Annotated in this window: 35 protein-coding genes (1 of these 35 running past the window's edge); 19 read left to right on the forward strand and 16 right to left on the reverse strand. The window is 60.3% G+C overall.

Annotated features, from left to right (window positions below; genetic code table 11):
* Together IVB50_RS35865 and IVB50_RS35870 are read left to right on the forward strand one after the other, a co-directional pair.
* A protein-coding gene (locus IVB50_RS35865; protein ID WP_247299627.1) for an alpha/beta hydrolase crosses the window boundary here: on the forward strand, positions 1 to 478 show its 3' portion. It extends 665 nt beyond the left edge of the window; 478 of the gene's 1,143 nt are visible here — the last part of the coding sequence; its start codon lies off the left edge, out of view; it ends in the stop codon at positions 476 to 478.
* 85 nt (positions 479 to 563) lie between these two features.
* Positions 564 to 1,382 carry a transglycosylase SLT domain-containing protein gene (locus IVB50_RS35870; RefSeq protein WP_247299669.1) on the forward strand — a complete coding sequence of 273 codons (819 nt, stop codon included), beginning with the start codon at positions 564 to 566 and terminating at the stop codon, positions 1,380 to 1,382.
* 232 nt (positions 1,383 to 1,614) lie between these two features.
* Here IVB50_RS35870 and IVB50_RS35875 read toward each other — a convergent pair whose 3' ends face one another.
* The gene (locus IVB50_RS35875; RefSeq protein WP_085349962.1) at positions 1,615 to 2,427 is read right to left on the reverse strand and encodes a response regulator transcription factor; all 813 of its coding nucleotides are present in this window, start codon (positions 2,425 to 2,427) and stop codon (positions 1,615 to 1,617) included.
* A gap of 246 nt (positions 2,428 to 2,673) precedes the next feature.
* Here IVB50_RS35875 and IVB50_RS35880 point away from each other — a divergent pair, with 246 nt between their 5' ends.
* The gene (locus tag IVB50_RS35880) at positions 2,674 to 3,522 is read left to right on the forward strand and encodes an MBL fold metallo-hydrolase (RefSeq protein ID WP_085349963.1); all 849 of its coding nucleotides are present in this window, start codon (positions 2,674 to 2,676) and stop codon (positions 3,520 to 3,522) included.
* A 30-nt stretch (positions 3,523 to 3,552) separates the two neighbouring features.
* On the opposite strand, the gene IVB50_RS35885 is transcribed toward IVB50_RS35880, so the two are convergent.
* The 3 genes from IVB50_RS35885 to IVB50_RS35895 form a co-directional block, all read right to left on the reverse strand.
* Entirely contained in the window at positions 3,553 to 4,443 is an 891-nt protein-coding gene (locus IVB50_RS35885; RefSeq protein WP_247299630.1) for an aldose 1-epimerase family protein, read from the reverse strand.
* A gap of 74 nt (positions 4,444 to 4,517) precedes the next feature.
* Entirely contained in the window at positions 4,518 to 5,930 is a 1,413-nt protein-coding gene (locus IVB50_RS35890) for a mannose-1-phosphate guanylyltransferase/mannose-6-phosphate isomerase (RefSeq protein ID WP_247299632.1), read from the reverse strand.
* A 24-nt stretch (positions 5,931 to 5,954) separates the two neighbouring features.
* Positions 5,955 to 6,962, reverse strand: coding sequence for an NAD-dependent epimerase (locus tag IVB50_RS35895; RefSeq protein ID WP_026233673.1), 1,008 nt, complete (start codon positions 6,960 to 6,962; stop codon positions 5,955 to 5,957).
* 381 nt (positions 6,963 to 7,343) lie between these two features.
* Between IVB50_RS35895 and IVB50_RS35900 the strand changes: the two genes are divergently transcribed.
* From IVB50_RS35900 to IVB50_RS35930, 7 genes are all read left to right on the forward strand, one after another.
* On the forward strand, positions 7,344 to 8,429 hold the full coding sequence (locus IVB50_RS35900; RefSeq protein ID WP_247299635.1) for a glycosyltransferase family 1 protein: 1,086 nt from the start codon (positions 7,344 to 7,346) through the stop codon (positions 8,427 to 8,429).
* Positions 8,430 to 8,591: 162 nt separating this feature from the next.
* Complete coding sequence (locus IVB50_RS35905) at positions 8,592 to 9,773, forward strand: glycosyltransferase (RefSeq protein ID WP_210350951.1); 1,182 nt, start codon at positions 8,592 to 8,594, stop codon at positions 9,771 to 9,773.
* Positions 9,774 to 9,798: 25 nt separating this feature from the next.
* Positions 9,799 to 11,154: a glycoside hydrolase family 5 protein gene (locus tag IVB50_RS35910; protein ID WP_247299636.1), complete on the forward strand. Its 1,356-nt coding sequence runs from the start codon at positions 9,799 to 9,801 to the stop codon at positions 11,152 to 11,154.
* Between the two features lie 27 nt (positions 11,155 to 11,181).
* On the forward strand, positions 11,182 to 12,456 hold the full coding sequence (locus IVB50_RS35915) for a glycosyltransferase family 4 protein (RefSeq protein WP_018458846.1): 1,275 nt from the start codon (positions 11,182 to 11,184) through the stop codon (positions 12,454 to 12,456).
* Positions 12,453 to 13,844, forward strand: coding sequence for a hypothetical protein (locus IVB50_RS35920; protein ID WP_247299638.1), 1,392 nt, complete (start codon positions 12,453 to 12,455; stop codon positions 13,842 to 13,844). The genes IVB50_RS35915 and IVB50_RS35920 overlap by 4 nt, the downstream gene beginning before the upstream one ends.
* A 479-nt stretch (positions 13,845 to 14,323) precedes the next feature.
* On the forward strand, positions 14,324 to 18,235 hold the full coding sequence (locus tag IVB50_RS35925; RefSeq protein WP_247299640.1) for an RHS repeat protein: 3,912 nt from the start codon (positions 14,324 to 14,326) through the stop codon (positions 18,233 to 18,235).
* Positions 18,236 to 18,450: 215 nt separating this feature from the next.
* On the forward strand, positions 18,451 to 19,608 hold the full coding sequence (locus IVB50_RS35930; protein WP_247299642.1) for an acyltransferase: 1,158 nt from the start codon (positions 18,451 to 18,453) through the stop codon (positions 19,606 to 19,608).
* Positions 19,609 to 19,624: 16 nt separating this feature from the next.
* Here the strand turns inward: IVB50_RS35930 and IVB50_RS35935 are convergent, their stop codons facing one another.
* Positions 19,625 to 20,986: a polysaccharide pyruvyl transferase family protein gene (locus tag IVB50_RS35935; protein WP_240543968.1), complete on the reverse strand. Its 1,362-nt coding sequence runs from the start codon at positions 20,984 to 20,986 to the stop codon at positions 19,625 to 19,627.
* 19 nt (positions 20,987 to 21,005) lie between these two features.
* Complete coding sequence (locus IVB50_RS35940; RefSeq protein WP_018458851.1) at positions 21,006 to 22,463, reverse strand: lipopolysaccharide biosynthesis protein; 1,458 nt, start codon at positions 22,461 to 22,463, stop codon at positions 21,006 to 21,008.
* A gap of 247 nt (positions 22,464 to 22,710) precedes the next feature.
* Here IVB50_RS35940 and IVB50_RS35945 point away from each other — a divergent pair, with 247 nt between their 5' ends.
* Complete coding sequence (locus IVB50_RS35945; protein WP_247299645.1) at positions 22,711 to 23,856, forward strand: glycosyltransferase family 4 protein; 1,146 nt, start codon at positions 22,711 to 22,713, stop codon at positions 23,854 to 23,856.
* A 22-nt stretch (positions 23,857 to 23,878) separates the two neighbouring features.
* Here IVB50_RS35945 and IVB50_RS35950 read toward each other — a convergent pair whose 3' ends face one another.
* The 4 genes from IVB50_RS35950 to IVB50_RS35965 are packed head-to-tail and all read right to left on the reverse strand — an operon-like array spanning position 23,879 to position 28,647.
* Positions 23,879 to 24,973, reverse strand: a complete 1,095-nt coding sequence (locus IVB50_RS35950) for an acyltransferase (protein WP_247299647.1) — start codon at positions 24,971 to 24,973, stop codon at positions 23,879 to 23,881.
* A complete protein-coding gene (locus tag IVB50_RS35955) occupies positions 24,970 to 26,076 on the reverse strand; it encodes an acyltransferase (RefSeq protein ID WP_247299648.1) in 1,107 nt (368 codons plus the stop codon). Before IVB50_RS35955 ends, IVB50_RS35950 begins: the two co-directional genes overlap by 4 nt.
* 8 nt (positions 26,077 to 26,084) lie before the next feature.
* Positions 26,085 to 27,428 (reverse strand): hypothetical protein, encoded by a 1,344-nt coding sequence (locus tag IVB50_RS35960; RefSeq protein ID WP_018458856.1) that lies wholly within the window; start codon positions 27,426 to 27,428, stop codon positions 26,085 to 26,087.
* Positions 27,429 to 27,435: 7 nt separating this feature from the next.
* A complete protein-coding gene (locus IVB50_RS35965) occupies positions 27,436 to 28,647 on the reverse strand; it encodes an acyltransferase (RefSeq protein WP_247299651.1) in 1,212 nt (403 codons plus the stop codon).
* A 281-nt stretch (positions 28,648 to 28,928) separates the two neighbouring features.
* On the opposite strand from IVB50_RS35965, the gene IVB50_RS35970 reads away from it, so the two are divergent.
* The 4 genes from IVB50_RS35970 (at position 28,929) to IVB50_RS35985 (ending at position 32,872) form a co-directional block, all read left to right on the forward strand.
* Positions 28,929 to 29,111, forward strand: a complete 183-nt coding sequence (locus IVB50_RS35970; RefSeq protein WP_247299654.1) for a hypothetical protein — start codon at positions 28,929 to 28,931, stop codon at positions 29,109 to 29,111.
* A 114-nt stretch (positions 29,112 to 29,225) separates the two neighbouring features.
* The gene (locus IVB50_RS35975; RefSeq protein WP_231188831.1) at positions 29,226 to 29,786 is read left to right on the forward strand and encodes a hypothetical protein; all 561 of its coding nucleotides are present in this window, start codon (positions 29,226 to 29,228) and stop codon (positions 29,784 to 29,786) included.
* A 28-nt stretch (positions 29,787 to 29,814) separates the two neighbouring features.
* Positions 29,815 to 32,046 (forward strand): AAA family ATPase, encoded by a 2,232-nt coding sequence (locus tag IVB50_RS35980; RefSeq protein WP_247299656.1) that lies wholly within the window; start codon positions 29,815 to 29,817, stop codon positions 32,044 to 32,046.
* A 532-nt stretch (positions 32,047 to 32,578) separates the two neighbouring features.
* Positions 32,579 to 32,872, forward strand: coding sequence for a hypothetical protein (locus IVB50_RS35985; RefSeq protein ID WP_018458861.1), 294 nt, complete (start codon positions 32,579 to 32,581; stop codon positions 32,870 to 32,872).
* A 37-nt stretch (positions 32,873 to 32,909) separates the two neighbouring features.
* Here the strand turns inward: IVB50_RS35985 and IVB50_RS35990 are convergent, their stop codons facing one another.
* Positions 32,910 to 34,340, reverse strand: a complete 1,431-nt coding sequence (locus IVB50_RS35990; RefSeq protein ID WP_018458862.1) for an undecaprenyl-phosphate glucose phosphotransferase — start codon at positions 34,338 to 34,340, stop codon at positions 32,910 to 32,912.
* 591 nt (positions 34,341 to 34,931) lie between these two features.
* Between IVB50_RS35990 and IVB50_RS35995 the strand changes: the two genes are divergently transcribed.
* Positions 34,932 to 35,669 (forward strand): metallophosphoesterase family protein, encoded by a 738-nt coding sequence (locus IVB50_RS35995; RefSeq protein WP_026233678.1) that lies wholly within the window; start codon positions 34,932 to 34,934, stop codon positions 35,667 to 35,669.
* A 102-nt stretch (positions 35,670 to 35,771) separates the two neighbouring features.
* On the opposite strand, the gene IVB50_RS36000 is transcribed toward IVB50_RS35995, so the two are convergent.
* Positions 35,772 to 36,035, reverse strand: coding sequence for a hypothetical protein (locus IVB50_RS36000; protein WP_018458864.1), 264 nt, complete (start codon positions 36,033 to 36,035; stop codon positions 35,772 to 35,774).
* 941 nt (positions 36,036 to 36,976) lie between these two features.
* Between IVB50_RS36000 and IVB50_RS36005 the strand changes: the two genes are divergently transcribed.
* A complete protein-coding gene (locus IVB50_RS36005) occupies positions 36,977 to 37,360 on the forward strand; it encodes a hypothetical protein (protein WP_143274130.1) in 384 nt (127 codons plus the stop codon).
* A gap of 178 nt (positions 37,361 to 37,538) precedes the next feature.
* Here the strand turns inward: IVB50_RS36005 and IVB50_RS36010 are convergent, their stop codons facing one another.
* On the reverse strand, positions 37,539 to 37,754 hold the full coding sequence (locus IVB50_RS36010) for a hypothetical protein (RefSeq protein WP_018458866.1): 216 nt from the start codon (positions 37,752 to 37,754) through the stop codon (positions 37,539 to 37,541).
* Positions 37,755 to 39,154: 1,400 nt separating this feature from the next.
* On the opposite strand from IVB50_RS36010, the gene IVB50_RS36015 reads away from it, so the two are divergent.
* On the forward strand, positions 39,155 to 39,988 hold the full coding sequence (locus IVB50_RS36015; protein ID WP_247299672.1) for a Crp/Fnr family transcriptional regulator: 834 nt from the start codon (positions 39,155 to 39,157) through the stop codon (positions 39,986 to 39,988).
* Between the two features lie 114 nt (positions 39,989 to 40,102).
* Here IVB50_RS36015 and IVB50_RS36020 read toward each other — a convergent pair whose 3' ends face one another.
* Positions 40,103 to 40,534, reverse strand: coding sequence for a hypothetical protein (locus IVB50_RS36020; RefSeq protein ID WP_018460247.1), 432 nt, complete (start codon positions 40,532 to 40,534; stop codon positions 40,103 to 40,105).
* Between the two features lie 233 nt (positions 40,535 to 40,767).
* Positions 40,768 to 41,037 carry a cyclase gene (locus IVB50_RS36025; RefSeq protein ID WP_026233982.1) on the reverse strand — a complete coding sequence of 90 codons (270 nt, stop codon included), beginning with the start codon at positions 41,035 to 41,037 and terminating at the stop codon, positions 40,768 to 40,770.
* A gap of 608 nt (positions 41,038 to 41,645) precedes the next feature.
* Here IVB50_RS36025 and IVB50_RS36030 point away from each other — a divergent pair.
* Positions 41,646 to 42,053, forward strand: coding sequence for a hypothetical protein (locus tag IVB50_RS36030; protein ID WP_085349974.1), 408 nt, complete (start codon positions 41,646 to 41,648; stop codon positions 42,051 to 42,053).
* 439 nt (positions 42,054 to 42,492) lie between these two features.
* Here the strand turns inward: IVB50_RS36030 and IVB50_RS36035 are convergent.
* On the reverse strand, positions 42,493 to 43,255 hold a 763-nt coding region (locus IVB50_RS36035), incomplete at its 5' end, for a transposase (protein WP_247299658.1).

Below are 43,255 nucleotides of genomic sequence, written 5' to 3' on the forward strand. Positions count from 1 at the left end.
CGATTCGTACTTCGGTCCCGACCTCGCGCGCCGCCTCCATGACGGATTTCGCGCCAATGGCGGCAACGCGAAATTCGTCGCAGCGCCGCCCTACGGCGACGACGGCCACTATCTCTATTCGGTGGTGAGCCGTCCGCAATGGACGCCATATCTCGACGCCTTCCTGCGCGAGCGAGGTCTCGGCCACGATATCCTGAGCCCGCCCGATCCGCTCGCGCCGCCGGGCCAGCTCAGCGAGGCCGCGCGTGCCGAGTTCGCGCGCTATCTCGCCAGCACGGTGCCGCACAAGGCTTTTGCGGTGTCGCCGAACGGCGGTTACGGCTGGCGCTCGGGGCGGGCAACCGTCGACGACGCCCAGCGCGATTCACTTGGCGCCTGCACAAAATGGTCGCCCGCCTGCACGCTCTATGCGGTCGACGACAAATTGGCCGGGGCTGCGCCAAGCACATCAACCGACCAGAGCTCGCGGTCGCGATAGCTTCATTGCGCCGCCGGCCGGTCGCGCCGTCCGAGCCAGGCCGCCAGAAAATCGGTTGTTAACTCGAAAGATATAATACATGTCCATGCTGCGGGATCGAACACACATCAATGCCCGCGCGGCGTGGACACACGTTGCGATCGCTGTGCTTTGGTTGGCATCCAGCTCCGTGCACGCTCAGGGCAGCGCTCTGAACGCCGCGGAACCGGCGTTGGCGGCTGGCGGTCACGATGCAGATCTCGGCGCTGGAGAGACGCCGGCCTCGCGGGCGGCGATTCGAAAAATTATCGAAAGAGAAACGGCTAGGACCGATCTGCCCGCCGACATCGCGGAGGCCGTCGTCTTCGTTGAAAGCGGATACAATCCGGGCACCATTGGCGCCGTCGGCGAGATCGGCCTCATGCAAATTCGACCCGAAACGGCAGCGATGCTCGGATTTCGGGGACATAACGCAGAGCTCGCAGAGCCCGATATCAACATCCACTATGGCGTTCTCTATCTGAGCCGCGCATGGCGCCTGGCAGGCGGGGACCTTTGCCGCGCCCTGATGAAATATCGAGCCGGTCATGACGAGGAGTCCATGACGCCGCGCTCCCAGGTCTACTGTAATCGCGCCCGCAATCGTCTTGTCGCCATGAACTCGACGAATGTGGGAAACCAGGCTGCCGCCGTCCCAGATGTGGCACCGGCGCCAACTCCGGCGCCCACCGTCTCGAAGTCGGCGCACAATCAGAAATCAGCGCACAATCAAAACAGACCGGCACAGCCGAAGGACGTTTACGCACGTTACCGTCAAGGCACGGCGGTCGCGAGCAGGGCATACTGGGCAGCACAGGAAGCCCGGGTCCGCATCATCAAGGCTCGCGTCGAAGCCAAGTGGAAACGGGTCGCATCACGCCAATAGAATTAGAGTCGCCTGCCTTGAGACGAGCAGCGATTGGACGAACGACATTTTTGAAACCGGACTTTGAAACCGAACCTGAATAGAGATCATGCACAATAGTTTGAGAGTTTTGTTTGCAATCTTCGCGACCGGCGCCGTGGCGCTGTCGGCCTTTCTCGCCATTCGGTTCCTGGTCGGCTTCAGTGGCTGAAGCCGACGGCTCAGCCGGCACCGTTTCGTGCTGCGCCCGGCTCTAGAGCCGTTCGCTCAGCGCGAGCTTGTAGCCGACCCCGGTGACCGTGGTGATGACGGGCGTGCCGCTGCCGACGAGCTTGCGGCGCAGCCTCGCCACCAAGGCATCGACGGTGCGGATGTCGACCTCGGCCTGGCGATTGCTGACGACCTCGATCAGATAGTCGCGGCTAAGCGGCCTGCCGTCGGCACCGACGAGCGCTGCGAGCAGGTCGAATTCGGCGCGCGTCAGCGCCACCGGCTTGCCGTCGCTGCCGAGCAGCTCGCGCCGCGTCAGGTCGATGATCCAGTCGCCGAAGGCGATCGAATTGTGGTTGCGCGCCGCCTTGCGGTCGATCGAGCGCCGCCGCAGCACGCTTCGCGCGCGCGCGAGCAGATCGCGCAGATCGATCGGCTTGGTGACGTAGTGGTCGCCCGCGACCTCGAGGCCGAGGATGCGATCGACGTCGGTGTCGCGGCGGGTCACGAAGATGATGCCCGCGTTGCTGGTCGCCTGGATCTCCTTGGCGAGATCGAAACCGTCGCCGTCGGGCAGCTGCACGTCGAGGAAGACGAGATCGGTCCGCGTCCGCAGCGCCTGGCGGCATTCCGCGCAGGAGCTTGCGCCGACCACGTCGAAATTGTTCTCGCTGAAATAGCCGACCAGCATCGTCCGCGTCACCGGATCGTCCTCGACGACGATCAGCCGCTCGCGGCCAGCGACACGCAATTCCTGGACTGCGGAATCAGCCACGATGTTGGATGTCCTGTGTGCTTGCGGGCCGACCTCGAAGCTCAGGTCGCCGAGCGCGCCGTCCTGTGAACGTACATTCACGACTGTTCGAGCCCCCTCGAATTGCCTGCTGCAATACTAGGCGCGTTATCGCGCCCAAACAACATTGGTCACGATCTGGCCGTATTAAGTATGAATTGGCCCACACTTCTCGTCCCGCGCATCATGTTCGGGAGCCCCGCACAAGCGGTTGTTGTGGGGGCTGACGGCCGTCCCACGGACGCTTGCCTCGCCAACCGCTTCAAATCTACTGTAACGCCCGAAAAGTCTGCCCCAGGAGGTGGCGCCATGGAAGTCATCCTGCTCGGCACCGGCGGCCCGCGCCCGGACCCGCGCCGCATGGCGACGACAACGCTGATCAGGCTCGGCGAGGAAAATATCCTGATCGATGCAGGCCGCGGCGTCATGGTGCAGCTCAACAAGGCCGGCGTGCCGCTCGGCTCCATCAACACGGTCTTTCTCACCCATCACCATTTCGACCACATTGGCGACCTCTACGACGTGATGCTCAATTCATGGATGCACGGGCGCAAGGACGATCTGCGCATCTATGGACCGCCGGATACCGAACGGCTCGTCAATACGCTGGTCACGCAGGTCTACGACAAGGACATCACCTGGCGCGATCAGGGCGAGCCGAGCTTCGGCGGCTGGAAACCTGTCGTCGCGACCGACATTATACCGGGCCCCGTTCTCGACACCGGGCGCTGGAAGATCAGTGCCGAACTCGTCTCGCATGGCGACGGCCTCGACATGTCGCCGGCCTTCCTCGCACGCTGGACGTGCCTCGGCTACCGCTTCGAGGCCGAAGGCAAGGTCATCGCAATTTCCGGCGATACGGTGCCGTGCCCCGGTCTCGAACGACTGGCTGAGGGGGCCGATCTGCTGGTCCAGTGCTGCTTTCTCGCCACGCCGGAGATCGACAACGAGCACCTGCGCCGGCTTGCGAAATTCACGATCGCCTGCGGCGATACAGTCGGCAAGGTCGCGGCCAAGGCCGGCGTTAAGAAGCTCGCGCTGACTCATCACCGGCCTCGCACCGATGATTCCATGCTGAATGCGCTGCTCGCGGATGTCAGGCGGGACTACGCGGGTCCTGTCGTGCTCGGCGAGGACCTCACGCGGATCGAGGTCTGAGAACTTGAGATGCGCGAAGGCCGTCCGGCCTCAGGACGATCCAACCTCAACCCGAAATGACAATTGCTCTTCCGTCCCGGGCGCGATGTGCATCAGGCCCGCCTTGTCAGTGAATTCGCCGTCGAAGCCGGCGGGACTGGCATAGCCGCGCCAGGGCTCGATGCAGAGGAACGGCGCGCCCGACGGTTTCGACCAGACGCCAAGCTCGCGAAAGCCGCGCCATGACATTTTCAACCACGGCCCGGTGGACGCGCCCTGCTCCGCGGCATAGCGGACCGAAGTGCTCGCAATCCGATCGAAGATGATTGCGTCGTCGACGAACAGGGATTCTGACAGGGGCAACACGGAGCCTTGGACCGGGCTCGGCTCCGTTGCCGGACGCAGCAAGCCGCCGTCGAGACGGCGGACGGGGGATGGCTCTGCGTTCGCGAAGCTCAGCGCGTAACTCTCCTTCGCCAGTCCTGGTTGCAGCGGCCAGTTGAAAGCGGGATGGCCGCCGAGCGAGGCCGGCAACATCTCCTTGCCGGTGTTCGCGACCACGAGTGAAAGATCGAGACCGGATTCGTCGAGCGCATAGGTTGCCGTCAGGCGGAACGCAAAGGGGTAGAGCGCGCGCGTCGTCTCGCTGTCTTCGAGCACCAGGATACAGCGACTTTCGCCACGTTCCATCCACGCAAAGCGGCTGTCACGCGCGAAGCCGTGCTGGGTCATCCGGTAGGTCCTGCCCCGGTGCCGCAATTCGTCATTGGCGAGACGCCCGACGATCGGAAACAACAGCGGCGCATGGCGCGGCCAGGCCGCCCCCGCCTGCCAAACGAACTCGATGCCGGCATCGCTCGCCAGCGAACACATCTCCGCGCCTTGCGCCTTGATGGTCGCGGCGAGCCCGCCGCAGCGGATTGTGTGCGCGTCGTCGGTCATAACAGCCTGCTCCGATCATCGCAATTCGCAGGACAATTTCTAAATGTTCGCGGAATGTTGGAGCGACATTCTGCTCAAGAGCGCTGATAGTCGTCTTCAATCCGGATGATGTCGTCTTCCCCGAGATAGCTTCCCGTCTGGACCTCGATCAGCTCCAGCATGATTTTACCGGGATTCTCCATCCGGTGCACCGCGCCCATCGGGATGTAGATCGACTCGTTCTCGTGCACGCTTTTGACGGTGTCGTTGACGGTGACGCGGGCGGTGCCGCGGACCACGATCCAGTGCTCGGCGCGATGATGGTGTTTCTGCAGCGACAGACGCCCGCCCGGCTTCACCACGATGCGCTTGACCTGGTGGCGCTCGCCATTGTCGACCGACTGGTAGCTGCCCCAGGGCCGATGCACCTTGAGGTGCTCCTCGGTGACCTTCGGTGCGACCGCCTTGAGTTTCGTGACCAGCCGCTTCAGCCCGTTGGCATCCTTCTGACGCGAGACCAGCACTGCGTCCGCGGTCGCGACCACGATGAGATCGTCAACGCCTTCGAGTGCGACCAGCGCGGCATCGGTGGTGACGTTGCAGTTGCGGCTATCTTCGAACACGGCGGCGCCGTGCGCGGCATTGCCTTGCGCGTCCTTGTCCGACAATTCCCACACCGCGTGCCAGGAGCCGACGTCGGACCAGCCGCACGACACCGGCACGACCGCGGCGCGCGCGGTCTTCTCCATCACCGCATAGTCGATCGAGATCGCCTTGGCCGCGCCGAACGCCTCGGGCTCCAGCGTCACGAAGCCGAGATCGCGACCGGCATTGGTCACGGCATTGGAGATGGTCTCCACGCTCGCCGCATCGACCTTGCGGTATTCGTCGAGCAGGACGCTGGCCGGGAACATGAAGTTGCCGCTGTTCCAGAGATAGCCGGAATTGACATAGTCGGCTGCCTTCACCGCATCCGGCTTCTCGACAAAGCGCGCGACCGCGTGCACCTCGCCGGAGATGACCTCGCCCGGGCTGATATAGCCGTATTCGGTCGCCGGCCGCTCCGGATTGACGCCGAAGGTGACGATGCGCCCGGCGCTCGCGGCGGTGAGGCCCTGGCGGCACGCCGCGACGAACGCGGCATTGTCCTGCACCACGTGGTCGGCGGCGAGCGCGAGCACGATCGCCTCACTCGAGCGGTTCTGCGCGAACACCGCGCCGGCGGCGATCGCAGGACCGGAATCGCGCCGCATCGGCTCGAGGATCACGTCGGCATCGATGCCGATTTCGGCGAGCTGCTCCAGCACCATGAAACGGTAGGAAGCATTGGTGATGACGATCGGGCGATCGAACAGCGAGGCCTCCGAGACGCGGAGCAGCGTGTCCTGGAAGGTCGAGCGCGTGCCGAACAGCGGCAGGAACTGCTTGGGGCGCACCTCGCGCGAAGCCGGCCACAGCCGCGTTCCGGCACCGCCGCACATGATCAGGGGGATAATTTTTTGGGACACGTGTGAGCTACTCAAGAGAGGGGTTTATACGCGGTGATAATTTCGGTACCATTCGACAAAGCGGCCCAAGCCATCCGCCAGCGGCGTCGAGGGCGTGAAGCCGACGTCGCGTTGCAGGGCCGAAATGTCGGCGCGCGTCTCGAGGACGTCGCCTGCCTGCATCGGCAAAAGCGTGCGGATCGCGGGCTTGCCGATGATCTTCTCCAGTGTCTCGACGAACTCGATCAAATCGACCGAGCAATTGTTGCCGATGTTATAGACGCGATACGGCGCATAGCTCGACGAGTTTTCCGGCTGCTCGGCGTTCCACGCGGGATTCGGCGTCGCGGGACGATCAAGGGTGCGGATCACGCCCTCGACGATGTCGTCGACATAGGTGAAATCGCGCCACATATTTCCATTATTGAAAAGCTTGATCGGCTCACCCGCAAAGATCGCGCGCGTGAAGAGCCAGGCGGCCATGTCGGGCCGGCCCCATGGACCATAGACAGTGAAGAAGCGAAGTCCGGTCACCGGCAGCTTGTGAACATGTGCGAACGTGTGCGCCATCAGCTCGTTGGCCTTCTTGCTCGCGGCATAGAGGCTGACCGGATGATTGACGGAATGCTCGGTCGAATACGGCAAGGTGCGATTGGCGCCATACACGGAGCTCGACGAGGCGTAGACGAGATGCGCCAGGCCGTGGCGCCGGCCCGCTTCGAGCACGGTGACGAAGCCATCACAATTGGCGCGGATGCTGGTGATGGGATCGTCGATCGATGCGCGCACGCCGGGCTGCGCCGCAAGGTGCACTACGCGGTCGGGCGAGACCTCGTCGAACACACGCGTCACCGCAGCGAAGTCTGCAAGATCGATCTCGTGGAATGTGAAAGCCTCATGCTTGAGCGTCTCGAGGCGAGCGCGCTTGAGCGCGGGATCATAGTAAGGGGTCACTGCGTCGATGCCGACAACTCGTTCCCCGCGCGCAAGCAAGCGCTCACAGACATGCATGCCGATGAAGCCGGCAGCGCCGGTAACCACCACGGGGGCCAAAATAAACTCCGTTGTCCGTCCTCATATACCGCATTGCCAGACTGAACCGGTAGAGGCAAGGGTTCAGCATTGGAGAACAGCCCCCTAGCATCGGCAAGCTTAATGCCGGGCGCTTCGGATGTCAGCCTTCCCCAAGTTAACCAGACGGGAGCGCCCTCTGCCTGCCGACGCAACATCAGGCGCGCGTCCATAAAAGGCTCCCGGCTGCCCGGCAAGACTTTCAACAAGTGTTCCCGGGGAGCGCCGAACGAACAGCGCGATCACTACCGATGCCGTCATAATTTCGTGCCTTCGGGCTGCTTCTTTCCGTGCTCACATTTGGTTCGAAAGCACAAATCGCGACCCACGCGTTGTGGCATCGACAACCCGAACGGCACAAAATTGAAGCTTTTCATCAACGGCCGCTTTCTCTCGCAAAAGCTGACCGGCGTTCAGCGTTATGCCGCCGAACTGGTCAAAGCGATCGATGCGTTGCTTGCGTCCGACCAATCGCCCGCTGCCCTCAGAGGAGCCGAGTGGCAATTGCTCGTGCCGAGCGAGACGAGCGAAGCGATCAATCTCGCCCACATCAAGGTACGCAAGATAGGACGGCTGAGCGGACATGCCTGGGATCAGATTGAACTTGCGCGCGCCGCCGCTGGAGGTCGCCTGATCAGTCTGGCCAATGCCGGACCTGTGTTTCATGGCGATCATATCGTCGTCATCCACGACGCACAGGTCTTCCGCCGGCCCGATTTCTTCAATTGGCGCTATTTGGCCGTCCACCGCACGATGGGCCGCCTGCTTGCACGGCGGGCCACGATCGCGACCGTATCGGCCTTTTCTCGCAATGAATTGGCTGCAATGCTTGGCCTTTCGAAAACGGACATTCCGATATTCCCCAACAGCGCGGAGCATTTCGCGTCCACAACGCCTGATCACGGTATTCTCGAACGATTAGGGCTTCAGCCGGGAAAATATTTTCTCTTTGTCGGCTCCAGAACCAAGAACAAGAATCTCGCCGTTGCAATCGAGGCGGCGCGGCTGCTCGAACGAAAGGACGTTCCCCTCGTCATTGTCGGCGGAGATAACAGCAAGGTATTTCAAGACAATCTGGGCGAGAGCGAATCGGGCCTGCTTCTGGCAGGACGCCTGGCGGATGGCGAGATTGCAGCTCTGTATGCGCACGCTCTGGCGTTTGTCTTTCCCTCTCTATACGAGGGCTTCGGTGTACCGCCACTTGAAGCCATGATCTTCGGCTGTCCGGTCATAGCCTCGACGGCTGACGCGGTGATGGAAACGTGCGCCGAAGCAGCTGCTTATTTTTGCGCCAACGATGCTCAAGCGCTGCAACAGCTTATGCTCGAAAGGTTGGCAATCGGCGCAATCTCTGATCAGGAGCGCCGAAAGCAACAAGATCGTCTTGCATTATATTCGTGGCAAGACTCGGCGCGAGCACTGTTGGATTTTCTCGCGTCGCGCGCATAGCGACCACAGCGCTCAGCATCCAACGAGTTCCATGCGCACGTTCGACTTCGACGGACGCGAGCTTCAGCATCGCGGCGCAACAACAACACACCGCTGCCCAAATCTCGCTATGGATTGGATGGATTGTGATCGCATCCGTTGATGCTCAATTAAGGATGCGCCATGTCGATCTTCCCAACTCAATCTTCCGCAAGGCAGGCGGTGAAGGTGCTGCATGTCGCGGAAACCATCCGGGGTGGGATAGCGAGCTACCTGAACGAATTGCATCCGCAGCAGCAAGCGAGCTTCGGCGCGGAGAACGTGCACTATGTTGTGCCGTCGGATCATCGCCACGACCTCGTTGGAATCGATGACAGCCAGATCACGACCTTCGACAGATCGGGCCGTAGCATCGCCGGATTATTTCAGATGCTGCGGGCGAGCATGCAGGCGCTCGACGCCTTCAAGCCCGACGTAATGCATCTCCATTCGTCGTTTGCCGGACTCGTTCTCAGGCCCGCGTTGGCGGCTCGTTCCGAAGGTCCTCGCGTCGTCTATTGCCCGCATGGCTGGGCGTTCTCGCGAGAAACCGGCCGCCTGAGCCATCTGGCGGCAAAAGCTGCAGAGACTCTTCTGGCCCGCACGTCGGATCGTATCATCTGCATTTCCGGCGATGAATTCAATGAAGCGGTCCGGGCGGGAATTCCGACCGACCGTCTGACCCTGGTGCACAATGGCATCTCCAAGAGCCGCCCACTGCCGTACGGCGCTGCGACAGATTGGACTTCAAAGAAGGCCAAGGTCCTTTTCATTGGCCGTCTTGATCGACAAAAGGGCTTCGACCTCCTGATCGAGGCCGCACGATCCCTCGAAGATGTCCTGGATGTTCGCATTGTCGGCGCCTCCGTGGTCAACAAGTTCGACGGAGCTGCGGTTCCCGCCAACGTCTCGCTGCTAGGCTGGCTGGATCGTCAGCAGATCGAGGCTCAGCTGGAGGCGGCCGATCTCGTCGTCATCCCGTCACGATGGGAGGCCTTCGGCCTCGTCGCTCTGGAAGCGATGCGCGCGGCCAAGCCCATCCTGGCCTTCCACAGCGGAGCGCTGCCTGAAATCGTCGTTGACGGCGTCACCGGCGTGCTTTGCGAACCTGTTGCGGTTCAACCTCTCATCGACGGCTTCCGACGGATGCTCGATCTGGATCTCAAGGTCCTGGGGCAACGCGGCTACGATCGCTTCAAGCAGTTTTATGACGTCCAGAAGACACACCGCCAATTGCATCAGGTCTATGTCGAACTCCTCGACGACAACAAGAGCGGAGTCGAGCAGAACGTGGCACTGCAATCGGACCTCTCGAAGCCTTTTTGAGGTGAGTTGCGGCAGGCGAGAAATGATGACGGGTATGATCCAGGCGATGGCAGGCCACCGCACCTTGGGTCGCAACAGGCTGCTCTGGATGGCGAGCCTCATCGCGTCTGTTTCTCTGTCTGTCCCGGCATGCGCTCAACAGGCTCAGACGCTTGAAAGCAGATTCCTGTTGGGTATCGGCACCCATCAGGGACTGGGAGGGCCGGTCAGTTCGCGAGGCTACGTGCCCTCCGTGAACGTCAGCCAGATCAAGCAACTGGGCTTTAACGCCTTCCGCGACGATTTTCCCTGGTCTGATTTCGAATTGCCGGGACGTCGGATGGGCTTCACGCCGCGGTTGGGCAGGCTCGACGCGCAGGTTCAGTCCGGCATCGCCCGGCCGCTCCTCATCCTTGCATTTGGTCATCACCTCGTGCCGAACTCGTCGCCTCCGACGACGGACGAAGCCCGGCAGCGGTTCGCGGACTATGCGGCAGCGGCCGCGCGATCGGTCGCGCCGCAGCGCCCGATCTTCGAACTCTGGAACGAGTGGAATCTGGCAGCCAAGAAGGACCCTTCATTCTCAGCCGACAACTACCTGGCCCTCGCGAAGGTAGCACGGCCCGCGGTCAAGCAGGCGGTGCCGAATGCACCTTTCGTCGTCGGCGCGATCGGCGACGATCCCGGTTGGACGTGGACGGAGAAGATGCTGCAAACCGGCATCCTTCAATACGCCGATGGCGCCTCGATTCATCTCTACAATTTCTGCATGGCGCCGGCGAAGCGCAATTCGGCCGAGATTATCGACCGGCTCACGGCGTTCCATCGACTGGTCGGCCAAGCGAGCGGCAATCCCGACTTCCCCATTTACGTGACCGAGACTGGCTGGACCACGGCTGCGAACAAATGTGGTGTCAGCGAGCAGGCTCAGGCCGATAACACGGCACAGCTCATCCTGTGGGCCTCGACAGCGGCGCGCTGGCTCAAGGGGATGTGGATCTATGAGCTCAAAAATAGTGGTCAGAATCCAGCCGAGCTGGAGGACAATTTTGGCCTCTACGGTTTCGACAATTCGCCCAAACCCGTAGCCTGCGCGGCGCGTGGCGCCTGGGCATTCGTCCGTTCCACTCTAACCGCCGAACGAAGAAGCCTTGCCAACGGGGTGATGTCGATCGGAGCATCCTCGACCACCGGCGGCAAAATCGCGGTCTGGTCCGAGGATCCGGATCGACGCTACGAGGTCCGGATCAGAGGCGATCTGCCGGGCGCGACTTTCGCGGCCCCCTGCGATGCAACTGCAAGGCCAGCCTCCGGGATCTGGCTGCCGGTTTCGAGCACGCCGGTCCTGATCGCCGCCAATAATGACGCCATTCCCGCACTGGATATACGGCCGGCACGGTAATCGGATCGGCACAAAGAGGTTGACGCGATGAAGATCCTTTTGACATCCACGCTTTATCCGACCCCGCAGGCACCAAAGATCGTCGGCGGAGCAGAGATCTTCGCGCGGAGATTTGCCGAGGGCCTGGCTCAGCGCGGCGACGAGGTCGAGGTGGTGCGCGCCGCATCCGCACCCGAGCAGGGCCGTGAATTATGCAACGGTATCAACGTCTATTCCGCACCGGTGCAAAACGTCTATGCGCCGTTCACGGAGCAAAAGAACGTCGTGAAACGAAGCATCTGGCATGCGATCGACGATTGGCAGATCCAGGCCCCGATGATCGCGGAGCGCATTCGCGCTTTCAAGCCGGACGTTCTGCATTCCAATAATTTATCGGGCCTGACCACGGCGATCTGGCGGGTAGCCGCCAAGCTCGGAGTTCCGGTCCTGCATACGCTTCATGATTATTATTTGACGTGTCCACGCTGTTCCCGCTTCGACAAGGGCCGCTCCTGCGAACACACCTGTACGAGCTGTGGGATCCTGACGTACCACCGCAAACGGGCGACGCATTGGCTCGATGCCGTGGTCGGCGTCAGCGAGCGCGTCCTCTCCATTCACACCGATATGGGCATGTTTGCCGAGACCCCAATCCGCACCGTCATCCGCAATGCCTCGACCGAGCCGCCGCGCTCACCCTACCCGCGGCCTGTCTGCACGACGGAAGTGACATTCGGCTTCATCGGACGGATCACCGAGGAGAAGGGCATCGACAATCTCATGCGAGCGCTGGCCATGCTGCCGCCCGATCGGATCCGGATGATGATTGCCGGCCGCTTGGGCGATCAGGAACAACAGCGCCTGAGAGCACTGGCGCCGCATGCACGGGTCGAGTTCATGGGATTCGTGTCTCCCGATGAATTCTACAGGCAAGTCGACGTCGTGGTCGCTCCGTCCATCTGGCACGATCCCGGCCCGCTCGTCGTCGCCGACGCCAAGGCGGCGGGCAGACCGCTGCTCGGTACGCACTTTGGCGGCATGCCGGAGGCGATCGAGCATGGCGTAACCGGGTGGTTGACCGAAGCAGATCCACAATCCCTGGCCACGAGCATGCGCGAAATCGCCGCGGACCCGCACAAGATCGACGAGATCAGCCGTCGGCTTATCGCCGACACGAACAAGTGGATCTTTTCCGACGTATTGTCGTCGTACAAGAACCTGTATGAACAACTGCGTCAGCGACGGATGTCGTCCGTGCGCCCGGCAATAGCCGGGGTACCACAAGCGCATGCGGTGGCAAAGAGTAGCTTCATTCCGAGATGACACGTCTCTTCGCGATCGCCGGCTACGTTTACCAAAGCGCAGCAGCGATCATCCTGATCTTTGTGATCAGTCACCTGCTGCCTGCCGCCGACTACACCAATTATTCTCTCGCAATGGCCTCGAGCCAGTTGCTCTGCGTCCTCATGTTCGAGTGGCTGCAGCTCGCGGGGCTGCGCTTTCTTGCGGCCGCCAAGGAGAGCGAGGCGGCTCGACTGAGATCGTCGCTCTTTGCGGCGGCCCTCATGAGCGCCGGCGCGCTCGTTGCGGTCGGGAGCTGCGCCTCCTTGGTCAGCGGCCTCACGCCACGGCTGGTCGTCCTCGGCCTGAGCGTGGCCGTTCTTCAGGGCTCGACCGATTTGTACTTCTTGTCGGTACGACTGTCGAACCGGCTGGGGACCGCCTCCTGCCTTCTTGCCTTGCGTGCGACGGCTCTTTTGGGCGGGGCCGTCTCGGGCGGAATGATCTCAGGCACGGCCGAAGCAACGCTGCTCGGCATCGCATTGGGTCACCTGCTTGGGCTCCTGGCCGGTCTCATCGCATATCGCACGCCGCTGGATCGCGTGTCGCCGCGAACAATGCTGGCTGACTGGAAAGACTTCTCGCGTTACGGCATGCTTGCGGCCGGCGCGTCCGTGATCCATTTGTCCGTGCCGGTCCTGCTCCGTATCATCGTCGTCGGGCGACTGGGCGCCACAGGAGCCGGTGCAGGATTTTCCATTGCGCTGGACCTGCTGCAACGTCCCTTCTGGGTCCTCAATGCGGCGATCCACACCGTGAGTTATCCTGAAGTGGTCAATGATTTCGAGCACGGGAGCGCCACGACGTCGAGACAATCGGCGCGGCACATGTTCGAGTTCATGATCTGCACAACCCTGGTCCTGCTGGGCGGGCTTGTCGCCTTCATTCCGGACGCGGCCCGCATCCTGGTCCCGCGGGAGAGCGTCGAGGGCTTCCTGGCGACAGGGCCGGCGGTCGCTGCTTTCTACTTCCTCCATACCCACCTGCAGGCGACGATCGCGGTCGTTCCCCACCTGGAAAAGCTCGCAACCAGGCTCGTCCTCGTCGCTGCCGGGCAGCTTGCAATGGTTGCGGCGTTCTCCCTGGTTGCCGTCTGGGCCGGCCTGTCACCCCAAGCGGCAGTCACCTGCGCCTCGATCGCCACGCTCGCAGCGATCTTGGCCGGGCTTGGCCCTACCCTCAGGTTCGATGCGTTCCCGCGCTGGCCCTTGGTGCTTCAGGCGCTCGCAGCCGCCATTCTGATCGGATCGCTCAGTCATGCGCCGAGCGAACCGGCGGCGTGGCTTGCTGGAAAGATCGTCATCGCCGCAATCTCCACGGCTGCGGTCGGCTGGCGCGGAAACTTTCTCCTCCTGGCCCGCCCGAGCTGATCTGTCGACCGGTCTCTTCCAAACCTTCTTTGGAGCTAGATGCGCCCTTGACGCCTGCCCGCGTCCACGAAGTTCCTACCGTGGAACTCTCTACTTCGCTTCAAAATGCGGCGAAGTGACTGACAACCAGTACGAGAATATTGAGTGATTTGCTCGTGCCGGCAAAATTCGACCAGCGCATCGGGTCGGCCTGACAGTTTCACCGCTCCGCGCCCCAAGTCACATGCATCATTGAAGCGCGACATGCGCATAGATTCAGCAGTGAAACCTTGCGAATTCTTGGAAGCGCCATGTTGAGGTCATGCTGCGTCGGCACGACATCGTTATTGTCTTGAATCAGAGTCGAGCTGTTCCTGCGAGGAACTGCTGATCGCTCTCGATTTGTAGCTCCGATTTTTATCTGAAATTCACACTCGATCGAGAAGGTTGAACGCAAATCCCTGCGAGCAATTTCGTTCGCGTAGAAATTCGAGTGTGAAATGTCGTCAGATCAAACCGTCCTCTCCGCAAGCGGCTTCATCAACTCCATCGGCGTCAACACGCATGCCGGCTTCGGGTGGACCGACTACAATAACCTCGCGTTGATGGTCGATGACCTGAAGTATCTCGGTGTCACCCATCTCCGCGACGCAATGGGAACCAGCCCCGCCGCACAACCGGTCGTTGAGGGGCTGGCGGCTGCCGGCTACAAGTTCGACTTCCTGGTATCCTCCGCCCTGCCCCAGCTGGGTGCGGCCGGCCTTCAGAAGTATATCGTGTCGCTCGAGAAGTTCGTGGCGAGCCATCCGGGCAGCATCAGCGCCATCGAGGGGCTCAACGAGGCCAATCACCAGCCCTTCAGCTACAATGGCAGTTCGAGCCTTGGCGCCGCGGCCCAGTTCCAAAGCGCGCTCTATCAGGCGGTCAAGGCAGACGGCACGCTTTCCAGCATTCCCGTCTTCAATCTGTCGCTCGCCTACAACGATCCCCAGGGCTACAGCCAGCTCGGCAACATGTCGGGCTCGGCCGATTTCGCCAATGCGCATGCCTATGTCAGCACCAGCTTAACGACCAGCAGCTCACTTGCTGCCACCTTGAGCGCCGTCTCGACCGCGGCGCCGGGAAAGCCCGTCGTGATTACGGAGACCGGCTACACCACCCAGGCCAACACCCAATATCTCGGAGTCGACGAGACGGTGCAAGCCAAGTCGGTCTTGAACACCCTGGTCGATGCCTACAAGGCTGGCGTGAGTGCGACCTATCTCTACGAGATGTTCGACCGCGACTCGTCCGCCAGCAACACCAATCCCGAAGCCAACTTCGGCTTGTTCAACTCCGACGGAACGCCAAAGCTCGCCGCGACGGCAATTCACAACCTGACGAGCATTCTGGCCGATGACGGCAAGGGCGGCCTGCAGCCGACTAATCCATTGAACTACACGCTGAGCAACATGCCGGCCTTGGGCAACAGCATGGTGCTGGGCAAGAGCAATGGCGCCTACGAGCTTGTCGTTTGGGCGGAGCCGAAGCTCTGGAATGATGCGGCCGATGCCGAGATCTCCAATCCGGCCCAGACGGTCACGGTGAATCTTGGCGGCATGCATCATTCGGTCAAGGTGTACGACACGCTGACGGGAACTACCGCGATCGCGAGCTACACCGACGTCAGCACGATTACGATTCCGGTCAGCGATCACCCGCTGATCATCGAGATCGACGCGCCCGCGACCACCCCGATTCCGCCTGACACCCGAACCAGTGTCAGCGGTACGGCTGCCGAGATCGTGCCGCAACTGTCCGACCTGAGCACGTCGACGGCGCTTCAAACCATCACGCTAACCGACTCGCATGTCCTGCCCGTCGCTTCGAAAGCGACGATGGACTATATGATCGCGCATTACGGCAGCGCACTGTCCAAGATCCAGGGCGGCCATTCCTTCTCCGTCACGAACTCGGCCGCGACCTGGAGCAGCACGAAAACCTATGACGCCAGCGGCAACCTCCTGTCGAAAGCGGACACCGGCCTGAACGCAAGCGGACTGCCTATTTCGACCACGATCGGCTACACCGACGGGTCCAAAGACGCGATCGGCTACACCGGTGGCATAAAGACCACCTCCGTCCATTTCGCTACCGACGGCACCAAGACCACCGATACATACAACACCACCGGCACGCTTCTCAGCGAGGTCGTGCAAAAGTCAGACGGCTATTATTCGACGACCATCTACACCAACGGCGTGAAGACCACGGTCTATGTCAAGAACGCCGACCACACCCAGGACAACTATACCTACAACATCAAGGGGCAGAGCTACACGAGCCAGGTCCAGCACCTCGATTCGACCGGCAAGGTCACGTCTGTGGTCCGCAGCCATGCCGACGGCTCGCTCGATTCGACACAGGTCTACAACGGCGATGGCAGCAGCGTGATCACCACCTATAGCGCCACGGGGGTCAAGCTGGTCGAGACCGACTACCATGCCGATCGCAGCAAGGACGTCTGGACCTACAACATCAAGGGCCAGAACTATGCGACCGAGCACGACGTTTACGATACGACCGGCTTTCTCACGACCCTGACGCGCCTCCACACCGATGGCAGCCTGGCGTTCAAGCTGACGCAAACGACCGACGGCACCAAGACGACCGATTGGTACAATGCCGCCGGCGGCCTCACCAGCGAAGTCGTGCAAAAGGCCAACGGTTTCAGTTCGACGACGCTCTACAGCAACGGCGTCAAGACCAACGCCTATGTCAAGAATGCGGACGGCAGTCAGGACAATTACGCCTATGGCATCACCGGCCAGAGCTACAGCACGCTGATCCAGCACGTCGATCCCTCCGGCAAGGTCACGGCCGTGACCCGCAAGCATGCCGACGGCACGCTCGACTATACGCAAATCATCAACAACGACGGCAGCAGCGTCGTCACCAACTACAACGCAGCCGGAACGAGGACGAAGGAAACCGACTACAACGCCGATGGCAGCAAGGATATCTGGCTTCTCAACATAACCGGCCAGACCTACACGACCGAGCACGACATCTACGATGCGGCGGGCTTCCTCACCTCGCTGGTTCGCACGCACGCCGATGGCAGCCTGGCTTTCAAACTGCAGCAGGGCAGCGACGGCACCAAGGTCTCGGACTGGTACGACGCCAGCGGCATCCTCACCAGTGAGGTCCTGGAGAAGACGAGCGGCTACAGCGCAACGACGATCTACACCAACGGCGTCAAGACCGCGGCCTACATCACCAATGCGGACCAGAGCCACGACAATTACAGCTACAATATAACAGGTCAGAGCTATACCACGCAGTACCAGCACCTCGACCCCTCCGGTGTCACGACCGAAGTGGTCCGCACGCATGCCGACGGGTCGCTCGACTACAGCCAAGTCGTCAATAGCGACGGCAGCAGCGTGGTGAGCAACTACAATGCCTCCGGCGTCAAGATGACGGAGACCGATTACCACGCCAACGGTTCGAAGGACGTCTTCCAGTTCAATATCGTGGGCCAGACCTACACGACCGAGCACGACAGCTACGATCCGACCGGCTTCCTCACTAACATCGTGCGCACCCACGCCGATAGCAGCCTCGCCTTCACGCTTGTCCAGAGCTCAGACGGGACCAAAACCTCGGACTGGTACGACGCCAAGGGCGTTCTGACCAGCGAGGTGACGACGAAGATCGACGGCTATAGCTCCACGACCGCCTACACCAACGGCGTCAAGACTGCCGCGTACATTACCAACGCCGATGGCACGTCGGACAATTGGAGCTACAACATCAAGGGGCAGTCCTACACCACGCAGCATCAGCACCTCGATGCCTCCGGGCATATCGTCGAGCTTACCCGGACCCACGCCGATGGCACGCTGGACTATACCCAGGTCATCAACAACGACGGCAGCAAGCTGACCGGCATCTACGACGGCTCCGGTTCCAAGACCCAGGAGATCGCCAACAACGCCGACGGTTCGAAGGACGTGTTCCTGTTCAACTTCAACGGACAGGCCGGCACGACGCAGCACGAAAACTACAATTCAGCCAATGCACTCCAGTTCTTCGACGACACCAAAACCGACGGCACACACAACGTCACGGCGGTTGCGAGCGGCGTGACGATCCAGGGCGGGGCCGGCAACGACCTGTTCTCGGCGGCGCCGAGCTCGACCACAATCGTCTACGATCACGGCCAAGACCAGATCGTCAACTTCCAGGCCGGCGACGCCGCCACTCACGACGTGATCCAGATCTCGAAGCTCCTCGCCGCGGACTACGGCCATCTGCAAATCACGCAGTCGGGCGCGAACGCCCTGGTCACGCTTTCGGCCAGCGACTCGATCCTCCTGAAGAACGTCAACGTCGCCAGCCTGACGAGCCACGATTTCCTGTTCGTCTGACCACGGCGAATTGTCCGCAGGATCGCATCAATATCTCAGGCGCCGGGACCAGCTCAGGCAAGTCCCGGCGCCGTTCAATAATTAGGCGGTTGCCTTGTCGCGAGGCAGGAGCTGCATAACGGCTATTCGCCTGCCGTCGAACGCCGGCCCAGCGAACTTGCGTCACAATTGACCGCTAAGCAGACGGTAGCGTCAGGCAAGGAATTCGACACGCGATGGAAGCCAATGAAGCAAGACGGTTCGTCGTTCTCGACTTCTATCGTTTCGTTGCCGCTCTCGGCGTTTTCATTTTCCATCTGAAGACCATCGACAGCGGTATCGCGCCGATCTGGAACGGATCTTATGGCCTTTTCGTGGACATGTTCTTCATCTTGTCCGGGTTCGTGATCTCCTATTCCTATCCGTCTGACGCGCGTGGTCTCAAGGCATATTCCCGGTTCATGATCCGCCGCATTGCGCGGATCTATCCGCTGCATTTTCTGACTTTACTCGTGTTCGTATTGCTGATCGGGTTCGGTCTGGACCGATCGGCGAGGTCGACGCCGCTGGACTTCCTGTACAACCTCGTGCTGCTTCAGGCCTGGGGCGTTACCGATCATTTGAGCTTCAACTCTCCGTCCTGGTCGATCAGCGCGGAATTCTTCTGCTATCTGATCTTTCCCCTGCTTATGCTGCTTGCACGCAAGGTCCATCCGCTGGTGCTGGCCGCCATCGTCGCTGCGCTCTATCTGGTCCTGGCCCACGGCCATTTGCCGATCTGGCAAGAACGATCGCAGATGTATGGAGCCAATTATGACTACGGGATGCTCCGTGCGCTGCCGAGCTTCTTGAATGGAATCCTGCTCGCCATATTGTTCAGGTTGTCGCACCCGTATCGGCACAAGCCGGTCGTCTTCGCCGGCATCGCCCTGTTCGGGATCTCCGTGCTTGTCCTGAACATCTTCGCCAAGCCGGATCTGGCCATCATTCTGTTCTCCTGCGCGATCCTGCTCACCGCCGTCGGGGAGAGCGCTTTCGTGCAAATTCCGGGCAGCCGCCTCCTCGGGCGGCTCGGCAACACTTCATATTCGATCTACATGCTGCACGACGCCGTCCTCATCGCCGTATTCAAGCCGTTGTGGGCGTCGCTTGGTCTGCGTCCGGATCAATTTGGCCTCTTTGCTCTCGCGTGCTGCGCGATCCTGACCATCATCGCCGATCGCACCTATGCCTATTTCGAGAACCCGGCGCGGCGGCTGATCAATCGGGGGGCCGACATCGGATTTGGATCGCCGCGCAAAGTGCAATCGTCCGCCAAGACGCCTGCCACCAACAAGACGTCTGGCACCAAGACGTCCGTGCGTTTCGACGAGACGGAGCAGGCCGCCAACTGACGTCCGCCCGCTTCCCTCAGGCGACCTTACCGTCGGACACCGCGTCAACCGACATCAAACCATCGCCCCGCAGCGGAGCGATGTTGGCGCGCGACAGCTCCATGACTGCCGGCAGCATATTGCGGACCTGCGCGCCGGCCGTCTTGTAGGCGCCGAGGAACCTCAGCAGAAACTTCTCGAGATTGTCTCCCGCGAGCAGTTGCTCAGGTGAGAGAAGAAGCGATTCGCTCACACCGAAATGAGCGAACAGGCCCTGGAACTTGTCTTGGTATGTGATCGCCGCAACCGGCGTTCCCTGTCCGAGAGCCGCAATCGCAAGATGCATGCGGCCGGTGACGACGCCGTCCACCAGACCGACGACTGCCTTGATCTCGCTCGCTGACAGCACGTGCTCGACATGATGAACATGGTTGCCCAGCGCTGCGCTCAGGCGACCGGCCAGCGGTCGAAGGCAATTGTCGTCGGCGATCTCCGGACGATAGTCGTGCGCGAGCAACACCCAGCTCGCGTTATGCTCTCGAGACATGCGCTCGATTGCGCTCGCCGCGAGTTCGATCATTCGCCGTAGCTTGGCCGGCTCGGATTTCCTGAACAACATCGGGTGGATATTGAAGACAAAGACGTCGCGTCCCTGCCTGCGCTGCTCCGCAATCGCGGCCGCAATCTGCTTCACAGCCGCGGTCTCCGCCTGTGGCACCAGCATGAATGCGGAATCAGCGACGAGGTGCGCACGATTCGGGGCGAACTCTTTGAAGCGCTGAAGAGATAGTGCATCGCGCAAATTCAAGACCACGCCGGGATCGAGCAGCCGAAACACCTCGCGCAACGCCTTGGCCGGACGGGAGTTGAAGCTGAATCCGAGCACGCTGACCTTGGCGCCGCACGCTGCCATGAGATCGGCGACGAGCAGCATGCGAGCGGCGTCCACGGGGGAATAGTAGCCGTCCAGCACGTCTGCCCCCAGAACCATTCCGAAATCCGGCCTGGTGAGAGAAAGCTCCTGCGCCACCGTCATATAGGAAAACGGCTGCCTCCAAAATTCGAGCGGCTTGAACCCCATTGCGCGCACTTCCGCGCTTGCCGCTTTGGTGGCGGTGACAATGTAGACCTCGATGTTCGGATGGGCCTGCTTCATCTCGCCGACGGCCGCCTCGATCATGGCCTCATCGCCGCGCGACTGATGAATGCTCCAGGGGTCGGACGGGAGCAGGACGAGCCGGCGCGGGTTGTTGCGCGGCGCGGCACTGCCGCCGATAGCCTTCCTGGCGATCTGCCACCTGCGCAACTCGAGCAGATCGACCGCAAAGGGCGTGTTCTTCGCGCTGTTGAGCCAGCCTCGGAGATGCTTGCGAACGGGTACCGGAATCAATTGCTTCACGACGTCTTCCTCGTCTTCATCAAGCGGTCGCACCACGCTTCACGACGAAAGCGATCAGGGAGAACAGCTGCTTTCGCCAGAACAGCAAGATGCTCATCAGATAGGTCGCCCCGAAACATGACGAGAGCAGTCCTATCCGCAAATAGGGATTCATGTCCGGGGTCGCTTCGCGGCATAGCGCAACTGCGCCATAAGCCAGAAGGATGGCGCAAAGACAGCCTGCGACGGGCCGCAGAAACTGGTTCCAGCTCAGGCCCAGCAGCCTGAGCGCCAGCGCGAACGTCACGGGCGTCACCACGAGCTGCGCGACAGCGAAGATGGTGGCCAGCTGACCAATGTCGTGCGACGGCAGCAGGAACATTGCGGGTACCACCGTGGCGAATTTGAGAATGTTCAGCAGGAAGACGTAGTTGGGCTTGCCCATGGCGCCAAAATAGGCGCTGTTCACGAACTGCACCGTCTGAATCGCGCCGATGAGCATCAGCGGCCTCATCACGGCTTCGCTGCCGGCCCATTTTGAGCCGAACAGCAGCAGGGAGAACTCCGGCGCGATCGCCGCCAGGAGCACAAAGACCGGAGAGCCAATCAATGCTCCGAGGCTCACGCTTCGCAGATAGGCGTCGGCAATACGGTGACGCTCATGCGCGATCTTGGACAGTGCGCTCAGCGCGACGTCCATGACCGCCTGTGTCAGCAACTGCATCAGGATAATGTAGACCCGCGCGCCCACCGTGTAGATGCCCAAGGCCGCGACGCCATAAAGCGACAGGATGATCATGTCGATCGTACGCACGATGGCGAAGTCCAGCAGCCTGTTCGACACGACGTGGATGCTGTAGCCGGAGAGTTCGCGCAAGCTCTTCAGATCGTAGCCGCGCATCGGGAGCCATCTGGGCTGGCTCCAGAGCCACAGGCCGCTGACCGCGCTCTGAACGACCACCTGGATCACGAGACTGAGGGCACCGAACCCGGCATAGGCACAGGCGATCCCGACCACTCCGGAGATCGCGGTCGCCACCATGGTCCTGAGCGCAAGCACACGAAAATCCATCTGGCGCTTGTAGAGCGCCTCCTGGAACAGCGTGGCGGTACCGATCGGAAGCGAGAGGCTCGCAGCCGTCAAGAGCGGCGCAAGTCCCTTCACGTCGAGCCAACGCTCGATATCGGTCGCCAGCAGGGCGATGAGAACGGCAAGGAGGACCGATGCCGCCAGTGAGCAGAAAAATGGCAGTGTCACGTCCGCAGGCTCGAGCGTGCGTCGCTGGATCAACGCGTCACCGAACCCGAATTCGGAAATGGAGCTCAGGAGCAGCAGGATGAAGCCAACCAGCGCGGCAAGACCGAAATCCGCAGGATTGAGCAGCCGCGCCAATATCAAGAACAGAACAAATGACAGCGCACGGCCGCCCCAGTTCTGCGCCAGCGACCACAACAACGCGACCACGACCTGATGTTGTTTGCCCGGAGTGACGTTCATCAAAAAATCGACCCAATTCCGACAGATCCAATCACAATCGCCCGCTAGACAAACAGGGAATCGATGACCGCGCGTGACGTCGCCCTTTTCCACTCCGTCCCGATGGCGGCAGCAATCGCGCAGCAGTACGACGACGTTATGGCAATCAGATGAGCACCATCTATCATCCGATTTAGCGTGGAAGTGAGTTCAAATCGTGGACTACACTCCAACCGGCTCAGCGATGTGATGCAAAATGGATGCCTTGATGAATTCGCCTACCACCGCCTTCAATCGCAACTCCAGGCGCTTGCGCGTGGCGATCTACGCGCCGCATTTTGCAGAATATTCCTACCGGCTCGCGTCGGGCTTGGCGCGCCATTGCGATGTTCGCCTCGTCCTCAACCGCAAGGATGCGAACCAGCAGTGGGAACTGGCCGATATCGCGGTGACGACACCCTTCAACACAAGGATCCGCGATTTGAGCCTGCGCCGCGCCGGCGCCATCGGCATTCCAGCTTCATTCATGGACATAATTTCGTTTCGTCCAGACGTGGTTCATTGTCACGAAGTTCCGGAAGTCTACACATCCAAGCTGATCCAGTTCCTGCGTCCGCTTGGAATCCCGCTGGTGCTGACCGTTCACGACGCAATTCCTCATTCGGAAGGCGGCTCGGGCACCTCTCCGCGCGAGGACGGCTGGCGCGCGCGCATGCGCGCGGCAGCGTCAGTCGTCACGACGCACGGCGAGAGCTGCATTGCAGATTTCCGCCATGCGACGCCGGACTTTAATGGAGAAATCGTCTCCAGCATGCACGGCGTGCTCATGGTGCCCCCGACGCGCGCCGCGGCCATCGATCCCGAATCTGCACGAATCCTGTTTTTTGGGCGGATGTGGGCTTACAAGGGGTTGGACATCTTCATCGATGCGATCGACCTGCTGGACCGGCGCGGCGTGGCGCACGAAGCGATCGTCGCGGGCCGCGGTCCCGAGATGACGCGGCTCGGCGCGCGCATGGAGGCCATGCCGACGGTCAAAACGATCGATGCCTATATCTCGCCCGAGGATACGGGACAATTATTTCAGTCTGCGACCGTGGTCGCCCTGCCCTATAAGGATGCGACGCAGAGCGGCGTGCTGGCGTCTGCTTACGGGAATTCCCGTCCCGTCGTCGCCAGCGCCACCGGTGGCATTCCTGACGTCGTGACAGACGGCGTGAACGGGCTTCTGGTCCCGCCTGGTAATGCTGCCGCCTTGGCCGATGCGCTCGAACGCGTCCTGACCTCGAAATCGCTTACCGCGACATTGACCTACGGTGCACGGCAGACAGCGGCGGGCCAGTTGAACTGGGATCGCATCGCCGATGGCCTGTTGCCATCCTACCGCAAGCTTGCCGGCCGTACCGTGAGCTGATCGTGACTTATATTGCGATCTTCTAGGCGGACTGTTCCATCTTGCTCAATGACCGAAAGAACATGCCGCGGACCGCGCCATCCAACAATCGTCTCAGCCTCACCTCGATCAGCTCGTAGGTGATCGCGCTTGCAACCAGCGACATCAACGATCCCAGCAGGATGAATGCTGCCCACAGCAGCCAGCGGTCGACACCGACAGCGACGAGCTTGAGCCCGATCACCTGTAACGGAAACAGGACGAACGGGTGCACGAGATAAAGGCTGTAACTTATCTTGCCGACATACTGCAGGGCCGGCGTGCTGAGCGCCCTGGCGAGACCGGAGTCCGGGGCCAGCACCATGGCGAACAGCAAAAGGCCCGGAATAAGACCTACGAACGGGTGAAACAGCACCAGGCTCGCGTACATGGCGACCCCGCACGTCAGGCCCGCCATCAAGCCAAAAGGTCCCGGAATGGAGATGCGCCAACCCGTGGCGCTGAGAAGCATGCCAATGCAGAAGAACGCCGTGATCGGCCAATGCAGGAGACAGGCCACGCCCAGCAAGATCAGGGGCGCCGCCAGCATTCTCCCTCCGATGCGCCACACCGAGAATGTCAGCCCGAACCAGATGTAGAACGCCCATTCGTAAGTCAAGGTCCAGGCATTCTGCTGAGCGATGGGCAAGCCGAGAGCGTCCTGCACGAAGAACAGATTGGCCGTGAAGATCGCGAGATAACCGGTCAGATCGATCCCGCGGAAGAATTTGTAGCCCACGATCGGGCCAATCACGAACAGCGCGAGATGCAGCACGACGAACACCGGCATGATGCGCAGGACACGGTCGAAGAAGAACCTTGGCAGCGAGCCGTGCCGCACCAGACTGGCCGGGATCAGGAAGCCGCTGATCATGAAAAACAGCTCGACACCGTGGCCGCCGACATTGATCACCGATTGCAGCCAGAGCCAGAGCGGCGGCAGGAAGCCCGGATCCGGAATGTCGTACACGCCTCCCTTTGGCATGTCGTAGAAATGATCCATCAGCACGCTCAGCGCCGCAATGCCACGAAGTCCCTGGACGGAGGGAACGAAAGATCCGTCGTATCCGGCATTCGGCTGGCGCGTTTTTTCGATCACTCAGCTGCCCCTTCCGCGCTGAGCGCCGGCTCGAGAACGACCGCCCTCCTGCGCTTCGACCGGAACCTCTGGCCGAACGAGATGCTGGGCTTCTCGACGAACGCATATGTCGACCAGCTGACCAGAATTGACAATGCTGCGACCAGCGCGGCGAAAGCGGCCCATCCCAGCGGTCCATCACCGAGCCAGACGAGGCGATGGATCCAGACGATCACGAACGGCGACATCAAATAGACGGAATAGCTGATGGTTCCCACGAACGCCATCGAGCGCCAGGCCATCCTCTCACCGAACGCCGCAAACGCGATGAAGACGAGCGCTGCGCAGACATAAGCCGACCCGATCGAATAGCTGTAGAAGAAGTTCTCCTGATAGACGCCGCCGAACCGCCTCTCCGCCAGCGTGATGGCGAAGATCGCATAGAACACCGTACAAACGGCGACGTGCGGCCATCGCAGCTTTCCGCCGATGACGGTGTCGCGGATGACCTTGCCCAGGAACATCGCCGAAAGGTTCAGCCCAACCTCCATCAGCGACGACACCGTCCTGCTTTCGATCAGAAGTGCTGCGGCGGTCCCGACCAGCGCCGCAGCAATGACAATCGCAACTGCAGTAAAGCGCCGGTTCAGCAATCCCATCGCGAAAAGAATGGTGCATCCGACATAGAACAGGAGCTCGATCGCCAACGTCCAGTAGAAGATCCAGAGGTTCGGGATGTTCACGAAAGTCTGCAGCATCGTCACGTTCGCGATGACCTGCGACAACGGGTAGGCATTGGCCTCCAGCACCTGCATCGTGAGGAGCCCGATCACCATCGACGTCCAGTACGCCGGGTAGAGCCGAAAGAAGCGGCTGATCGTGAAATCGCGCACAGGAGTAGCACTGTCCGGAAAACTGAACGGGATGACGAATCCGCTGACGAAGAAGAACAGCACGACTCCGAACCGGCCGAAGTTCATGTAGTAGCCGATCGCATCGTGGAAGACCCAGTAATACGCGCCGGTGGGGTGCTTCTGGACGATCACCTCGAACACGTGCTGGAACAGCACCGCCAACACGGCAATGCCGCGCAGCGTATCGATGAATGCAAGCCGTCTATGCATCGTTTGTCTTATCTGCTCCCACGCGCTGCCGTCCCTGGCATATCTACGCCGAGACCCTCCAATGAGCGGATCGGCCGCGGCAATTCTATCGGAACGGTATCGGCTGCCCGTGCGGAGGTCGCCCGCCGGGAGAATACTTCGCTGAAGCTCAATGCGATGATCAGGAGCCCTGATGCTGGACCGTAGTTCAGGACGGTGATGGTAAACAGGTTGACCACGAAGAGCAGCGTCAGCTTGTAGACGTCGGTCGCTCCGAAGTTGGCGCGGAACACCATCACCATGAATGCGACGAACGGAAGCCCGAACATCAGGTATGTTCCGATGTAGAAGTTGTCGACCGGTACCCAGTACGCCGCGAGCGGCGAGAAAAGCTTCTGCGGATAGTTGAAGCAACCCGCGCCGCAGCCGGTTACCAGACCGATCGGCATCAGCTGGCTCATGTAGACGAACGGCAGCTGCCAGCTGTTATTGATGCGGTCGAGAATGCTGAACAAGGTCGAGTGCGGCACTGCTGCGGTGCCCGATGCGACCACGATCATGAAGAACGGAACGAGGATCGCAGCGAACGACCACAACGCGATCGCGCGGATCGCGGGGAAACGCGACTTCTCCGGCAGCATTCGCACGATCACCAGCAGCACCAGGTACAGCACGAGAACGATCATGGTCGTCTTGCTGGTGGTCAGACGAATGACGTAAACCGCCAGGGAGCCGTACAGAAGGCACCAGAGCGTGCTCTTGCGGATCGACGTGATCGCAAACGACACGAGGATGAAGAATGCGGCCATGGTATTGTCGGCGGCAAAGCCCATCAGGCGCTGATCGTCACCGCCATAGGCCCACCATAGCCGGCCCGCCTCACGCACGGCGCCAAAGGATTCATATTTGTAGCCGACCCAGGGCATGAGGTAGAACTTGGTCAACAACACGCCGATGACGGAGAGATAGAAGGTCACGGCGATGATCGACAGCAGCTTTCGGTAGGAACCCAGGCTCGAATCGCAGAAACAGAATCCGACAAACACCGGCAGCATCATCTTGAAAGCCGAGATCGCGGCGGTCGCAGTGCCCATCATGAAGTAGCCGAGCACCAGCGACAGCATGATCTGCGCGAACACCAGGAGCGCCAGGGTGCTGCGATTGCGCAAAATGCAATGCACGAAGAACTGGGCCAGACACAGCAGCGCGACGCCGTCGGGCAGGTACCAGAGCGTGTCCAGATGAAAGATGCTGGTGTAGTAGCGGATCACGCCGCCGAAGGCGTCTCGGACCAGATAAACCCCGAGCGCGATCGCCTCGATGTTGAGGCTGACCAGCGTGATCTGCGGGCGCTGCAGCGCAAGGGCCGTCATGCTCGCCTCAATTCGTCAGCCGCGCCGATGCCGCCGGAGATGGCGAAAAATCGGGCCGGCTTCCAGGGGCATTCCGAAGCAGCTTACCGCCAAGACTCTCGATGTAGAGATAGCTGAAGTTCGAAACTACCAGTACAGCGGCCAGGGAGATCACGAGATTCAGCGTCGCCGGCAGCCCCGTCCAGATCGAATCGAGCGCCGCGATCGGCCGTGGCCCAAGTGCCCGCACGAAGTACTCCGCGAAGAGCACCACGAGCGCATGCACCATATAGATGGAGTAGGATCTGCGCCCCAGCCACACCAGCGGCCGCGCCACCAGAATCTTCGGCACCAGCAACGCATCCGGAAACGCCAGCAGCGTGCCAAGGAAGGCTGCGAAAACAAGCGGCGCCAGGAAGGTGGTCGCCGGATTGGTCTCTGCGAGGCTGACCAGGACGATACTGGCAATCATGGCGATCAACTGCAGCCCTCCCTGCACGGCAGGGCTCGGCTTGCCTGGCAGCCGACGAACGATCCTGACGGTCAAGACACCGAGGAAGAAGCTCACAAAGCAGCGAAGAATACCGAAATCGGTCTGGAGTCCCAGACTCCTCTTGTCGAGCACGAAGACGATCACGACAAGACTTGCGACCGCGACGAGCCCGGAGACGGCGTAGAACCACGACAGCGAACGCATGCGCTGGGCCAGCAGGACGATCAGGCCGAACACCAGGTAGGTGTAGAATTCGACACTTATGCTCCAGCTCGGAGCGTTCCAGCTGAGATAGTCGATCAGTCCCACCGAATGCAGGAGAAAGACGTTGAGCAGGAAGGAATAGGCATTGTTCACCTCAAAGGCGGTCGGCGCGGCAACCACGACGCCTGCGGCGACCAAGCCGATACGCAGGAGGCGGAACAGCAGGTTTGCGATCAGCATGACGATGTGAAGCGGATAGACCCGCGCCAAACGCCGCACCATGAATTCGCGCAGCGAGAAGCGTCCGAAGTCGCCCTCGACGTAGCTCAACGACATCACGATGCCACTGAGAACGAAGAACAAGTCGACCAATAGCCACGCGCTTCTGAAGAACGAGCAATTGATCCACGCATTGTGTGGGAATGCCGCGAGAAAGGTCGGCATCAGCAGGAGATGGTGGATCACCACAGATGTCGCGGCGATACCCCGGATGCTGTCGAGCGGCAGGACATGCGCTTTCTCACGATGAACCAACTCCGTCACATCGACATTCCGTAGCTGTTGCACCGCAGCAGTCTGTATCAGGTCTTTGCGTGCTTTCAATCATCACGATCGGGGATTCGCGTATGACGCATGACGACCGGCGATAAATTCAACGCTCTCTGTCATTCGAACATGCGCGCGACAACTTTGCGCCATTTTTGCTGATCGAGGAGCATCGGGACGAACGAACTGACTCGCCGGGGCATGGTCGCGAGCATTTGCGAACAAAGTATGCGCGAAACCCGGCGGTGTTGCGATTTTGCCTGTACAGAAGATGTTTCTTGATCCAGGCGTATCCACGCGCTGCTCGCTGGAAAATTTTCGTGTGTCAATTTCGCGACAAGATTTTTTGCGACCGCCTCATAAATCTTCAAACTGCAAAAATCGCAGGCGCCATTGTGCCGATCTCGCAGGCATTGCAAATCGTACTTGCACAACCGACGAAAGGTAAGGCACTGATGTAGCAATCGATGGCAAGCGCGACCGAATGAAACCCGCTTTTGCATCGCACAAAAATTGACACAGTTGGCTGCCACTCTTCGCGTGTACTGGTTTGCAGCAACGACGAAGGGACACGGATGAGCTGCGAAGTGACGCGTCGTACGAAGCCGAGATGGCAACCCATCATCTTGACGGGATTTGCTCTGATCGCATCGGGCGTCGGTCCGACCCGCGCTCAATGCGTCGGATTCTCGGACCGCGCCTCACAAACCGAACTCGACGCCTTCGTGAAGGCGCCGTCTTCGCTTCTGGAACGGCTACGCAACGACAAAGAGAAGCTGAGGGCTCGCCTTTCTTCATATATCGCGACCAATCCATCGGTGTTGCCGTCGGTGCAGACGCTCATTTCCGAATCGGCTTCCCCCGACCGCTCGACCATCGGCGCGGCGCTGCGGCTCGCAGAAGCGCTGTGCACGTCAACGAAACCGGACGCTGCGCGCAAGATTAGGGATTTCACGCAGCGAGTCGGTGACCTCGCCGTGCAGGCGGGCTATTCCGCGGCGGGAGAAGATGGCTCCAGCGCCCAATTGCAGCCGAGAGACAACAAGCCGACGCAGCCTCGGGGCGGAGCGCTGTTGGAAGGCGAATGGAAGACCAAACTGGCCAATCCATTCAAACCTGTTCCCCTCCCGAATTGATCCTGACCATTAAGGCAGCGAATTTCAGATGTATCAGCCTAGAGAACACTTCCAATCGGGACACCGGTTTGGCATCGAGTTTGGCGGCGCGGTCCTCAGCTTTGACCGTGTCACTGATGTCCTTCGTCGGCAATGGCCGCTGATCGCTGCGGCAGTTGGCGCTTCGCTGGCTCTGGTCGTCGTCTATCTGGTTCTGGCAAAGCCGATGTATACGGCAAACGCCCGTATCATGATGGACACCCGGCAAACCCAGGTTCTGGACAAGGACAGCGGGACCAACAGCGCTCTGATCGACACTGGCTATGTCGACAGCCAGGTCGAAGTCATCAATTCTGACGATCTTATCCTGTCAATCGTTCGCCGCCTGCGGCTCACCGAGGATCCGGAATTCAACGGATCCAATCCAGGACTTCTCGCCGTCGTTACCGGCAAGATCATGTCAGTGTTCGAATCCGGCGAACCGCCCACACAGGAGCGGATCGAACATGCCGTGGTCGAATCGATTCAAAAGAGTCTGAGGGTTGAGCGCGTCCTGACCACATACGTCTTGTCGCTCAATTATCGCGCACACAGCCCGGACAAGGCAGTCAAGATCGTAAATGCGATCGCCGATGCCTACATCGTGGGTGCACTGGAAGCAAAATACCAGTCCACTAAACGGGCGACCGAATGGCTCCAGCAGCGGAGCGTCGAGCTCAGCGAGCAGGCGACGGCCAGCGACCGCGCGGTGCAAACCTTCAAGGCAGAGCACAATATCGTCGGAACCAGCCGCGGCCTCATGTCCGAGCAGCAATTGTCGGACTTGAATACACAGCTGGTTCAGGCGCGGGCGGCCACGGCCGAAGCCAAGGCGCGCCTCGATCGGATCGAAGCGATTTCCGACCAAGACCTCGCCCAACCCACCGTGACGGACGCCCTTAACAACTCGGTCATTACGCGCCTGCGCGCCCAGTACCTCGATTTACAGGCCCAATATGCCGATTGGTCAAGGCGTTACGGCAAGACCCATCTTGCAGCGGTCAATTTGGCCAACAAGATGGAGGAACTGCGCAAGAATATCGCCGATGAGCTTCATCGGATTGGGGACGCTTATCGCAGCGACTACGAGATCGCAAAAAGCCGAGAGGCTTCTCTCGATAAGAACGTGAAAGAGCTGGTCGCCCAGGCGGGTCACACCGGCCAGGCAGAAGTCAAGCTGCGCGATCTCGAAAGCGCGGCCGACACCTATCGCAATCTCTACAACAACTTCCTGGAGAAGCTGCAAAGCGCCACCCAAAATCAGAGCTTCCCGCTCAGCGAGGCACGCCTGATCAGCACCGCGACCAAGCCTGATCGCAAAAGCTCGCCGCGGACGGTTTTGGCCCTGGTGGGAGGCTTGGTCGGCGGCCTCTGCCTCGGCTTCGGCGCCGCCTTTGCGCGCGAGCTCCTCAACGACGTCTTGCGGACCCCCGGAGAGGTCGAGGACGAACTCGGCGTGAAGTGTCTTGGCGTTCTCCCAGATATTCGCCCGCCGACAAAGACGCGCGCGTTGCTTTCGGCATCCGCGAAAGCCGACGAAGCGGGACTATCCCGCTATGTCGTCGATCATCCGTTCTCGCGGTTTGCGGAAACGTTGCGCAACATCAAGGTCTCAATCGACGTTGCGCGCATGACCCGAGAGATCAAGGTCATCGGCATTGTATCGTCGCTGCCAAAGGAAGGAAAAACGACAGTCGCGGCCAATTTCGCTCAGTTGATTGCCATGACAGGTCACCGCACCATCCTCATCGACGGCGACCTGCATACGCGCTCACTCACACGGGAACTCGCGCCGAACGCCAACAGCGGACTGGTCGAGGCCCTCAGTGATCCCACGGGCTTCAGCTATCACGTGCAACGAAGCAAGGAGACCGGTCTCGATTTCCTGCCGTCCATCGTTGCTTCGCGCATGGTCAATTCGGCCGACGTCATCGCATCGAGGCCAATGGCCGACCTGCTCGCGATGCTCCGGGAACACTACGAATATATCATTATCGATCTTGCGCCTGTGATGCCGGTGGCGGACTCAAAAGCGTTCAGCGTCCTCATCGATGCAATGGTCTATGTGATCGAATGGGGAGCAACCACGCGAGCTGCGCTTCAAGAATCAATTTCGGGATCGGAGATCCTTCAGAAGAAGCTGCTGGGTGCTGTCCTCAATCGCGCCAACCCGAAGATGCTTGGACGCATCGAGGCGTATAAGGGTAAGCACCGCAACAGCTATTACGTCGAACATTCCTAGAGCGAGGGGCGCAGCAAGCCGCACAGTCCGCGGCTGCGCCCCTAGCGCAGGCCCCGACCTGCTGACGGCCGCCGCGGAGCCTTCCGAAGAGACTGCAGGGACCCACTTTTCGGTCCCATCGTCTGCAGGAGCCGACCGAAACGGGCCGTCGGAAATTCGCAGCCGTGGGGCGGGACGCCAGGCGGGGCGAAGATGCGTCAGCGGGGCTCTATTTGAGTTCCGGGGCCGCGACGACGTCGGAACCAACCGGCCAAGTGACCCCATCGTCGGGCTCCGATACGCGCCCAATCCCCGTATTCATCCGGAATCCACAAATGCCGATCTCTGCCATAGCCCAAGGCATGGATTGACGACGGCGATCCCGACGAAAGATAGTAGATAGTGACGTGTTGCCTGCACAAACCTGCCCCCGGCACGAAGGGCTGTTGATCGTGACCGCAACCTGGACTGCCGAATCTTTGAGCACCTTTCCTTCCGAGGTTCAGGGGGCTAACGTGCGCTCATACTCTTCGCATTTTTTCGGCAGGTTCGGATGGTGATTGCTCTTATTGTCCTGAGCATCTGGGTGTTGCTCAATATTCTTTTCGTGTTGATCGTGGTTCCCCCGCGTAAGGCCCGCCGGGGATCCCGACCGCTGGCGACCACTCTCGCGCCTGCCCCGCTCGATCCGAATCGCCGAGAGCTCGAGCATGACGAGCCTTTTTCGCTTCGTCACGTCGTTGCCTCAGTCGCCATGGGAGCGTTCTTCGTCCTTGTGCCGCCAATGCTTGCGCTGCGGGACGCCGTCCTTCGTCTCTTCAAGAAGACCCCCGGCAACGGAAGCTGACGGCCGATGAGTGCCGCCGCCACCTAGGCGGCTCCTACTAATAGGCCTCCTGGAACAGGACCGTCGAGGCCGTACGCGCCATGATCTTCAGATCCAGCCAGATACTCCAATTGCTGACGTACCAGACGTCATATTCCACCCTTTTTTCCATCAAGTCGATCGTCGGGGTTTCTCCCCGGAAGCCGTTGACCTGAGCCCAGCCTGTCAGGCCCGGCTTCATGTGGTGGCGGTAGACGTATTTGCTGATGAGTTCATCGTAGTAATTGTCATGGGCGAGCGCATGCGGGCGCGGCCCGACCAGGGACATGTCGCCGCGCAAGACATTCCAAAGCTGCGGCAACTCGTCGATGCTTGTCATGCGAAGGAAACGCCCGATCTTGGTGACCCGAGCATCCCGTTTGGTGGCCTGGGTAATCGTCTGGCCGTCCTCGCAGACCGTCATGGTCCGAAATTTCCATATCTCGAACGGCTTGCCGTTGAACCCTCGGCGCGACTGGCGGAAGATGGCAGCTCCCGGCGATCCGAGCTTGATCAGAACGGCGACTGTCAGCAGCAGCGGTGCAAGTATGACGAGCGCCAACAAGGCCACCCCTACATCAAGACAGCGCTTTTGGAAACGCTCGAAAACACTGAGCGGCGGCCGCTGAATCTCGACCGCTACGGTCCCGCTGACTGGCAGGAATGGGCGCGACACGAGGTCGGCGATTGAATCATCCGGCAGAAGGCGTACCGGTTGGGGCACCGCGCGCAGGAAGGGCCCGATCTTTCGGAGCATCGGCAATTCGTTCCAATCGATCGCTAGAAGATATTCATCGACGTCCGCCTGGCGCGATTGCCGAATGACATCGCGAATCTGTCGCTCCCAATGGCCGTCGCCGCTGTCGATCCCAAGCACGAAATGACGCATGACGTCGAAACCGTTTCTGCGCAAATCCTTGAAGCGGCTTGAGGTGAAATCGAGCGGCTTCAGGCTCAACAGGATCACCTTGCGATCGACCAAGCGGCTTCTGGCATAGTTTGTCGCGAGTACGAACTGCCAGACAAAGCGCAGACTGATCAATCCGGCGCCTCCGATTGCAGCAAAAATGATCACTGTGCCGCGAGACAGATTGTCCGTGGATTTGAGCAGAAATGCCGCCATAGCGAGGATCGTCAGCGACGCCAACCAGATGAAGACGGCCTTGCGCAGCTGCCAGACCAGATTCAGCAAGCGGTGCGTGGCGTAGACGTCCTGGGAATATGCGACCGCGACGAACACAACGCCGACAATCAATCCTGCCCCCATCGACGCGCCGTCGCCAGTGGAGGCAAGCGCAACATTGTAGAGCGCCGCCCCTGCACCATAACTGAGCAGGATCAGCAGCAGGTCGGCAGCGATGATGACGATCTGAAAAGGCCGCTGAAGAGCCGTGCCGCGCGTTGACGACAGTGCACCAGCGCCTTCAGAACCATAAGTTGCAACAGCCATTCGAACCTCTGCTATCGAGAATGCTTGACGCTGATCCGTGATGCTGAAGATCCGTCACTTCCCCGAACGCAAACTGTGAAGTGATCACAGCGATATTGTGGCGCTGCACGCGAAACTTTTGCGATGCATGAATGCATCGCGTTTTGTTGAGAGGTCATGGGCGCGGAAGACCTACGTCACAGTGCTGACACACGATCGAAACTCGCTGCCCTATTTTGAATCAGGTTCCGCGTCGAATTCGCTGGGGCGCCTGCGTGAAGCGATAGCAGCTCATCTTTGATGCGCCTGTTGCCCACATTGAGTGACTCCGCAACCGATGTGATTCGATTAGTAGAAGTCCGATGAATTACGATCTAGAGCTGTATCCGCCCAGCTGTCTTCAGCGAGGCAGGCATCTTCCCGCTGCCGGGCGCGATGCAGCCCACGGCAGAGTTGCCTGATTTGCTCAGCGCGCGCCGACAAGCTAAGCAAGCGAATACCCTCCTTTCCTTCGGCGCAATCGGGCTGTCTGAGAGGCGACACCCTTCAATAAGGTCCGGCGCGGACCGACTTGGCGAAACTGTCCCCACCACCTCACCGAGTGTGCGCGCCATGACATCTTTTGCCCAATCACACCCGCCGATTCATAGGCCGCAACTGCCGGATGGCGTCCGAATTTACGCGATCTCGGATATTCATGGCTGCTCGCATTTGCTGCAGCCCATGCTGCGGGTCATCGACGCCGACTTGGCCCACAGTCGGCCACGCTATGCGATCGAGGTGTTCATGGGCGACTATGTCGATCGCGGCCCGGACACGCGCGCCACGCTTGACCTCTTGGTCGAACGAAGCCGGCGGGGAAACTCGATTTTTCTCAAGGGAAACCACGAGGCATTTTTAGTGAGGGTTTTCGAAGACCCTTCGTTGTTTGAAGATTGGCTTCGCATCGGTGGCGCCCAGACACTCATGTCCTATGGACTCGCGCCGCCAGACCTGAAGCGCGACGACCCAGCGTCGATCATGCGCGATTTGATCCGCGCAATGCCGGGTGAGCATCTGGAGTTCCTGGACGAACTACGGCTTAGCTTTACCTGTGGAGATTTTTTCTTCGTCCACGCCGGCGTTCGCCCGGGTGTCCCCTTGGCCGAGCAAAGCGAAAGCGACCTGCTTTGGATTCGCGAAGAGTTCCTTCAGAGTGAGGAGCAGTTCGGCAAATATATCGTTCATGGTCACACGCCGGTGCGCACCGCCGAAGTTCTGGCAAACCGGGTCAACATCGATACGGGCGCCTACGCGACGGGCAATCTAACTCTCATGAGCATACAAGGCAGCCGGATGCTCGCGGTATGACTGCCCAGGATATGACTAGCCTGGGAATGTCTCCCGATTCGTCGGGAAGATTGTTCCTGAAGCCAATGGAATGCCTCGGCGGTCACGAGCTAAGAGCATCACCTAGTTGAGCACGAGTGGCATTTCCCCTCCAGCCCGCGTGTCGGCCATCCAGTTGCGCCAGGCCCGCTCATGCTTGGCGTAGAGCTCCAGCCATCGTTGTCCCGGCTTGTTCTGATCGAAGCGAAGGCCAGGGCCGAGGGGCGCGTCGGGCTTGTCCAACGTCTCGAACTCGATGGTTTCCGCGATCGTCAAACCGAAAAGGACACGCTGTCCTGTACCGTCCACGATGTACCGTCGCGGTGCGTCCCTCATCGGCTGGGTCATGTTCTGTGTCGCCTATGGTCGTGAGAACAAAGGTGTCGCTCGCACGCTGGACGAGGCCTAAAAGGCACGTCGGACGCGCCCGAATGCCGAGCTGGGAGTCGATCGGGCTGTTCTGCGCGAGGTACCGGAGGGTTCGTTCGTCGTCGTTCGTTGCGACCGCCGGGGACGCAGCGCATAGACCGACATGACGCCGGCGCAGAAGATCAAGGCGAAGACAAATGCAGAAGCCATAGGAGTCGTCCCTGAATAGTGCAGTGCTCATCAAGAGTGAGCAGTGTGTCGACATCATGATTCCTGATGATCTTGGTGGCTCTCCTGCTGCCAAAAGATTGCCCACGCGTGATCGTGTCCTGAGCAGCAGCATCTGAGTTGTCTGATAGCGCGATCTTTTGGCCGGACGCACCGACACGGATGGTCACCTTCAAATCTGTTCTGTCCCGTCCAGGTGGATTCGCGCACCTGAAGAGCTGGATTTCGCAGCCATTCTATGGAACGATGCGCTTGCAACCTTTTAGAGGCCGTCGCATTATATCTCGCCCATTTCGAGAGGGATTGATCCAATGAACTTCCGCACCCTTGCTCCATCCATTGCTCTTTCTGTTCTTGGCCTTGCTTTGATAACGACCGCAGCTTCAGCCGCGGAGCTCGCGCTTGCTCCTGCGCATCATCGGTCGGCCCACCTCCGAACCGGTTACGTGTTTTGGGATGATGTCTACCCGCCTGCGATCTATGGCCCCAACCTTCGCTCTGTCGAGGAAGTCGCCGCGCTCAAGGCGGAGGCCCGGCCTGTGTCGCAACGCTGGTGGGGGTATTGGTACGCTCGGTGAACGGCACAGCGTTTAGCGACCAGCCGCGTTCACCCATGAATCGCCGCAACACCGGGCAGCCGGTGGCGGCGATTTTGTTTGAGCTTGCCTGGCCGATCCAACCATGATCACCGCATGGGCGGCAGCATGAGGCCCAAAACAGCGGCGGCAAGCCTATGTTTTATCGCGGGATACTGGCTGCAAGCGCATGCTGCGGCCGCAGGTGAATGCGCCTTGCGGCCCGAGCGCTTCGTACTGCTTTCCGACACCGTGTATTGGGTTGTTTCAATCCCAGCCGGCACGGAATGCCTGCAAGGCCTGCGCGGCAGAACTCAGCTTCTGGATGAAGTTAAACTGGCAGAGGCGCCCAGTGCCGGTCATGTGACGATCGTCGGCCCGTCATTTCGCTACCAAGCCCCCTCACGTCCAGGGACTGACCGGTTTCGAATTGCGGTGTCGGGCGAAAACCGCAGGCAGCGCGGATCCTCGATCATCGCTGTGGAAGTGACCGTCAGATAGGGCCGTGCCGACTGGCGAGGAAGCGGAGCCGGAGCGCTGTCGCTGCACTGGACGGCTCGATGGAGAAATTGAGGCAGCCCCAGCCCGTGCCGCCTAAACTCAGTTCCGTCGCGGAAGGATCCTCACGGAAGGCTGCTGCCGATTGCCGGCAAGCTTTCGAGGTCCCGTCGGAACGCTGCTACTTCGCCTGCGCACCCCGGTCCCAGGGCCGCTTGCCATCCGCGCCCCTGTCCCACGGCCGCGCGGTCGGGGCGTCCTTCTCCTGCGTGGCGGCCTGCGCACGATCGGCCTGAACCCGTTCGCGATCGGTCAATGGGGCCTTCGGGGCTAGCGGTTCGGGCTGCGCCAAGGCCGGCGTCGCGATGAGCAGCATCGCCAAAATCAATTTTTTCATCCCCGGCCTTAACACACTGGCCGCAGGCTGTCCGATCTATTCGGAGCCATAGCTCGAAGGAAAAGGCCCACAACGGTGGGCCTTTCGGTGAGAGCTGATGAATAGATCGCCCTATTTCTGATCTTCGTTGCTGGTGCCTGATCCGGGGCTTCCGATCGGCAAACCATTAGCTGAATGACCAACCCCGGAGTTACGCTCGGCTTGCGCGGCGGCCGGCGTCTTTCCGTTCGCGGTTGGGGGTTGGACGTTCGGATTGTTCTGGCTGGGGTTGGGGCTGCTCGTGTTCACGTTAGCGCCGGTGGTGGTGCCTTGAGTCCCTATGCCGGAAGGAGCCGAGGGGCCCGAGGTCGCGCTGCTCGACGAGGTGCCTGTCCCAGCACCAGAGCTTGCCGCCGAACCCGCGCCGCCGCCGGCTCCCCCACCCGAGCCGCCACCGCCGCCTTGGGCGAACGCTGTCGACGAGAATGCTATGCAGGCAAGGACAACGAACAGAGGTTTGCGGATCATGGATGCGTCTCCCTGCGCTTGAACAGCAATCACGACAGACGCGGGAAGTTCCTTCGCTGCCGCGGTCCGAATTCCCTGCGAACAGGGAATTTTACAGGGAAAGCGCGCCTGCGGTGAGGCCGCTATCCCATGAAAATGCGAACATTTGCCTCGAAATTCAGTGCATCCGGGGCGCGATCCGCCAAATCCGAACAGGGAATTTATCGCTAGCGAACAGGGAATTTGCGTGCATACGGCTGGACGAAACAGGCGATGTGCGGGCTACGGATCCGTGCCGCATGCCGTGGCGCGAATAGCGCAAGCATCGCCTGTGGATCACCGCCAGTGCAGGGGCGGCGTCTGCGCACGGCGAGGAATCGCGAACAGTCGCCGAATTTAACTGGCAGCAGGGCCCTCCTAGGCTGTGTACTCATTAAGCAGCTGGCCGCGTTATGTCCGCACTTTCGGCAGAGCAACCTAAGCGTGCTGGCCTGGGGCCTCCTGACGGACAACGCCCGCATGTCCGTTGAGGGCAAAAGCGTCGCTCTGGCGGGGCGGCAAACTTCCGGCTTTACCCCAATCAACCGACGGATAATTGCACCGTGTCAACGGAAGCGCCGGGCCAAAAGACGTGCACGCCCCACACCGCCGAAGACGTCAGCTAGGAAGCCAAGAGCAAGCGCTGCCGGAACCATCACCGGTTGATCATCCCGCAGGGCCCCGCTCGCCGAGTCGCACAACGGGCGTGAATAGTATGATGTATGCAAGATCCTGCTTGCGCGGCGAGACGCCGGCAGCGTCTCCGCAAATGTCCGTGCTTGATCTCGACTAATGGCTCTGTTTGGATAGTTGCCTTTCGGCAACTCATAATTCGGATAATCCTAGTGAATGAAATAGATGGACGCGGCCGTTCAGTGGGGGCTCTTTCACAAGAAAGCATCGGGACCGTCAACCGCACTGGCATCGGGAATCGGCTACTGGCAGCGCTGCCGCCAGCGGATCTCAGCTTGCTCACGCCCTACTTCCAGAAGATCTCGTTTGAGCCAGATGCGGTTCTGGTGCGCTCGGGCGATGAGATGGACCCGGTCTATTTTCCCCATAGCGGCGCAATCGCCTTCATGCTCGATATGCCGGACGGGCAAACGGTCGCAACCACCTTGATGGGACGGGAAGGCGCTTTGGCCTCTTTCTCCGTACTCGGCCCATCGCTTTCATCCGTGACCGCGATTGCACGCATCGCTGGCACAGCATCATTGATTTCCGCCGCCAAATTTCGGGATGCCTATGCGCAAAGCGCAGCCATCAGGAATGTCGTTCAGCTCCACGCCCGCGCGGTGTTATTGCAACTCCAGCACGTAGCCGCTTGCAACGCGCTGCACCGGGTGGATGGCCGCATGGCGCGGTGGCTTCTGCAGCTTCACGACCGCGTTCCCGATGACCTCCTTCCGGTGACGCAGGAGGCGCTTGCGCAATTGCTTGGGGTGCGGCGGACGACAGTGACTCTGACGATGAGCAAGCTGCGCGCGGCCGGCGCCGTCCCCTCCGACCGGCGCGGGTTTATCGAGATCGACCGGGTGCGGCTCGAGCGCGTTGTATGCGACTGCTATGCGCTCATGCAGCGCAAGATCGATCGGATGTATTGCCAGGAATTGTCGGCGCCCCAGCCTACCCGTGCGCCGTTCCGGGAAAGCGCCATCGTCTCGTCCGGCGGAGCGAGTGGTGAATACAGAGCCGTTTCGCAGAAATAGAGACCATGCGATAGCCGCCTTCGGTCAGAAGCTGCCATTAGGTAGCAGGCCGGCGCAGGTCCGCAACGGGACATGAGCCGACTTCGCTCCAAGCAGCGATACTTGTCAGGCTCCTTAGCGGCCGTAGGGGAAGCAGCGGTGGCGATCGAGTGTGAGACCGAAATGCGCTCCTAGCGCAGCGATGGCCGCATCCTGCTCAGGATAAGGATCGGCATTGCATGCGGCAACGATGATGATCCGGAACCCGCCGCGATCCTTGCCACCCGGTGGCAGCATCGCTGTAGCCAGTGGATTACCCTCCCTGTCACGCAACGTGAGGAAAAGCGGCATCTCTCGCTGTACATGGGCCTCGAGGCCGATGTCGCGCTCGATCGCGTTGGGCTGCTCCGGACGCCAGGATTGGACTGCCTTCTCTCGCTCGCGGCAGAAATATTTCTCGACTGTGTGGCGCATCAGGCGCGACTCTTGCACCGCTTCACCTTCCGTTTCGATACGGAACCAGGTCTTACCCTTCGGCGTGTCGCAAACATACTGCATTTCGCCCATCCTGATCGCCGCAATTCTAGGGCGGCGGGCCCGCAAAGCCAGAATGTCATTCTCGTCGCGTTTCGATCTTTGCGTTTTTACACAGCCAGGGTCAATCGCGTCACTTTGGCCGCGTGCCGTTCTCTACCGGTCTACCCCTGTGAACGGATATCGTCAGACCGCTTCGGCATGTCTCAATGGGCCAACAGGCGACATGGTACCATCACAGCCGGCACTTGGCCGGGATCGATACTTCACGCCTTTTTGGTAAACCAAATCGTTGGAGCTTTCGCTACTCCCGCATTCTGCATGGCATTCTTCAATTCAGCACTCTCCGCGAAGGCTTGCGCAGCTTCAATCGTGGCAAACTCGTGAGTTACTGTGATGTCATTGGGATTTTCGACTGCTCGGTAGACAGCCTCGGCTGTTACGCCCTTCGTCTTCTGAACCGAAGCAAAATCGTCGTAAACTTTCCGCCAGGTCTTGTAGTCGGAAACCGTGTGTCTAACAAACATAGTCGTCATCAGATGTTCCTCCCAGACTGGTCGTAGCAATCTTTCCACGAACGCTTGAAACAGCACTTCCAGTAGCACCAGTATAATACCGGCCACCGCTTGGAGCTATTTCATTTCCGGGTTGCACTGATGGCATCGGACCCTTGCCCTTTGTCCGATAAAACTGAGGCGTGCTGCCACTTCGCTGATGGGCTAGCTCCGGGCGGTCTTGCGGGAGCAGCATCATCGCCTCCGCACTCGACGCCAATAGGTCGTGGCCGCACACTTACTGCGACCCGCCACAGGACCAGTCAGTGACACTGACTTGCGTATTCAGTTGGTCGCAGTGTGAAGTTGCTGACGCCGGGTCCGAACTTCAGGCCTAAGCAAACTGAGGCATTATGCCTCTTGGGCGAAACACCCATTTCTAGGGCGCGTCCGTTCTCGTAGAATGTGGTCGCCCTTGAAGCGGGATGTGCCGAAGTCACCGTTCGGGCCGAACGAGCAGTACTAGCGCTGTCGGCAGGTACGCTACCCTAAGAGACCGCCCCCCTTTTCGGTTTCACACCACGATTTCACATTCCACACGCGCGCAGCTTTTGCGGCGGCTTGTTGCAAGTAACCCAGGGAGAAAAGCGATGAGCAAGATCGATCGAAGGTCTGCATTGACATTCGGGTTGGCAGCGGCATCGGCGGCCATGATAAAGCCCGCCGCCGCTCAAACGACGGGCTACAAGGACACAACTCCGTGGCCAGGTGTGGTGGTGCGTGAGTATGATGGCGAGACACCATCGCTGATCCCGGGTTTTAAGACCGTCTCAATGCGCGACATCATCATGCAGCCGGGATCGAAGACCATGGGGCCCCCGATGATGAATGCCATGGTCTGCCATATCACCGAAGGAGAGCTTCGGCTTGAGCAGGACGAAAAGACCTTTACCGGCAAGAAGAATTTTGTCTGGACCTGCAACAAGGACACAAAGGAGCAGGCGTTCAATGATGGGAACGTGGTCGCGATTATGCGGATCACGGACCTAAAGGCTTAAGGTGCGTTTCTTCGCAAAAAAAACGATTGTAGTTGGGAATGGCGCACGCGACGGCGCACCGATCGGGTCGGTTTGCCCTCTGACGTGACTTCCTGGTTGCGCCGAACTCTAGATATGTCGCTGCGCCAACCGACGCGAGACAAACGTCTAAGGGCTAGTTGGCGGACGATATGAAATCGACGAGCGCCGCGACAATTGGTCGGGGCGTCTCAATTCAAGACTACTGCAACATGAAGAGAGAGAGAGAGGGAGAGGGAGAGGGAGGCCGATGTCTGAATTGGGGTCACAAGCGGTCCTCGACCGGCCTGCTCCCGACAGGTCGGCTTTGGGCCGATTTTATTGCAAAAGTTGGCTGCAATGGATTTGGCCGCTGGGCCTTTTGTTGAGCCGCGCTTTGAAGCGCTGGCCCTGACGCATTTTACGCAACTTTGACGCTACGCTACGCGATGCGCAGAACCTGAGCCGGCGGCGGTCGTGCGACCAGCGATGCAAACCGCCTCAGATTCTGAGCGATGGCGGCTAGAACAAACTCATCCTGGGCACCTTGCGGGCCTCGCAATCGGAGCCGACCAAGCTTCAGGATGCGCTTCAAGTGTGCGAACCTCATCTCGATCTTCTTGCGCTGACGCCGAGAGAGCTCGAAGCCCTCGGTGCCAGCGAACGACCGGGCAACGTCTCGGGCATGCTCATGGATATCGCGCGGGATCTTGCGTGATGGTTCCTTTGGGCAGCACTGCGGTTTGAGCGGGCATACATCGCAGTCGAGCTTGCTGGCACGATACAGAAGGGTCTTGCCCTCGTGCACGGTACCGCTCGTCCCAAGCCGCTTACCACCCGGGCAGTGGTAAACGTCCCCGGTTGGGTCATATCGAAAGTCGCTCCGCGAGAAGGTGCCATCATCCCGCTTCGACTTATCGAACACAGGGATATGCGGCGCGATGCCCTTCTCCTCGACCAGCCAGTTCAGCATCGGAGCCGCTCCGTAAGCGGTATCCCCGACAAGTCGCTCTGGCTTGAGACCAAAGCGCTCCTCGGTTCGTTCGATCATGGTTTTTGCTGCACCGACCTCGGCCTGGCGAATGGCGCGGGAGGCCTCGACATCCACGATGACGCCGAACTTCACGTCGATGAGATAGTTGTCGGAGTACGCGAAGAATGCCGGCCCCTTGTGAGCGCCGGTCCACTGCGCTGCCGGATCGGAT

Source organism: Bradyrhizobium sp. 87 (assembly GCF_023073015.1).
Classification (GTDB): domain Bacteria; phylum Pseudomonadota; class Alphaproteobacteria; order Rhizobiales; family Xanthobacteraceae; genus Bradyrhizobium; species Bradyrhizobium canariense_D.

Coding starts and splice junctions, on each gene's coding strand:
- IVB50_RS35985 (WP_018458861.1), top strand. CDS start 32,579: ATGGTGATTGCTCTTATTGTCCTGAGCATCTGGGTGTTGCTCAATATT.
- IVB50_RS36025 (WP_026233982.1), bottom strand. CDS start 41,037: ATGACGACTATGTTTGTTAGACACACGGTTTCCGACTACAAGACCTGG.
- IVB50_RS35930 (WP_247299642.1), top strand. CDS start 18,451: ATGGAAGCCAATGAAGCAAGACGGTTCGTCGTTCTCGACTTCTATCGT.
- IVB50_RS35920 (WP_247299638.1), top strand. CDS start 12,453: ATGACACGTCTCTTCGCGATCGCCGGCTACGTTTACCAAAGCGCAGCA.
- IVB50_RS35910 (WP_247299636.1), top strand. CDS start 9,799: ATGACGGGTATGATCCAGGCGATGGCAGGCCACCGCACCTTGGGTCGC.
- IVB50_RS35905 (WP_210350951.1), top strand. CDS start 8,592: ATGTCGATCTTCCCAACTCAATCTTCCGCAAGGCAGGCGGTGAAGGTG.
- IVB50_RS35870 (WP_247299669.1), top strand. CDS start 564: ATGCTGCGGGATCGAACACACATCAATGCCCGCGCGGCGTGGACACAC.
- IVB50_RS36005 (WP_143274130.1), top strand. CDS start 36,977: ATGGGCGGCAGCATGAGGCCCAAAACAGCGGCGGCAAGCCTATGTTTT.
- IVB50_RS36020 (WP_018460247.1), bottom strand. CDS start 40,534: ATGGGCGAAATGCAGTATGTTTGCGACACGCCGAAGGGTAAGACCTGG.
- IVB50_RS35990 (WP_018458862.1), bottom strand. CDS start 34,340: ATGGCTGTTGCAACTTATGGTTCTGAAGGCGCTGGTGCACTGTCGTCA.
- IVB50_RS35980 (WP_247299656.1), top strand. CDS start 29,815: ATGTATCAGCCTAGAGAACACTTCCAATCGGGACACCGGTTTGGCATC.
- IVB50_RS35945 (WP_247299645.1), top strand. CDS start 22,711: ATGAATTCGCCTACCACCGCCTTCAATCGCAACTCCAGGCGCTTGCGC.
- IVB50_RS35975 (WP_231188831.1), top strand. CDS start 29,226: ATGAGCTGCGAAGTGACGCGTCGTACGAAGCCGAGATGGCAACCCATC.
- IVB50_RS35995 (WP_026233678.1), top strand. CDS start 34,932: ATGACATCTTTTGCCCAATCACACCCGCCGATTCATAGGCCGCAACTG.
- IVB50_RS35915 (WP_018458846.1), top strand. CDS start 11,182: ATGAAGATCCTTTTGACATCCACGCTTTATCCGACCCCGCAGGCACCA.
- IVB50_RS35940 (WP_018458851.1), bottom strand. CDS start 22,463: ATGAACGTCACTCCGGGCAAACAACATCAGGTCGTGGTCGCGTTGTTG.
- IVB50_RS35960 (WP_018458856.1), bottom strand. CDS start 27,428: ATGACGGCCCTTGCGCTGCAGCGCCCGCAGATCACGCTGGTCAGCCTC.
- IVB50_RS35880 (WP_085349963.1), top strand. CDS start 2,674: ATGGAAGTCATCCTGCTCGGCACCGGCGGCCCGCGCCCGGACCCGCGC.
- IVB50_RS35955 (WP_247299648.1), bottom strand. CDS start 26,076: ATGCATAGACGGCTTGCATTCATCGATACGCTGCGCGGCATTGCCGTG.
- IVB50_RS36010 (WP_018458866.1), bottom strand. CDS start 37,754: ATGAAAAAATTGATTTTGGCGATGCTGCTCATCGCGACGCCGGCCTTG.
- IVB50_RS36030 (WP_085349974.1), top strand. CDS start 41,646: ATGAGCAAGATCGATCGAAGGTCTGCATTGACATTCGGGTTGGCAGCG.
- IVB50_RS35885 (WP_247299630.1), bottom strand. CDS start 4,443: ATGACCGACGACGCGCACACAATCCGCTGCGGCGGGCTCGCCGCGACC.
- IVB50_RS35925 (WP_247299640.1), top strand. CDS start 14,324: ATGTCGTCAGATCAAACCGTCCTCTCCGCAAGCGGCTTCATCAACTCC.
- IVB50_RS36000 (WP_018458864.1), bottom strand. CDS start 36,035: ATGACCCAGCCGATGAGGGACGCACCGCGACGGTACATCGTGGACGGT.